The organism is Mesorhizobium sp. BR1-1-4 (genome assembly GCF_020165375.1).
GTDB classification, from domain to species: Bacteria; Pseudomonadota; Alphaproteobacteria; order Rhizobiales; family Rhizobiaceae; genus Mesorhizobium; species Mesorhizobium australicum.
This window is the reverse complement of sequence record NZ_JAIUIB010000004.1, coordinates 165,521-221,046: the sequence shown is the minus strand read 5'-3', so window position 1 is coordinate 221,046 and position 55,526 is coordinate 165,521. Positions and strand designations below refer to the sequence as shown.

The window sequence follows — 55,526 nt, the reverse complement described above, 5'->3', positions numbered from 1 at the left end:
CGTGATCTGCAACCGGCCTGATGATGAGCAGCCGGGACAGCCTTCGGCGGACACGCTCAAGGCCGCGGTCGAGGCCGCTGGCCTCGCCTTTCGCTACATTCCGGTGATCAGCGGCCAGATCACGCGAGAGAATGTCGACGCCCAGGCCGAGGCACTCGACGAGCTCGACGGCCCGGTGTTCGCCTATTGCCGCTCCGGCGCCCGCTGTACCAATCTGTACGGGCTGATCCAGCAGTCGAAGGGTTAAATCGGCAGCGCGCCGGTCTCCTTCAGCGTCTCCAGCACGATCGCCGTCTTCACATGCTGCACGGATTCGTGCGGCAGGAGCACGCCGTTGACGAATTCCGACAGTGATTTGAGGTCTGGCGTTACGACCTTCAGGATGTAATCCATCTCGCCGGTCAGTGCGTGAGCCTCCTGCACCTCGGGCAGCCGTGCCACCAATTCGCCGAAGCGGCGCGCATTGTCGCGATTGTGGGTGGCCAGTGTCACCGAGATGACGTTGACCAGCGAGAAACCGAGCTTGTCGCGGTCGAGCACCGCTCGATAGCCCTTGATGTAGCCGTCCTCCTCCAACCGTTGGCGGCGGCGCGAGCATTGCGAGGCAGAGAGGTTCACCCGCTCGGAGAGATCGTTGTTGGTGAGCCGCGCGTCGGCTTGCAAAAGCGCCATTATCTTGCGGTCGAACTGGTCAATGCGCGCGTCATCCATGACTTTTGCCTTCATCATGCACGGTTCGCGCATGACCTCACCATTTCAAGCGTTTAAATGCAAGCACCGTGCGTGGGCTCCGCGCTATTATGGTTCGAACGGCTTTTCAGGCCGAGCAGCTTCCGGAGGATATCATGGGTCCTTTCCCGCACGACGCCCCGCCCGCCACGATCAGCAAAGACAACCCCGCCGGCACCGACGGTTTCGAGTTCGTCGAATTCGCGCATCCGGAGCCGCAGAAGCTGGCCGAGCTGTTCACCCGCATGGGTTATGTCGCGGTAGCCAGGCATCGCACCAAGGACATCACCGTCTGGCGCCAGGGCGACATCAACTATGTCGTCAATGCCGAGCCCGGCTCGCATGCGATGAAATTCGCCGACAAGCACGGCCCCTGTGCTGCCTCGATGGCCTGGCGGATGGTCGATGCCAAGCATGCTTTCGAGCATGCCGTCTCGAAGGGCGCCACGCCTTACGAAGGCGACGACAAGGCGCTCGACGTGCCTGCTATCGTCGGCATCGGCGGCTCGCTGCTCTATTTCATCGACAGCTATGGCAAGAAGGGCTCGGCCTACGACGCCGAATTCGAGTGGCTCGGCGAACGCGACCCCAAGCCGCAAGGCGTCGGCTTCTATTTCCTCGACCACCTGACCCACAACGTCTATCGCGGCCAGATGGACAAATGGTGGGATTTCTACCGCAATCTGTTCGGTTTCAAGCAGATCCATTTCTTCGACATCGACGGCAAGATCACGGGCCTGGTCAGCCGGGCGATCACCTCGCCCTGCGGCAAGATCCGCATTCCGCTCAATGAGTCCAAGGATGAAACCAGCCAGATCGCCGAATATCTGAAGAAGTACAATGGCGAAGGCATCCAGCACATCGCGGTGGGAACCGACGAGATCTACGCCGCCACCGACAAGCTCGCGGAGAACGGGCTGAAATTCATGCCCGGCCCGCCCGAGACCTACTATGACATGTCGTATGACCGCGTGAACGGCCATGACGAGCCGATCGAGCGGATGAAGAAGCATGGCATCCTGATCGACGGCGAAGGTGTGGTCGACGGCGGCATGACCAAGATTCTTTTGCAGATCTTTTCGAAGACCGTGATCGGGCCGATCTTCTTCGAGTTCATCCAGCGCAAGGGCGACGAAGGCTTTGGCGAAGGCAATTTCCGCGCGCTGTTCGAATCGATCGAGCAGGACCAGATCAAGCGCGGTGTGATCAAGGTTCAGGCGGCAGAGTAATTTCTCCGGCTCCGCTTGCGGCTCGACTAATGATGACCTAAATTTTGGTCATAAGAGGTCGAGCCCATGAATGTTTCCATTGCAGAAGCCAAGGCAAAACTGTCGGAACTGATCAGCCGTGCGGAAGCTGGCGAAGAGATCGTGCTTACACGTCACGGCAAGATCGCGGCTCGGCTGGTGCCACCGCTCGGCGAAAATCTCCTGCCCCGTATTGGCGCCTTAAAGGGCAAGATTTGGATAGCGGACGATTTTGACGAACTCGGTCCCGAATGGGACAAATACGTCAAATGACTGCCGGCTCCTTTCTTGCCGATACGCAAATTATCCTTTGGTCTATTAAGGACGACCCTCGACTCAGCGAGGAGCACCGGGCTGTCCTTGCATCGGACGCGACCGTTTACGCCAGCGCGGCAAGCGTTTGGGAAATCGCGATCAAGCGATCGATCGGCAAACTCGACGTTCCGGACGACCTGCCGGCGTTACTCCCGAGAATGCAATTCCAGCCGCTGACCATCACGTTTCAGCATGCGCATGTTGTCGGCCGCCTTCCCCGCCACCATGGCGATCCGTTCGACCGACTGCTGATCGCCCAAGCGCAGGTCGAGAATCTCACCATCCTGACAGCGGACAAGCAATTTGCTCTCTATGACGTCGCGCTGGCATGACGTTTCATAATCCCAGCCGTTCGACCTCCGCTGTTCTCAACTTAACGTCATAATCGAGCAGGAACTCGTCGAGCTGCGGCGGCGCTACGGAGGTACCCGCGAGCATGGCATGCACCTGGCCCCGATGGTGGATGTCGTGCAGGAAGACGTGCGCCAGGATATCGCCGGTCTTTTCCGGGATCATGCCGTCCTCGCGCCGGTCGGTGACGACGCTGCGATCGAGATCGGCCTTTGACAGGCCATCGCAGAAGGCGATCAGCCGCCGGTCGGCCGCAAGCTGAGCCAGGTAAAGCTCCGGCGCGGCATCGAAAGGCACGAAGTCATCGTAGGCAGCCGCACCGAGGCCGCCGTCTTCGAGAAAATCGAGATAGAGATGATCGACCGCGAGGACATGGTTGAGCGTTGCCTTGATCGACGGGAAAAAGTTGGTGCGCTCGGCCTCGAATTCACCGGGCTTCAGCGCAAGCACGGCGCGATAGAGCCGGTCGTTCGACCAGAGATTGTTCTTCGCCATGCGACGCAGATGATCCAGCAGGTCCATCACTCAAACCTCTCATTGTGCCTACCGCTGGTATTTCTCGACCTTCTGCTCGATGGCGCCGAAGATCGAATGCCCTGATCTGTCCTTCATCTCGATGCGCACGGTGTCGCCGAAGCGCAGGAAAGGTGTCTTGGGCTCGCCTGACACAATGGTCTCGATCATGCGCAGTTCGGCGATGCAGGAATAACCGGCTCCGCCCGCAGAGACCGGCTTGCCCGGGCCGCCGTCGAGTTTGTTGGACACCGTACCCGAGCCGATGATGGTGCCTGACACCAGCGGCCTTGTGCGGGCAGCGTGAGCAATCAGGGCCGGAAAATCGAAGGTCATGTCGACACCGGCATCGGCGCGGCCGAACGGCTTGCCGTTGATGTCGGCAAGCAGCGGCAGATTGACCTTGCCGCCGTCCCAGGCATCGCCCAGCTCATCCGGCGTCACCGCGACCGGAGAGAAGGCGGAGGACGGTTTCGACTGGAAGAAGCCGAATCCCTTGGCCAGTTCCGGCCCGGTCAGCGCGCGCAGCGTGACATCGTTGACCAGCATGACCAGCCGGATCGCGGCGCGCGCTTCCTCGAGGCTGGCGCCCATCGGCACATCGTCGACGATGACGGCGATCTCGGCTTCCATGTCGATGCCGAAGGCCTCGTCCGCTAGACGGATCGGATCGCGCGGGGCAACGAAGGAATCCGAGCCACCCTGGTAGATCAGCGGGTCGGTCCAGAAGCTTGCCGGCATCTCGACGCCGCGCGCCTTCCGCACCAGTTCGACATGGTTCACATAGGCCGAGCCGTCGGCCCATTGATAGGCGCGCGGCAGCGGCGAATGCGCGTCATGCTCGTGAAAACGGGCCGCCGGCATCGCATTGTTCTCCAGCGATTCCGCTATGGTCGCGAGATGCGGCGAGATCCTGCGCCAGTCGTCGAGTGCGGCCTGCAGCGTCCGCGCCAGGAACGAGGCGTCCGTGTATTGCGTCAGGTCGCGCGAAACGACGACGAGTTTTCCGTCGCGTGTTCCGTCCTTCAGCGTGGCAAGCTTCATGCGGTTCCCTCTCCTGATGCGGCCTTGGCGCCGCTTAACTCCACAACAAGGCCGTCGCGAGCGATCGTCAAGTCGCCAGCCCATGTTTTCCTGACAGCGGCTATCCAGTCGACCTCGCCGATCTCGGTATCGTCGGCTGGAATGAGGTGATTGAGCACCAATCTTGTGACGCCGGCATCGCTGGCGATACGGCCTGCCTCCTCGGCAAAGCTGTGACTGGCGAGCAGATGTTCCCTGAGCCGCGCGCCATTGCCGGTTCTGGCAACCAGCCGCTCGATGCCTTCTTCCAGCATGGCTTCATGGACGAGGATAGCAGCGCCATCGGCAAAATCGGCCAGCGGCGGAAAGAAAGCAGTATCGGCCGAGAACACCACGCTGTTTCCCCCATGCTCGAAGCGCAAGGCGAAGCAATCGGTCACAGGCGGATGGTCGACGCGCAGCGCCGTCACCTTCAGTCCGCGCTGCTCGACCACATGCCCTTGGCCGAATTCGTCGATAGAGACCAACTCGCGAATATCGGGGCGGCCCTCGTCGGCGATGCGGATCTCGATGTCGAATTCCATCGCCTGACAAAAGCGCCGCCAGTAGTGGCCAAGTCCAGGCGGCCCGAACACGGTGACCGGCGTCGCCAATCCGGCCGTCCAGGCGGTGTGGATAAGCGGCCCGAGTTCCAGCACATGGTCGGAATGCAGATGCGTGATGAAGATCAGGTCGAGTGCCTTCAGGCTGACACCGGCATCGACCAGACCGCGCGTCACGCCGAGCCCGCAATCGACGACGATGGCTCGCCCGCCGATTTCGAGCAGCGTCGAGCTCGGCCACGGCCCGCCCGGCCGCAGTGCCGGACCGCCTTTCGACCCGAGCAGCACCAACCGGTCTGGCATTGGCTTGCCGCTCAAGACCAGTCGCCCTCGGGCGTGCCATTAAAGCGTTTCTTCAGGTCGGCCCAGCAATCGATGTAGTTGTCCTGCCGGGTTTCGAGTTCGGCGCCGTAGCGGGTCAGCATCTGCGGAAAGCGGGTCTCGAACATGAAGGCCATGGTGTTGTCGAGCTTGACTGGTTTCAGGTCCGCGCGCGAGGCCTTTTCGAAGCCAGGCGCATCCGGGCCATGGGCCAGCATCAGATTGTGCAGGCTGATGCCGCCGGGCACGAAACCTTCCTCCTTCGCGTCGTACTGGCCGTGGATCAGGCCCATGAACTCGCTCATGATGTTGCGATGGTACCAGGGCGGCCGGAACGTATCTTCCGCCACCAGCCAACGCGGCGGGAAGATGACGAAATCTATGTTGGCGGTGCCTTCCTCGCCGCTCGGCGCCGTCAGCACGGTGAAGATCGACGGGTCGGGGTGATCGAACAGCAGCGCGCCGACCGGCGAAAACGTCGCCAGATCATATTTATAGGGCGCGTAGTTGCCGTGCCAGGCAACGACGTCGAGCGGCGAATGGCCGATCTCGGTGACGTGAAAATTGCCGCACCATTTCACGATCAGCCGGCACGGCGTCTCTGTCTCCTCGAACCAGGCGCAAGGCGTCTTGAAGTCGCGCGGGTTGGCCAGGCAATTGGCGCCGATCGGGCCACGGTCAGGCAGCGTCAGCTTGGCGCCGTAATTCTCGCAGACATAGCCGCGTGCCTCGGCGTCGACCAGTTCGACCTTGAAGACGAGGCCGCGCGGCAGCACGGCGATTTCACCGGGCCGAAGCTCGATGACGCCCATCTCGGTGATGAAGCGCAAGCTGCCCACCTGCGGCACGATCAGCAGCTCGCCGTCGGCATTGAAGAAATGATCGTCGGTCATCGAGCGGTTGGCGACATAGACATGGGCAGCCATGCCGGCCTGGCCAAGCACGTCGCCGGCGGTGGTGATGGTGCGCATACCCTTGATGAAGTCGGTCGGCTCTTTCGGCATCGGCACCGGATTCCAGCGGTACTGGCCAAGCGCCAGCTCGTGGTCGCCGACATTGGGCGCGCTCTTCCACAGGGGATAACTCGCCACCTTGAACCTGCCCGTGTGCTTGACGCTCGGCCGGATGCGATAGAGCCAGGAACGCTCATTGGTGCCGCGCGGAGCGGTGAAGGGCGAGCCTGAAAGCTGCTCGGCGTAGAGGCCGTAGGCCGGCCGCTGCGGCGAGTTTCGTCCCTGCGGCAGCGAGCCGGGCAAGGTTTCGGTTTCGAAGTCGTTGCCGAAACCCGGCATGTAGGAAAAGGCCATTGCTTCCTCCCGGATTGACCAAATTGGTTTCATTTGTAACCATCGAAAATGTAACTATCAATCTTCCGTTTTTCCCGGATGCGGACAATGGACATTCTCGAACTCGAAAGCTTTCTGCCCTACCGGCTCTACCGCCTTGCCGATGCGGTCAGCCGCGAATTCTCGAAGGTCTACAAGGACCGCCATGGCCTGACCCGGCCCGAATGGCGCACGTTGTCGGGATTGGGACAGCGCGGCACGATGACCGCGACGGAACTTGGCGAGCAGTCGGCCATGCACAAGACCAAGGTCTCGCGCGCCGTGGCCGAGTTAGAACGGCGGCGCTGGCTGGTACGAACACCTGACGAGAACGACCGCCGCGTCGAGCACTTGACGCTTACCAAAGTCGGGCTTGCAGCCTATCGCGAGATGGTGCCGCTGGCGCAGAGTTTCGAGCGGGAACTGCTGGCGAAACTTGGCGTGGACGAACGTGCGGCGATTGTGCGTGGGGTGGCGGCACTTGAAAGGGCATTGGAACAAAAGTAGCGCTGAAAGAATGGGGATAGGCTGGCGGGACAGCGCGCCCCTCCGTCCTGGCGCAAAGCTATCCCGTTATTTGATCTCCCCCTTGAGGGGAGATGTCCGGCAGGACAGAGGGGGCGCCTCGCGCAGACCGGATGGCGCTATGCGCGCGGTTACCAGTCCATCACCACCTTGCCGGAACTGCCGCTGCGCATCGCATCGAAGCCGGCCTGGAAATCGTCGATGCCGATGCGGTGCGTGATGAGCGCCGAGACGTCGAGCGGGCCCTGCACCAGGGCGATCATCTTGTACCAGGTCTCGAACATCTCGCGGCCGTAGATGCCCTTCAAGTGCAGCATCTTGAAGATGACCTTGTTCCAGTCGATCTCGAAACCAGTCGGGGCGATGCCGAGGATGGCGATCTTGCCGCCATTGTTCATGGTGTCGATCATGTCGCGGAAGGCAGGCGCGGCGCCCGACATCTCCAATCCGACATCGAAACCTTCTGTCATGCCGAGTGCCGGCATGACGTCGCGCAGCTTCTCCTGCGAAGCGTCGACGACATGCTGGACGCCGAGTTTCTTCGCCAGCGCCAGGCGCACCGGGTTGATGTCGGTGATGACAACCTTGCGTGCGCCGACGCACTGCGCCACCAGCGCGCCCATGATGCCGATCGGTCCGGCGCCGGTGACCAGCACATCCTCGCCGACCAGATCGAAGGACAACGCCGTGTGGACCGCATTGCCCAGGGGATCGAAGATCGCGGCAATCTCGTCCGGCACGTCGTCGGGGATCGGCACCACATTGTGCTGGGGAATGGCCAGGTACTCGCCGAAGGCGCCGGGACGGTTGACGCCGACGCCGAGCGTGTTACGGCACAGATGTCCCCTGCCCGCGCGGCAGTTGCGGCAATGACCGCAGACGATGTGTCCCTCGCCCGACACCCGCTGGCCGACCTTGTATTCGGTGACCGCGGCACCAAAGTCGGCGACCGTGCCGACGAATTCGTGGCCGGTCACCATCGGCACAGGAACCGTCTTTTGCGCCCACTGGTCCCAGTTGTAGATGTGGACGTCGGTGCCGCAGATTGCGGTCTTCTTGATCTTGATCAGCACATCGTTGGGGCCGATCTCCGGCACCGGAACCTCTTCCATCCAGATGCCCGGTTCGGCCTTGGCCTTCACCAGTGCCTTCATCATGTTCGACATTCTCTTGTCCCTTGAATCTCTTGATCCGGAATCGCTTTTCGCTACCGGCCCTTCAGGAAATCACGCCCAATTCCCTGCCGACCGCTCCGAACGCTTCCACGGCCCGGTCGATGTCGGCGCTGGAGTGCGCCGCCGACATCTGGGTGCGGATGCGGGCTTGGCCCTTCGGCACCACAGGGAATGAGAATCCAATGACGTAGATACCACGCTTCAGCATGCGCGCCGCCATCTCCTGCGCCAATGTGGCATCGCCCAGCATCACCGGGATAATCGGATGGTCGGCCCCGGCCAGCGTGAAGCCAAGCTTGCCCATCTGGGACCTGAACCGCGCCGCATTGGCATATAGGCGCTCGCGCAATCCGTCGCCATTGCGGATCAGCTCGAACACCTTGATCGAGGCGCCGGCGATCGCCGGCATCAGCGTGTTGGAGAAGAGATAAGGCCGCGACCGCTGGCGCAGCCAGTCGACCACCTGCTTCTTGCCCGAGGTGTAGCCGCCGGAAGCGCCGCCGAGCGCCTTGCCGAGCGTGCCGGTGATGATGTCAACCCTGCCCTCGACACCGCAATGCTCGGGCGAACCGCGCCCATTGCCGCCGACGAAGCCGACCGCATGGCTGTCATCCACCATGACCATGGCGTCGTATTTTTCGGCCAGGTCGCAGACGCCTGAGAGATTGGCGATGATGCCGTCCATGGAAAACACGCCGTCGGTGGCGATCAGCCGGAAGCGGCAATCCTTGGCTTCCTTCAGGCGTGCCTCGAGATCGGCCATGTCGTTGTTGGCGTAGCGAAAGCGTTTGGCCTTTGACAGCCGGACGCCGTCGATGATCGAGGCGTGATTGAGCGCGTCGGAAATGATTGCGTCTTCCTCGCCAAGCAGCGTCTCGAACAGGCCGCCATTGGCGTCGAAGCAGGAGCCGTAGAGGATGGTGTCCTCCAAGCCGAGGAACGACGAAATCGTCGTCTCGAGCTGCTTGTGTTCTTCCTGCGTCCCGCAGATGAAGCGCACCGAGGCCATGCCGTAGCCGTAGCGGTCGAGCGCCTGCGTGGCCGCCGCGCGCAGTTCCGCGCTGTCGGCAAGGCCGAGATAGTTGTTGGCGCAGAAGTTCAGCACTTTCTCGCCGCCGACCTCGATCTCAGCCGACTGCATCGAGGAAATCACCCGCTCGGACTTGTAGAGCCCGGCGGATTTCAACCCGGCAAGCTCGCTGTCGATATGGGAGAGAAATGCTGCGGTCATGATCGGGCCCCGTTTGACTTCGGCAGACTGTCGTCCCGCCCGCACAAAAAATCCATCGCAAAAGCGACCGGATCAGGTGGCCGGGCAGCATCAGCTGGGACGTTCCGACATTGCCCAGGTGGCCACCCGGAAATGCATGGGCCGACGAATGCTCAAATGCGGGCCGGCCGCGAAAGAACCCGATAACCATTTCGTGATCTTTCCGCCTCTCGTCCGCGCCGACCGGTTGTCGATTTCCAGTCCTGTTAACGTTTGCAGTTCAATGGTGCTCGCATAAATCCGTTGGCGAGAGGACCGCCCCCGAACATGTCTCAGCAGCCGGTGCAAACCGTTTCAGGCAAGCTCATACTGCTGATCAAGGCTGGCTACTGGCTGGCGCTGCTGATCATTGCCGCCATGGTCGCGGCCTCCTTCGTCCTGCTGCAGCAGACGATGGCCACGCAGCAGCACAACAACACCTTGCTCGACATCGTCGGTACGCAGAAGACGCTGTCGCAGCGCATCGTCTTCCTGGCCAACGCAACGGGCGCCGCCTCGCGCGACAAGCAGCCGGCGCTGGTCAGCGCGCTGAAGCAGGCCACGGCGGAGTTCGAGACGAACTACGATCTGCTGCTCAAGCAGACGGGCGCGGATCCGCAATCGCCGGCCAAGCTCGATGCGAAGTCGATCCAGAGCGTGCTTTTCGCCAAGCCCTTTCATCTGGACTATTTCTCGGTTGGCCTGATCGCCAATGGCGACCGGCTGGTCTCCGCACTGGAATCGCAGCTCAATCTTGGCGACAATGGCGGCTACAAGGGCGGCGCCGAACGCGTCAATCTCGATGCCTCGGTCGCCAATGCCACGCTGTCGGGCTATGCCGCGCTCGGCCAGCGCATCAGCGCCGATGCCGACGAGCGCTCCGAAAAGCTGCTCTCCCTCCACCGCACGCTGTTCTACGCCACACTCGGCGTCATCCTGCTGGTGGCGCTGTTCATCTTCAGGCCGATGTCCAACGCGATCCTGCGCAAGACGCGTGAGTTGGTCGACGCGCGCAATTCGATGGCCTTCATCGCTGTGCATGACGGCCTGACCGGCCTGCACAACCGCACCTTCCTCACCGACCATTTCGAGACGCTGATCAAGGGCGCGCATCGCCGGCGCGAGCGCCTGGCCGTAGTCCAGCTCGACCTCGATCGCTTCAAGCAGATCAACGATACGCTGGGCCACGCCGCCGGCGACTATGTCCTGGTCGTGACGGCACAGCGCATGCGCGATTCCTGCCGCGCCTCGGATCTGTGCGCGCGGCTCGGCGGCGACGAATTCGTGATGATCCTCAACGGGGCCGGCAGCACCGAGGACATCAACATGCTGGCACGGCGCATCCTGGTGCACATCAACGAGCCGATCGTGTTCCAGGGCACCACCATTCTCCCGGGCGCCAGCGGCGGCATCGCGGTCTATCCGATCGATGCCGACAACGCGCAGGACCTGCTCGTCCATGCCGATCTGGCGCTCTACTCCGCCAAGAAAATGGGTGGCGGCAACTTCTCGTTCTTTTCCGAGGAACTGCGCCGCGAACTCGACTACCGCAAGCAGCTCGAACATGACATCAAGGTCGCCATTTCCGAAAAGGCGTTCCAGGTCTATTTCCAGCCGCAGGTCTCGCTGACCGACGGCACCATTAGTGGCATCGAAGCGCTCGTGCGCTGGAATCATCCCGAGCGCGGCATGATCTCGCCGGGCGAATTCATCCCGGTGGCCGAGAAATGCGGCTTCATGCCGGAGATCGGCCGCATCGTGATCAGCAAGGCGATCAACGAGGCCGCCGAGTGGAACCGTGCCGGGATTGCCTTCGGCCGGCTTGCGGTCAATGTCTCGGGTACCGAGTTGCGCGAGCATGATTTCGATGCGTTTTTGTTCGATACGCTGGAGAAAGCCGGACTGCCGCCGCAGAAACTGTCGCTGGAAATCGTCGAATCCGTCATTCTGGACGACGAGAAGACTGGCATCGCGGCGAAGCTGCGTCATATCAGGGCGGCCGGCGTGCATCTGGAACTCGATGATTTCGGCACCGGCTATGCTTCGCTCAGCCACGTCAATCCCAACGAGATCGACAGGCTCAAGATCGACCGTCGCTTCGTGCAAAACATCCACGAGAATGGCGACAACTCCAAGATCGTGCGCGCCATCACTGAACTTGCCCGGGGGCTGGGCATCTCCATCGTCGCCGAGGGTGCCGAAACCGAGGCCGAGCTCGACTCGCTGATGGCGATCGGCTGCGACCAGGTGCAGGGCTATTCCATCGCCTTCCCGATGCCGCATGACAAGGCGCTCGAATGGCTGACCGCCCGCATGCCGAAGAAAGCCAGGCTGACGGTATTGCAGGGAAGCCTGGCGTAACCCGGCCAGCCTTGACAAGCAGCCGCGGAAATGGCGGCCTGTCCTGATCGCGAGGGGATAGCGGCCCCATGACATTCTTTCGGCTTGCCCTGGCAGCCATGTTGATGTCGGCGTTGCCTGCCCATGGCGCGGATCGCACCATCTATCTCACCTTCGACGACGGTCCGCTGAACGGTACAAGCAACATCCTCGACGTCTTGGAGGCCGCGCAGGTTCCGGCAACGTTGTTCATGGTCGGTATGCATGCCGAGGCCAGTGCGTCCAACAGGCCGGTATTCCTAGCCCTCTACGTTTTTTCGCAACGCCGCAAGCACCTGCGCAAATTCCGCCAGACGCTCGTCTGGCAGCCCTTTGCGAAGCCGCTTGTCGAAGACGAGTGCCGCTTGCCGCAACGTCTCGAACAGCGCTTCTCCCCTCTCCGTCAATTCGACCAGGTGAACCCGGCGATTGACGGGATCGCGCCGCCGCGTCAGCAGGCCCTGCGCTTCCATCGCGTTGAGATGATGGGTCAGCGTCGCGCCCTGGATGCCGATCATGCCGGCGAGTTCGCGCTGATTGGCAAGCTCGCTCGACTTGACAGACAGCAGCGTGAGCCAGACCGGCAATGTGCCGCCTGCTTCAACCAAGGCAGCGTCGAAGGCTTGTGCGACAAGCTTGGCGGTTCGGCCGAGATTCATGCCGACCGGCGGGCGGTCAAATGGTGTCATGATCTGACAGTAGAGCAAGCAGTGGGAATGTGAAACTTGGCTTCGTGATTGACATCTAACCGTTAGATATCTAATTTTGCCTTATTGATGGCATCGCAGCATGGTTGCGGTGCGTAGGCGGTGGGCGAATGAGAGGAATGCGGTCATGCAATATGTTTATATCGCCGTCATCGGCCTGCACGTCATGGCCGGCGTCTTCTGGGCCGGCACGACCATCGCGGTTGGCCGCGATCCGGACATCCGGGCAGAGCGGTTCTTCCGGCCGCAAATGGGCGCGGCCGGTTTGGCTTTCCTGACCGGTTTGCTGCTCTGGTATTTCTTTCATGAGGGTGCTTTTGGCTCGATGGAAAAGATACTGGCGCTCGGCATTTTGACGGCGCTGATCGCCGCCGGCGTGCAAGGCGCGCTTGTGGGCTCCGCCAGCAGGCAGCTTGCCGGCGCCGATGCCGCGACCCAAACGGCGCTGCGCGCGAAAATGACCAGGGGCGAACGCATAGCCGGCGGGCTGCTGGTCATCACCGTGCTCTGCATGGCGACCGCCAAGATGTTTTAGAATCGCACGGCCGGTGAAAGCCGATCATGCGCGGCGCGCAACGGACCAGAGCGGCAGGTGGCTCTCCTTGCAAAGGTCGTTGCGCGCCACCCGATCGTGATCAAATCCTGATCCCGAACCTGATCCCGTCATAGATGGCGGCGTGGATGTTGCGCGAGGCAACCGCGTCGCCGATGCGCAAGAGCACGAAGCCGCCATCCGCGTTGCGCTTGGGAAAAATGTCGCCGCCGTTGGCCAGACGCTCATAGTCAACCGCACCACCGTTCTTCGACAGCGGTTTCAGCGAAAGATACAGATCGTCGAGCGGCGCCGTGCCGTGCTCGACCACCACCTGGTCGACCCTGCGCTCTCCGCGCCAGCCATCGGCGAAATCCGAAGCGAGTTCCGCGATCAGTTGATTGCCCTCGCGCCGCACCGAGCGCAGGCGGGTATTGATGGTGACGGTGACGCCCTTTTCCTGGAAGGCCCTGACATAGGGTACGTGATTCATGCCGCCCATTTCGGGGGCGAAGAAGCGTTCCGGCGAAACCAGTTCCAGCTTCGAGCCGCTGTTGGCAATCAGTTCGGCCGCGCCCATGCCCTGATGGCCGCCATTGTCGTCGTAGAGCAGCACATTTTCGGCCGGCTTGACGCTGCCGGCCACGATGTCCCAGCTCGAGGTGACGAGATTGTCGCCGGAGGCCAGCGGCGGGTTCTGCGGCAGGCCACCGGTGGCGATCACCACGACGTCGGGCGCCAGCGCCAGAACATCGTCCTGTTCCGCCCAGGTGTCATAGCGGATCTCGACGCCGAGCCGGTCGAGTTCGGCCAGCCGCCAGTCGATGATGCCGATCAATTCCTTGCGGCGCGGGTTCTGGGTCGCCAGACGCACCTGGCCGCCAGCTTGTGATGATGCCTCGAGGATCGTGACTTGATGACCGCGCTCGGCTGCGACGCGCGCCGCCTCCAGCCCACCAGCGCCGGCGCCGACGACCACCACTTTCCGCTTGGGCCCTTCCGTCTTGACAATGACGTGCGGGATATCCGCCTCGCGGCCGGTCGCCGCATTGTGAACGCATAGCGCCTCGCCGCCTTCATAGATGCGGTCGAGACAATAGGTAGCGCCGACACAGGGACGTATCTCGTGCTCGCGGCCCTCCATCACCTTCTTGATGATGTGCGGATCCGCGATATGGGCGCGTGTCATGCCGACCATGTCGAGCTTGCCGGTGGCGATCGCATGGCGCGCGGTGGCGACATCGGAAATGCGCGCCGCGTGGAAGGTCGGGAATTTCGTCGCCGCCCTCACCTCGCCGGCGAAATCGAGATGCGGCGAAGACCGCATGCCGGTCACCGGAATGACCTTGGTGAGCGCCGCGTCGGTCTCGATCGAGCCCCGGATGATGTTGAGGAAATCGAGCTTGCCGGAGCCGGCCAGCCGCCTGGCGATCTCGACGCCCTCCTCCTTCGACAGGCCTTTGTCGAAATCCTCGTCGGCGACCATGCGGATGCCGACGACGAATTTCTCGCCGACCGCCGCCCGCACCGCATCGAGCACCATGTTGGTGAAGCGCAGGCGGTTGTCGAGCGAACCGCCATACTCGTCATCGCGATGATTGGTGGCAGGCGACCAGAAGCCGTCCATCAGATGGCCGTAGGATTCGAACTCGATGCCGTCGAGCCCGGCCGCCTGGCAGCGCTGGGCGGCCGACGCATAGTCGGCGACGATGCGCTCGATGTCCCAGTCCTCGATGGTCTTGGGGAAAGCGCGATGCGCCGGCTCGCGCACCGGCGAAGCCGAGAGCACCGGCAGCCAGTCGGCCTTGTTCCAACCCGTGCGGCGGCCAAGATGGGTGATCTGGATCATCACCTTGCAGTCATGCTCATGGCAGGCATCGGTGAGTTCGGCCAGCCACGGCACGATGCGGTCGTCATAGACGTGCAGATTGCCGAAAGCAGCCGGGCTGTCGCGCGAAACGATCGCCGAGCCGGCGGTCATGGTCAGCGCCATGCCGCCCTTGGCCTTTTCGGCATGGTAGAGCCGGTAGCGCTCCTTCGGCATGCCGTCCTCCGAGTAAGCCGGCTCGTGGCTGGTCGACATCACCCGGTTCTTCAGCGTCAAATGCTTGAGCTGGTAGGGTTGGAGAAGCGGGTCGTTGCTGGTCATCGTCTTCCTGCCGTTTTAATTTGTGCTAATGAGCGGCAAATCCAAGGGAAACCGCATATGATCGATACCAAAAATCTCACCCAGCTCGGCACGCACGTCGAGACGCCACAGAGCCCCGAAGCCGCGGTCCTGGAAACCGTGCCGTTTTCGCGCGGCGACGGGCCGCCGGCGATCGTGCGCTTTACCTGCCCGGAATTCACCTCGCTCTGCCCGGTGACCGGACAGCCGGATTTCGCCCACATCGTCATCGACTACGCACCCGATGCCGCCCTGGTGGAATCGAAGTCGCTCAAGCTGTTCATGACCTCGTTTCGCAACCATGGCGCCTTCCATGAAGACTGCACGGTGATGATCGGACGCCGCATCGTGGCCGCGACCAAGCCGCTCTGGTTGCGCATAGGCGGCTATTGGTATCCGCGCGGCGGCATTCCGATCGATGTGTTCTGGCAGACCGGCGCTCCGCCCGAAGGCGCCTGGCTGCCGGATACCGGCGTCACCCCCTATCGCGGGCGCGGCTAGTTCGGCCATCATTCGCACTGGTACTGGCTGAGCGCCCATTCGCCGGTCACCGACAAAAGGTCCGCTATCTTCCATTCGCCATCGACCTTCTTGAACTTCCATTCGAGGCGGTGCGGGTTACCGGCGACGACGAAGGCGACGATCACCTTGGCCTGGTCGCCATTGATCGCTTCGAGCGTCTTCAGGCTCTTGTCGATCTCGGCCTTGTCGTAGTCCGCATTGTCGAGCGCCATGTTGGGGTCCAGGCACTCGCCCTGCCCGGATTTGCGCAAGGCATCGCTCTTGTCGAGCACGGCTTTCGCCGGATCGATGAAATGGCCGCGCTGAGCAGGATCGACCTCCAGGCCGACCTGATCGTAGAACGGCCGCACCACCGCGGTCGGCGACCCCGGCTGGATTGGAGCGGCAGGCTCGCTTGGCGGCGATGCGACGGGTGGGGTCGGCGGCTCCGCGGCGCCGCCAGGCGGGGTTGCCGGCGGCGTCACGCTGTCATCGGGCGCGGTCCCGGCCGGAGCTTTTGCCGGCGGCGCGCCCAACAGCCCCTGAGCGGCCGCGCCGTTCAAGTCCGCCGCCAGCAGGCACACGGCCGAGAACAAAAGAAGCGTGCGACCGGCCATCGCATCACTCCGGATCTTGGCCCGCCATGCATTCGAGCTGGCTCAGCGTCCAGTCGCTGGTCTTCGATGCAATGTCCGATATCTTCCACTTGCCGTCGACCTTCTTCAGCGACCAGTGCATTTCGCGCTGCGAATCGTCTCCTTCCGGAAAAAGACTGAAACTCGCCACCACCTGCGCCGTATCGCCCTCCACCGTCTCGGACAGCTTCAGTGTCTTGGAAAGGGCCTTCTGGTCGAAATCCTGCGCGTCGAGGCCGGGGTCGAAGTCGATACAGGCGACCTGGTCCGGATTCTTCTTGGTGGCCTGGTCGTTGAGGTCGAACAGTTTCGTCACCGGCTCGGTGAAGCGATCGCGGTATTGCGCGTCGGCCTCGAACTTGACCTGCGGGACATAGAAGAACTTCACGGCGTCGGACGCCGGGCCGGCCAATGCCGCGGCTGGTGCGGCAATCGACAGGATGGCAGCGAGCAGCAGTTTCATGGATTTCCCCGAATGTTTGACTGCGGAAGGCAATCAATACCACGCATCGTGCATATCGGCTTTTTTGCGGCTCATGAAGCCTCCTCCGGGCGGCGCGTCTGCTTGCATAGATCAAATCCAACGATCCTTAGTTTCCGAAAGTGGCGATCGGCGCGTTGAGTTGGGAGCGCTCAGGCTTGACACCGAGCCCTGGGATCTGCGGGACGCGTATATGCCCGTTCTCGATCACGATCGGGTTTGCGGGATCGGTATGCCCTTCGATGTACTCCTGCGCGATCCAGGCTCCCTCAAAACGTCTCGGCTCGACGGTAGCGGCGAGGTGGACGCATGCCGCGGCGATGACGTCTCCGCCCCAGGCATCGTCGCAGCTGTGCGGTAGAGATCGTATCGCACACAGGTCGCGGACCGTGGCCATCTTGGTGAGACCACCAAGACGGGTGACCTTCAATCCGAATCCGTCCGCCATACCTGACGAAACTGCCCGAAGCACGGCATTCAAATCCTCGGTACTCTCATCGAGATAGATCGGATGCGTAACGCGCCCTTTGAGACCAGCGACTTCCTCCATGGTGTTGCAAGGCTGTTCGAACACGAACGGGATTGCCTGGCAAAGCCGATCGATGTGCAGCGCCGCGGCAGCGGTCAGGCCGCGATTGGCGTCGACGGCTATCCGGGCCTTGAAGCCAACCGCCTCCCATACTTTGTGCACAGTGGCGACGTCTTGTTCGAGATCCCGCCCGCCGATCTTGATCTGAAGCCGTGGATATCCGGCGTTGACCTTGTCGGCGGCAATACGCGCGGTCTCGTCCGGAGCACCGACGGTCGTCGAGTAGTATGACGGCACGCGATCGGTGAGCGCACCACCGAGAAGTGTTGAAACAGGGACGCCCAGCCGCTGGCCGGCGAGGTCGAGGAGAGCTATGTCCAAGGCCGCTTTGGCATAGTTGTGACCGTTCAGCCGCTCGTCCATTCGTTTGGCGAGGCGGCGCATGGACGCTGTGTCCTCGCCGATGAGTCCCGGCGCTATTTCAGCAATTGCCGCTCTCGCGCCCAGAGCATGCTGGGGTTGATAAACAGGGCCGATCGGGCAAGTCTCACCCCAGCCTGACAGTCCATCCTCGGTGGTGACTTCAACCAGCGTGCTGTCCAAATTCTGCACGGTGTCGCTGGCCATCCGGTAGGCACCGCCTTTAACAGGCAGAAGCGTCTGATAGACTTTGATTGACCTGATACGCATTCAGACATCAGCCTCGTTCATGCCTTGCCTGGTCTGGCGCCTTTCGCCATGGTCAAAGACCAAGCGCCACCTTGCGCCCGTCATGAATGGCAAATGCCGCCTGTCTGGAGGCGGTACAATCGCCGATGGAGGTATGCGCAATTCCGCGCCTTTCGAGCTCGATGGACAGGCTGTCCTGCGCCATGCTGGTGGTGGCGAAGACCAAAGCGTCGGCCTCGACCTGCTGCTCGGTCCCGTCGAGCAGCGAAGCGATCCTGGCCACCCTGCCGTCCCAATGAACGACGGCGCTCTCGGTCACAAACCGCACCTTCAGCTTGGCGAGTGCCCGTCGCAGCGGCGCATCGACGGCCATTCGCTGAAGCTCTTTGCCGACCAGGGCGTCCGGTGTCACAAGCGTTACATTGTGACCATCCTCGGCGAGTTTCCAGGCGGTGCCGCAGCCCTTCCAATTGCCGCCATCGTCCAGCAAGAGAACATTTTTTCCCGGCCTCGCCTCGCGCGCCATCACCGCTTCGGCCGAGAGCACCGGACCGCCGCCCGGAATGCTCTCCCAGTGCGGCAAGGCCCGCTGGAAAGCGCCGTCCGGCGGCATCGAGCCGGTCGCGACGATGACGTGATCGGCGCCTTCGCGCTCGACATCGTCGGCTTCGACATACTGCCCGTAGCGGATGTCGACCTGGAGCTGGCCGAGCTGGCGCTCATACCAGTCGATCAGGTCCAGAATCTGGGCACGGCGCGGCTGCAGTCCGGCAAGACGGAACTGCCCCCCAAGGCGGTCGGATGCCTCGGCCAGCGTGACGCGATGGCCGCGCTCGGCCGCCGCGCGCGCCGCTTCGAGACCGGCCGGGCCGCCACCCACGACCAGTACGCGCTTCGGCTGGCCGGCCGGAGCAAAGCGGTCGCCGCCCCACTCCCATTCCCGCCCCGCGGAAGGATTGATGACGCAGCTGATCCAGTAGTCACGGCTGCGCCGGCCCCAGCACATCTGGTTGCAGGACAGGCAGCCGCGAATGTCCTGCGGCCGGCCGGCGGCAGCCTTTGCAGCCAGATGCGGATCGGCGATCTGCCCACGCACGATGGAAACGAGATCGGCGCGGCCTTCGCTCAGCACGCTCTCGGCGTTCTCGGGGGTGCGGATATGGCTCTCGGCGGTGATCAGCGCGTGGCGAACGGTGGATTTGAGCACGGACGCCAGGTCGGCACCGAGCTTCTCCGGGTAAACAAAGGTCGGCATGATCTTGTAGAAATCGAAGTAGGAACCCGTTCCGCAGGTGACGTAGTCCATCAAGGCATCGCGGTCGTGGAGGTCGATGATCTCGGCCAGCGCTTCGCGCTTCAGCGCCACTTCGACTTCGGGCTCATCATTGATCGCGAGACCGATGATAAAATCATCGCCGCATTCCCGGCGAATCCTGGTCATCACCTCACGGCTCATGCGGGTGCGGTTTTCGAGGCTGCCGCCCCATCGGTCGTCCCGGCGGTTCGACCAAGGTGTCCAGAACTGGTCCAGCATCGAATGGTACGCCGCCCAGACCTCGACGCCGTCGAAGCCGGCCTGGTGGCAACGGCGCGCAGCCTGGACGAAGCCGTCGATCGTTTCTTCGATCTCGGCTTCGGACATCCGATGCGAGCCGTCGGAATCGTGGTAGCTCGGCAGGCCGGAAGGCGACCAACCGGGGTGAAACGAGTTGTCCGCGTCCGCGTGCTGACCGACATGGTAGAGCTGCTGGATGGCGACGGCGCCGTTGCCGCGGATCGCCTCCGTCACCTTGCGGAAATGCGGGATGACGCGGTCATCGGACGGGCTGAAATTGCCACGGGTAAGCACGGCGGCCTGATGCACGGGCATCGGCTCGACCACGATCATGCCGGCCCCGCCGATGGCGCGTTCGGCGTAGTAGCCGACATGGCGTTCGGTCGGCAGCCCGTTCTCGGCCATGTTCGCCGTATGGGCTCCAAACACGATCCTGTTGCGCAATGTTTTGCCACGCAAGGTGGCCGGCTCGAACAAACGTTTGAAGACCCGGCCGGACATGCAAATTCTTCCCCATCGGCGGCATTGCGCCGGCGCAAGGGCGCCGGCGCTGTGTGGCAGAACTTCTGGCGTCAGGCGTCCAGCCAGACGTTCTGGAGGTCCATCTCGAAGGTCTGGTGGACGCCGTAGTTCTTCACCTTCTTGTTCGTGTGGCTGTAGAGCTTCTGCCAGAACGGCTGGATGATGACGCCGGAGTCCTGCAGGATCTGCTCGACATCCTTCATCACCTCCTTGCGCTTGGCGACGTCGATCAGCGAGAGCGCCTGCTTGAGCTTGGCGTCGAAATCGGGATTGGAATAGGCCGATTCGTTCCACGCCTCGCCGGTGCGATAACCCAGCGCCAGCACCTGGACACCGAGCGGGCGCATGTACCAGATGGTCATCGAATAGGGATATTTCGTCCAGTCGTTCCAGAAGGTCGAGCCCGGCAGCACCGTGCGCTTGACCTTGATGCCGGCGTCACGCAGCTGGCCGGCGATCGCGTCGCCGGTGTTCTTCTGCCAGTCGTCCTCGATGGTGATCAGCTCGTGCTCGAAGTCGGCCTGACCGGCGTCCGCCATCAGCTTCTTGGCGCCGGCGGCGTCGCGCTCCTTCTTGGGCAGGGCATAGTATTCGGGATGGATCGGGCTGACATGGTGGTTCTCGCCGACCGTGCCGCGGCCGTTATAGCCGAGCTGCAGCACCGCGTTGTTGTCGACCGCCATCTGCAGCGCATTGCGAACGCGCTGATCGTCGTATGGCTTGTGCGTGATGTTGGTGCGGGCAACCAGCGTGGTGGCGGTCGCGACCTCAGACTTCTGCAGCCCCATCTTGTCGAGAATGTCGATGAAGTCGGCGGGCGACTCGAAATTGAGGTCGATTTCACCGGAATCGAACGCGTTCACCGTGGCGTTGAAATCGGTGCCGTAGTCGATGAATTCGATACCGTCGAGTGGCGCCTCGCCGCCCCACCATTTGCCGTTCTCGCGGCGCTTGACCACCGCCTTCTGGCCGACGTCGTAAGAGACCAACTCAAACGCTCCCGTGCCGATCGGCTTCTTGATCGGGTCGGCGCCATCGGCGTCGAAATTGCGGTGCACGATGAGCGCCGGATAATCGGTGAAATTGGGAATGAGCGAAATATCGGGCTCGCTGAGCTTCAGCTTGACCGTGTTGTCGTCGACCTTGGTGATGGCGCCGTCCCTGGCCTTGCCGGTCTTGGCATCGATCAGCGCACCGACGCGGGCCGCCATCGAGTTGCCGGCGACGCCCTTCTCGCACCAGCGCGTCACATTGTGCACCACGTCATCGGCGCTGAAGGCATCACCATTGTTCCAGGTGACGCCCTTGCGCACATGCAGCGTGTATTCGGTGGCGTCGTCGTTGATGTCCCAGCTTTCGAGCAGCACCGGCTCGAAGGTGAATTGCCTGGTGTAGCGCACCAGCGGCTCCAGCCAGCAACGCGAGACATTGGCCAGTTCCACCCAATCGTAAGTGCGCGGATCCTTCTGCGCTTTCACCGCCATCGAGACGTGCAGCGTCCCGCCCTTCTTCGGTTCCTCGGCCACAGCTTGCGTCGGCGCGGCGAGGCCGATCATGCCATAGGCAAATGCCGTCGACGCACCAAGCGCGCTGGCCAGCGCCAGGAACTCGCGCCGGTCCATGCGACCCGCCTTCGCTTCCGCCGCCATCGCTTCGATAGCGGGCGGCACACGGTCGCCGTTGCTTCTGAAAATCGTCATGTCATTCTCCCCTTGTTGTTCCCGTGAGGTCTTTGCCTGCTTTTTCAACTAACGCTGTCAGGCAGTTTTTCCTCGCGCCGCGCGATCAAATCCTTGAGACCGTCGGCAATGCCCTCGTCGAGTTTCGGCTCCTCATAGTCGGCAAGCATGTTGCGCGCCTTCTCGCGGCCGCGCGTGTCGTGGTCCTTCGCCCCTTCCGCCTTCCATTGTTCGTAGGAGTTGAAGTCCATGATGCTCGGCATGAAGAAAGCCTTCTCGAAATGCTCGAGCGTGTGCTGGGTGCCGAGGAAATGGCCCTGCGGCCCGACTTCGCGGATCGCTGCCATCGCTTCCTTGAAATCTTCGAAAGGCAGGCCGCCGGCATATTTGTACCAGCCGACAAGCTGTTCGCAGTCGGTGGCGAATTTCGAGTAACCGCAGGTGAGCCCCGCTTCCAGCCATCCGGCCGAATGCCAGATGTAGTTGGCGCCGGCGAGGATGGCTGCATGCATCAGCATGTTCGCCTCATAGCCAGCCTGGGCATCGTTGAGCTTCGAGCCGACATGAAAGCCCGATGTGCGCCACGGCAGTCTGTATTTCCGCGCCAGCGCACCCATCAGATACATCATCTGCGCGGCCTCCGGCGTGCCGCCCATGGGAGCGCCGGTCTTCATGTCGACCGTGACCATGAACTGGCCGTAGATCTGGGGCGAACCGGGACGGATGAGCTGGGTCAGGGCCACGCCCGCGAGCGCCTCGGCATTGACCTGCGCCACCGCGCCGACGGCCGACGCCGCGGTCGAGGCGCCGCAGAGCGCGAACGGCGCCAGGATCAGCGGCTGATTGTGGCTTGCATAGACCCGCATCGCATCGATCATGGTGGCGTCCCAGACCAGCGGCGAATTGCAGTTGGTGATCGCCACCAGCACCGGGTTTTCGCGGACGAACTCCTCGCCGAAGACGATTGCAGCCATCGCCATCGTGTCCTCGGCGCGCTCCTTGGACGTCACGATGCCCATGAACGGCTTGTCGGAATGTTTCAGCGCCGAATGGATGATGTGCAGATGCCGCTTCGGCACGGCGATTTCCATCGGCTCGCAGATGACCGAACTCGAGGAATGCAGCGCCGGCGCCATGTAGGCGAGCTTGTGGAAATTGTTGAGGTCGGCAAGCGTGCCGTAGCGCCTGTTGTTGTCGAGGTCGCGTATGTAGGGCGCGCCATACATCGGCACGAAGATCGAGTTCTTGCCGCCAACGCGGACCGTGCGCTCGGGATTGCGCGCATGGAGCGTGAATTCGGATGGGATTTTCGAGACGAGCTCCATCAGCAGCGCGCGGTCGATACGCACGCGCGTTTCCCTGACATCGGCCCCAGCCGCCTTCCAGAGCTCGATGGCTCCGTCGTCGCGGAATTCGCAGCCCACTTCTTCGAGTATCTTGAGCGACTCCTCGTGGATCAGTTCCACCGCCTCATCGGGAACGATCTCATAGACCGGGATCTGGCGCACCAGGGTCGGGAACGAGGCAATCGGCGCGCTCCTCATCGCCTTGCGCCCGAGACGGCCACCACCACGGCGATGGGTTTGCTCGGTCAATTCAGTGGCCGGTGCGTTCATGGAGCCTCCATCCCTTCGATCCCGGTCAACTTAGCGAGGTGAAATTCGACTGTGACGCTGGAAAATCCTGATCTCTTGTATAAGCTGAGCTTATGCGAAGCCTTCGCCACCTCCTGCCCTCCGCCGGCAGCCTGATCGTCTTCGAGGCGGCCGGCCGGTTGTCGAGTTTCACCGCCGCCGGGCGCGAGCTCGGCATGACGCAGGCCGCAGTTTCCTATGCCGTGCGTGGGTTGGAGGAACAGCTTGGCGCCACGCTGTTCCAGCGCCGCCACCGCCAGGTCAGCCTGACCGAGGCCGGCGAGCGCTTCCATGCCGACGTCTCGCTCGGTCTTTCCCACATCCGCAAGTCGGCGGAGGACCTGCGTCTGCAGGCGACTGGTGGCCATGTGACGCTCGCCGCCTCGACGGCCTTCGGCTCGTTCTGGATGATGCCGCGCCTGCAGCGGTTCCGCGACGAACTGCCGGGCATCGATCTGCGCATCCAGACCGGCGACCGAGATCTCGACATCATCGCCGAAGGCATTCCGCTTGCCGTGCGCGGAGGCGTGCCACGCGACTGGCCGGACTACCACTCGCTAGCGCTCTCCGACGAAGAGATCTTTCCGGTCGCGGGTCCCAGTTATCTGACGAAATTCGGCCGGCCCGAGACCGTCGAGCAACTGGCGACACACCGCCTCATTCATCTGGAAGAGCCCTATCGCGAGGCCCCGAACTGGGACGAATGGTTCCAATCGGCCGGAGCCAGTCTCCGTAATGCGGAGCGTGGCTTGCGCATCAATGACTATGCGATTGTGATCCAGGCGGTCATGGAGGGGCAAGGCATCGCGCTCGGCTGGCGCCACCTTGTCGAGCGGCTGCTGTCGACCGGGCTGCTGGTGCCGGTGACGGACCACATCATGAAGACGGGCACCGCGTTCTACGTCATCTGGCCGAAGAACCGCGAGCTCAGCGACAATGCGCGCAAGGTCAGGGATTGGCTGCTGGCGCAGGCGTAAAGTGGCCTCGCGCGCGCCCACCGAATCCGTGTAAGATCAGAGCATGCCCATCCGCCAGCTTTCCGAAACGATGATCAACCAGATCGCCGCCGGCGAAGTCATCGAGCGTCCGGCGAGCGTGGTCAAGGAACTGGTCGAGAATGCGCTCGATGCCGGGGCCAGCAAGGTAGAAGTCGTCACATCGGGCGGCGGGCTGAACCTGATCCGCGTCACCGATGACGGCTTCGGCATTCCTGAACGGGAACTGGCGCTGGCCATCGCACGCCACTGCACCTCCAAGCTCACCGAGGATATCAACGACATTCGTTCGCTCGGCTTTCGCGGCGAAGCGCTGCCATCGATCGGCTCGGTGTCGCGGCTGTCGATCCGCTCGCGCACGGCCTCTAGCGACAGCGCCGCAGAGATCGGCATCGAGGGCGGCCGCGTCCTGCCAATCAAGCCAGCGGCGGCCAATCGCGGCACGACCGTCGAGGTGCGCGACCTGTTCTTCGCCACGCCGGCGCGGCTGAAATTCATGAAGGGCGAACGCGCCGAAAGCTCGGCGATCAGCGATGTGGTCAAGCGCATCGCCATCGCCTTCCCCAGGGTGCGTTTCACGCTGGCCGGTTCCGACCGCACGACGCTGGAACTGCCGGCCACCGACGACAGCGCGGACGGCAGCCTGCGCCGGGTCGCGCAGGTGATGGGCGCCGACTTTCCCGACAATTCCATTGCCATCGACGCGATGCGCGAAGGCGTGCACCTGACCGGCCATGTGTCGATCCCTTCCTTCACCCGCGCCAACGCATTGCAGCAATATGCCTATGTCAACGGCCGCCCGGTGCGCGACAAGCTGATCGCCGGAGCGATCCGTGGCGCCTTCGCCGACGTCCTGCCGCGCGACCGCCATGCGGTGACGGTACTGTTTCTTTCGCTCGATCCGGCCATCGTCGACGTCAACGTCCACCCGGCCAAAGCCGATGTCCGCTTCCGCGATCCGGGCCTCGTGCGCGGGTTGATCGTCGGCGCGATCCGGCAGGCGTTGGCCGATGCCGGCATCCGCTCGGCCACCACCGGCGCCGCCGGCATGATGGCAGCGTTCCGGCCGGGCAGCCCGTCCTATGCGCATCCCGGCCCGGCCAATGGCCATCGCAGCTACGATGCGGCCTATCGCGCTTCAGGCGCCGCCGGCTTCGATCCCGCGCGCTCGCCGCAGCGGCCGCTCGACATGCAATTCGACAGCCCGGGCTTTGAACGCACCGGCGCAAGACAGGGCGGATTTGGCGAAAATGAGCAAGCCGCGTTCGATGCCGGCCCGCTTGCCAGCGCCGATGCGCGCGCCGGGCAGAGCGAGGCGGCGGAGACGCTGCTCGGCGCGGTGCTGGGGGCCGCGCGCGCGCAGGTGCATGAGAACTATATCGTCGCCCAGACCAGGGATTCGCTCATCATCGTGGACCAGCACGCGGCCCATGAGCGGCTGGTTTACGAGGCGCTGAAGAACGCGCTGCACGCGCGGCCGGTGCCGTCACAGATGCTGCTTCTGCCCGAGATTATCGACCTGCCGGAGGAGGACGCCGAGCGGCTGGCCGTGCATTCCGAAACGCTCGCCCGCTTCGGCCTCGGCATCGAGCGTTTCGGACCGGGTGCGGTCGCCGTGCGCGAGACGCCGTCGATGCTCGGCGAGACCAACGTCCAGCAATTGGTCCGCGACCTTGCCGACGAGATTGCCGACAACGATACGGTCGAGACGCTCAAGGAACGGCTGGACAAGATCGCCGCCACCATGGCCTGCCATGGCTCGGTGCGCTCCGGGCGGCTGCTCAAGGCCGAGGAGATGAACGCCCTGCTGCGCCAGATGGAGGCGACGCCGGGTTCCGGCACCTGCAACCATGGCCGCCCGACCTATATCGAGCTGAAGCTGGCCGACATCGAGCGGCTGTTCGGACGGCGGTGAAACGGCTGCCCGGCGGCCAGCCCTCACTTCCTCCGCTGATATTTCCTTGTCCGTGAATTGAAGACGTAATCGACCGCGGTTCCGGCGCCACCGCCTCGAAAATTCACGGAAATGACGTCCTTGCCTCGCTCCACCCATTTCTCGACGTTCATATAGATGGTCGTCATCAGCATGCCGGCACTGCACGCATCATCATCGGCGAAGGTAATTTCCTGGACAACCTTGCGGCTGCTCTTTTTGATGATACGCATTTTTTCCATGCAGAGGCCGGCGCTGGTATTCGTGTAAATTCCCGAAAACCTGTCGGTGGCTGTCTGCGCCCAGAAGGAAATCTCGACGGTGCCGTCGATCTTCGCCTCGCCGGTGTCATCCAGGCTCGCTATTTTCTTGAGGGTGACGGGATATCTATCCGTGCCCTTGCTCCAGCTTCCGGTCACTGCGTTTCCATTGAGGTCGAGGGAGAATGGGCAGCTTGTGGTATCGACAGCGGGTCTCGGCCCCTGCACAATTATCCGATAGAATTCCTTGTCGTCTGAAATCTCGCAAAGCACGAACTTGGTGCCGGTGACCGTGCCATACAGCGCAATCGGGCTCTGCTTCGCGTCGTAGAAGTAGCTTCCATCGACCTTTGGCGCGCTGCCTAAGCTATCATATGTCTGTATGGAGAAATGGATGGGAGACGGCCCGAGGAAACCCTCGTAGTTTTCCACGTGGTACCAACCCGCGACGGCTTTCGCGTTAAGCAGCAACAAGCAAACGACCGTTGAGATAAAACGTCTTCCCATCCCGACCTCGCAGCGCCCGCGACGACCATCCGCCAAGACCGAGTGACAGTTGCCTTGCCTTGCGGCAGCCGTCAACTGGCGATGAAATCGGTGGTTCCCGACACGAGTCAGGGAAAGATCGCAAGCTTTTGAATCAGCGTTTCAAATTCACCACGATGACACCGCCGAGCGCCAGCGCGCCGCCGAGGATGCCGAGCAGCGTCGGCACCTCGCCCAGCCAGAAGAAGCCGATCAGGGCCGACATCGGCGAGACCAGATAGAGGAAGTTCGAGGCACGCGCCGCCGGCAGGCGCGACAGCGCGGTTGCCCACGCCGCATAGGCAATCAGGCTCGGCACGATGCCGAGATAAATGACGGCGCCGAGGCCGGCAGTGTTGGCGACAGCGGCCTGTTGCAGAGCGGTGGGCAGGAAGGGCGCCAGGCAGAGCGCGCCGAGCACCATGTTGGACGCCGCGATCGTCAGCGGATGATGACGGGCAAACAGCGGCTTCTGGACGATGGTGTTGACGGCCGAGCAGAGGGCCGAGCCAAGTACCAGCAGCGCGCCGGCATTGAAATGAAGGCCATGCCCGTCGGCGACGGCGATGATGCCGATGCCGGCGAAGGAGATGACCGTGCCGATCCAGGCCAGGCCGGAGAAGCGCTCGCCGAGCAGCGCCATTGCCATGATGGCGGTAAAGATGGGGCTGACATTGATGATGAAGCCCGCCGCTCCGGCCGAGACCGTCAGTTCGCCGAAATTGAGCATCGCCGTGTAGAGCGCGACGAAAATGGCGCCGCCAAAGGCGAAGCGCCAGAGATCGCCAATCCTGGGCAGAGCCGGACGCTTGACGGCAAGGAAGATCGCCGCCGGCACGGCGGCGATGGCAAAGCGCAGGGCGCCAAGCTCCAGCGGCTGAAAGGCGGCGAGCCCGGCCCGGATCGCCGGGAAGGCGGAGGCCCAGCCGATCACCGTCAGCGCCACGGCAATGGCGGCCGTGGTGTCCATCCGCTGTGTCGAATTCAACGTGCCTGTCGTCATGCTCATCCCAGTGCCTCGGATTCTTCAGGTCTCGGGAGCAGGAAACGCCTTTCCAGGTCAATTGACAAACGACCAAATCGAGGGTCACCTGTGAGCATGGATCACAGCTCGAACAGTATGCTGCCCTTGGAGACGTTGCGCGCTTTCGACGCGGCGGCGCGCACGGGGAGCTTCTCGGCCGCCGCCGAAAAACTCAACCTCACACATGGCGCGGTCAGCCGGCAGGTCGCCAAACTCGAGGACTGGCTTGGCCTGAAGGTTTTCGAGCGCGGCGCGCGCGGCGTGACGCTGACCAACGAAGGCAATCGCCTGCATCTCAGGACCACCGAAGCCTTCGCGCTGATCTCGGTCAATTCCGACCGGTGGGTGGAGCCGCGCGGCACCGCGGTGGTGCGCCTGGCCTCCATTCCTTCGGTGAGCGGCCTGTGGCTGATGCCGCGCATGGCGGCGCTGGAGAACGATCCCACCCGCCTGCGCATCGTGCTCGATGTTGACAACCGCCAGGCCGATCTCGCCGACGAAGGCATCGATCTGTCGGTGCGCTGCGGTCGCGGCCGCATCCCGGGCCGTGTCTCGGTGCAACTGTTCGAAGAATATCTCTTCCCGATCGCCTCGCCGGGCCTCGCACGCGAGATCGGCAGCGGCGATCCAGCCCGGCTGCTCAAATTCCCGCTGATCAACGATTCCGACGCTTCGGGCTGGCGCGCCTGGTTGGCCGCGCAGGACATGGACTACCGGCCGCGCCCGCAAGACCGTCGTTTCGAGGATTACAATCTGGTGCTCGATGCAGCGGCTCATGGCCTCGGCATCGCGCTGGCGCGGCCGCCGCTCACCGAGCACCAGATACAGTCCGGCCGCCTCGTCGCCGTTGACGATCGCACCGTGCTCAATCCCGTTTCCTACTGGCTGGATCGTCCGGTGGGCCGGCCGCGCGCGGCCGCCGCGGATCTCGCCAGGCGCATTGCCGAACAGGCCGGGCTTGCTTCGGCAAGGCTGGAAGCTTTCCTGCAGGATGAGGATTAGGCTCTGACGCATCTCGGAGAATACGTGACGGCCGCTGCTGGAAATCGCGTGATACTCGCTTAACGGAACAGCAAAAGCACGATCGTGGTGGTTGCGGCCGAGACGATGGCCGTCACGATCGATATCGTCCACAGCGACGACGGAACTGGCTCGGATCGGGGAGCATGGCCCGCTGGACGGATGGAGGCGCCGCGCGGTTGCGGCGCGTTGGCATTGGCCGCGACCAGCACCGCGGCCGAAGCGACGGCCGGCGAGAATGTGGATAGGGCCGGCGGCGCCGCGAGTTTGGGGGGCTGTCGTTGGCCGTTATCCGCGGCGGAGCGAAGCCGCGCGAAGCCTGATCGGTGTCCGTCCCTGCCCCACCCGTCGAGGCCCGTGCCAATGCATGGTGGGTGGCGGCGTCAGGTTCCATGACGGCCCGGTAGGCATCCTCGATCTCGGGGGAGGACAGGCGTTGCGAGGTTTGACCGGCCGGCCGCGGTAGCGAGCCTTGCAGCGCCTGGGCGGCGAACTGCGCCGATTGCACCATCCCGGGCGCCGCCGGCTGGACGAGCGCTTTGACCAGAGCCGCGGTCGCGGGATCGGCCCTGGGCGAAGGCACCGGCCCGGGAATGAGCGCTTCTTTCAGCAAAGACGTCATACTGGCATTGGCGATGTCCATGGCGCTTCCTGACAACCATTGTGCCGTACCGCAATATTATATGAGCATTGCGCCAAGCTTGACCTTGCCCACGATTTATGGCGATTGAATCCCGATGAACTCAAGTGCCGTTGCATGATGAACCGTTTCGAAGGCCCGGGCGGCAAGGAAGCCCGCATCCGCTATCTCGATGGCGATTTCCAGGTCACCAGCCCGGGCTCGTTCGTGCGCTGCGCGGTGACAGGCGAAAATATCCCATTGGACGAGCTGAAATACTGGAGCGTCGCCAGGCAGGAGCCCTACGTGAACGCCATCGCATCGCTGCGCCGCGAAATCGAGGTGCACCCGGAGTTGCGCAAACGGAGTTAGAGCGGCTCAGCGTTTGATAGAATCTGACCCGCTCTCCTTCATTGTTTTACGCAATTCCGGACTGAAGACCGCCACGCACTTTTTCTTGGAATAGCTTCACTTCCTCAGCTTGCGCTGCCGCCAGGCATCGAGCGTTTCCTCGATGATGCGTTCGGGCACGTGATCAAGCTCGAACACCGTGTCGATTTCCAGCACGTCGAGACGGTCGAGAAAGTCCTGCGGGGCGCCGTGACGGAGCCGGGCGGCGTCCTTGGCGGTGGTGATCAGGCCAAGGCCTTCGGCGCGTGCCGTCGCGGCCAGTTCGGCAAGCTCGTCCTCGGCGTAGAAGTGATGGTCCGGAAAGGGCCTGAACAGGACCACTTCGCCGCCGGCGTCACGCACCGTGTCGAAGAACTTTTCGGGATGACCGATGCCGGCAAAGGCCAGGAACCGCTTTCCGGCAAGCCCGGCCGTGCTGCTCGGCTCCGTGTGGGCCTCGAAGATCGGCCGGCCGGCACGCGCGGCTCGGCGGACCACGGCATCGGCGGCCGTGCCCTCGCCCATCTTCAGCAGCCCGCTGGTGAAGACCAGCTGGTCGACGATCTTGGCCCTGAGTGGACCGCCCGGGATGACGCGGCCATTGCCGATCCCGTAGCGGGCATCGACCACGACCAGCGCATAATCGATGTGGATGCGCGCGCTCTGGAAGCCGTCGTCCATGATCAGGAAATCGCAACCGTGTTTTTCCAGCAGCAGCCGGGCACCGGCGGCACGGTTCGGCGTCACCGCCACCGGGGCATGTTCGGCCAGCAGCAGCGGTTCGTCGCCGACATGCCTGGCGCTGTCGTGGCTGACATCGACGACATGCGGCTCGGCGAAGGAACCGCCGTGGCCGCGCGACAGGAACCCGGGCTTCAGATGCATGCGCTTGGCCTGTTGGGCGAGCGCGATCGCCACCGGCGTCTTGCCGGTGCCGCCGACGGTGAAATTGCCGATACACAGAACCGGCGCCTGGATCTTCTCGCGCCGGGCCCGCCGCATGCCGCGACCGGCAACCAGCGCGTAGACAGCCGACAGCGGCGACAGCGCCAGGACCTTCCAGTCCGGCTCTTCCCACCAGAATGGCGGTGCTTCGGAGGCCATTCTAACGCCCGTTGGCGCCCTTCAGGCGCGCCTTGACCACCAGCGGCTGGATATAGGGTTCGAGCGATTTGAGCGTGCGTGCCAGTGCGCCGCGCATCTCTTCGACAGTCGCGATCCCCGCAGCCATCATCTCGTGGCGCGCCACTTCGTTGGTCAGGAGGAAATTGACGGCGCCGGCCAGCATGTCGCGGTCGCGCACCAGCTTGGCGCCACCGCTGTCGAGCAGGCGCTGATAGGCCTCGCGAAAATTCTGAACGTTGCGCCCGGCGAGAACGGCGGTGTCGAGCATGGCCGGCTCAAGCGGATTCTGGCCGCCTTCGGAGGTCAGCGAGCGACCGACGAAAGCGATTTCGGTCAACCGGAGATACAAGCCCATTTCGCCGATCGTATCGCCAAGCAGGATATCGATATCGGTTCCGATACGGTCGCCCTTGCTGCGCCGCGCGACTTTCAGGCCCATGCCGGAAATCTGCGCGGCAAGGGCTTCGGCCCGATCGGGATGGCGCGGAACGACGATCGTCAAAAGGCCGTGGTGACGCCGGTGCAGCGTCGCGTGAACTTCCGCGGCGACGACTTCCTCGCCATCATGGGTCGAGATCGCCGCCCAGGTCGGGCGATCGCCGATCTGCCGCTGCAATGTGCCAAGCGCTCGCAAGTCGACCGGCGGCGGGTTGGTGTCGACCTTGAGATTGCCCGATACCGTCACCGGCCGGGCGCCGAGCGCGCGAAAACGCTCGCCGTCGACGTCGGACTGGGCAACGACATGGGCCAGATTCTCGAACAGCGCCTCGGCGATGTTGGCCCGCTTCTTCCAAGACGTGAAGGAGCGATCGGAGAGCCGGCCATTGACCAGCACCTGCGGCACGTGGCGGGCACCGAGTTCGAGGATGGTCATCGGCCATATCTCGGATTCGGCGATGATCGCCAGATCGGGTTTCCAGTGATCGAGGAAGCGGCTGACCGCCGGCTTCAGATCGAGTGGCACATATTGGTGGATGATGCGGTCGCCGAGCCGCTCGTCGACGACCTGGGCCGAGGTGACCGTACCGGTCGTCAGCACGATGTTGACGCCATAATCGAGGATGCTTTCGACAAGCGGCACGACGGCCAAGGTCTCGCCGACGCTCGCGGCGTGGATCCAGATCACCGGGCCCTCGGGACGCGGTCGGCCGGCGACGCCGTAGCGCTCGCGCCGGCGATTGCGGTCTTCCTTGCCGCGCGAGGTGCGCCAGGCGACATAAGGCCCGACCAGCGGATAGGCGGCCGCGCCGGCAAAACGGTATGCCGACAACATGGTGCGGGCCCAGCGGCCGCTCACCGCGGGCCATCCACGAGGCGGTAGGCCTCGGCGGTCGCGGCATTGAGGGCGGTGGTGATTTCCTGGCGCTTGCGTTCCATTTCGGCGTCATCGGCATCCGCCGCCACGAAGATCGGCGTGCCGATGGTCACGGCGGAGCGGCCGAAGGGCAGGTTGATGGTGGTCTTGTCCCAGCTCTTTTCCAGCACCTTGCGGCGGCTGGTGGCGATGGCGACGGGCAGCAGCGGCCGGCCGGAGAGGCGAGCCAGGAGAACGATACCGAGCCCTGCATCGCGCGGGGTACCGTGGGGAATGTCTGCGATCATGGCGACGTTCTTGCCTGATGTGAGCGACTTTTTGAGGGCGATGAGCGCCTTGGCCCCGCCCTTGTCGAGATGCCTGGCATTGTCGCGCCCGCCCGAACCGCGCACCGCCTCGATGCCGAATTTCTCCAGCATCAGGGCGTTGAGCTCGGCATCGGCGCTACGCGACACCATGGCAACCAGCGGCTTGCGCTTGGGGTAATAGGCCGGCGTCAAAAGATGCTGGCCATGCCACAGAGCAATGATCCCCGGCTCGAACTCGGCATAGGCGCCGCCCGAAAAGCGCGCCGATCCGGCGACCAGGGGGCTGGTCGCGCGAACCAGCCGCACGAACTGCGCGAGCAGGCTGGCAATGGCGTTCTTGACGAATCGCGACTGCGCGAGCGGTTCGCGAATCCTGCGCCAGAAGGCCTTGGTCGTGCGGCTGCGGCCCCTGCCCGTGGGCGCGGCCTCGCCGGCTGGCTCTTTCGCCAGATCATGCTCCATCGAAGTCAACCGGTGGCCTTGCTATCGGGATCCAGCAGACGGTGCAGATGAACGACGAAATAACGCATATGGGCATTGTCCACGCTGGCCTGCGCCTTGGCCTTCCACGCCGTGTGCGCGGATTGATAGTCCGGATAGACGCCGACGATGTCGAGCGCATCGAGATCGCGGAACTCGGTGCCGCCAAGTTTCTTCAGTTCGCCGCCGAACACCAGATGCAAAAGCTGTTTCTTTCCGTCTTCCGCGGCCATGTCGGTCCTTCACATATCGTGAGTTTGTGACAGGTCTAGACCAAAGCCGCCGACTTTGGAACCTTCGAAAACGCTTTCAGCCATCCAGCCCGGCTATGACGTCGACCAGCACGGCCAGCAGTTCGCCGCTGCCGGCCGCGAGCGCACCGTGGCGGGTCACCTCGCCGGCATAGAGCGGTGCGTGGCCGTGCGGGTCGAGCAGCTGGCCACCTGCCTCGCGCAGGATGAGGTCGGCGGCTGCAATGTCCCAGTCATGCGCGTTCGGCTTGACGAAGGTGCCGTCGAGCGTGCCATTGGCGATCATCGCCAGGCGGTAGGCAAGCGAAGGGCTGTAGGGCGCCCGTTGCAGCCGCTTCTGCCAGCCGGCCGGCATCAGGTCGATCAACTGCTTCAGGCCGGAAATCTCGGGCTTGTCGCCTGGCTTGCGCACCGCAATGCGCTTGCCGTTGCGGAATGCGCCCTGGCCTGGCAGCGCGGAATAGGTCTCGTCCATCGCCGGGCATTCGAGCACGCCGGCGAGCGTGCGGCCATTCTCGACGACGGCGACGCTGACGCACCAGGCGCGCTGGCCTTCAAGGAAGCCGCGCGTACCGTCGATCGGGTCGACAACGAAGGTGCGGCGCGCCGAAAGCCGCGCCAGGTCGTCGGCCGTCTCTTCCGACAGCCAGCCATAATCCGGCCGTGCCGCAAGCAACGTCTGGCGCAGATACGCATCGGCGGCATGATCGGCTTCGCTGACCGGCGAGGTGCCGCCCTTCATCCAGACCTGCGGATTGTTGCCGAAGTAGCGCATGGCTATGAGACCCGCCTCGCGGGCGGCGTCGCGCAGCAGCGGCAGGTCCAGATCGGCACCGGCGGTGGTCAGCTCATGCTCCGGCAAGGGTCATGCCTTCGATCAGGAGCGTCGGGGCGGCGGTGCCGAAATTGCGATCAAGGTCATTCGCGGGCACCATGTTGAGGAACATCGTCTTCAGGTTCGAGGCGATGGTGACTTCGGCGACCGGATAGGCAAGCGCCCCATTTTCGATCCAGAAGCCGGAGGCGCCGCGGCTGTATTCGCCGGTGAGCATGTCTACGCCCTGGCCAAACACTTCGGTGACGTAGAAGCCGCTCTTGAGCGAGCCGATCAGGTCTTCCGGCGACCTTTCGCCTGGCTCGATGGCAAGATTGGTGGAAGACGGCGAGACGGAGGAGCCGCCGCGCGCGCCGCGCCCGTTGGTGACGAGGCCGAGCTCCCGGGCCGCCGATGTCGACAGGAACCAGTGATTGAGGACGCCCTTTTCGATCATCAGGAGCTTCTCGCCCTCGACGCCTTCGCCATCGAATGGGCGCGAGGCCTGGCCACGGCGCCGCAGCGGCTCGTCGGTGACGGTGATGGCGGAAGCGGCCACCTGCTTGCCCATCATGTCGCGCAGGAACGAGGTTTTTCGCGCGACGGAAGCGCCGTTGATGGCCCCGGCGATATGGCCGGCAATGCCGCGCGCAACGCGCGGGTCGAACACCACGTCGACCGATCCGGTCGCCGCCTTGCGCGCGCCAAGGCGACGCACGGCCCGTTCGCCGGCCCGGCGGCCGATATCCTCGGCCGCGTCGAGATCGGCAAAATGCTGGCGCGAGGAGAATTCGTAGTCGCGTTCCATGCCGGTGCCCTCGCCGGCGATCACGCTGGCCGAGCGCGAAAAGCGCGAGGCGACATACTGGCCGAGAAAACCGTGCGAGGTGGCCAGAACCAGCCCGCCCAGCCCGGCGCTGGCATTGCTGCCGGCCGAATTGGTTACGCCGTTGACGGCGAGAGCCGCCGCCTCGGCCGCAAGGGCCGCCTCCTTCAACTGGTCCGCCGACACTTCGGTTGCATCGAACAGGTCCAGATCGCGCGTCTGTCTGGCGAGCAGCGCGGGGTCGGCAAGACCCTGGTAGGGATCCTCGGGGGACACTTTGGCCATGGCGACGGCGCGCTCGGCAAGGGCCTTCGGGTCGGACGCTGCGGTGGCCGATACACTGGCCACACGCTGGCCGACGAACACCCGCAGCGAAACGTCGTCGCCCTCGGACGCCTCTGTGTTTTCGACCTTGCCAAGCCGCACCGAAACAGCGGTCGAGCGGCCACGCACCGCGACGGCGTCCGCGGCATCGGCGCCAGCGCGTTTGGCGGCCTCGACCAGGGCCGCGACACGGTCCGTCAATTTCGCGGCGTCGAGCTTGTCGGTCATGCACTTGATCCTGTTTTCTTCAGCCTGTCCGGAAGGCAGGTGCTGCCGCACCATCTATTGTTCCACTGCCGCTTGTGCAATGGCCGAAGGGCAATCAGGATGTTGCGACCAAATCGCCATCGAAGCGCCCGCAAAGAGCGGACGTCGCGGTTTTTGCCTATCTGGAGCCTTCGCCATGACGCCTTTCCATCTTGCCTTTCCAGTCCGTGATCTCGATGAAACCCGAACTTTCTATGGCGAGGTACTGGGCTGTGCGATCGGCCGCTCGTCGGCGACCTGGGTCGATTTCGACCTCTACGGCCACCAGATGTCGGCGCATTTGCGGCCGCAGGCCGCGCAAGCTGCAAGCGACGGCAAGGTCGACGGCATTTTGGTGCCGATCCCGCATTTCGGCGCTGTGCTCTTGATGGACGACTGGCAGCGTCTGGCGACACGGCTGGAAGCGCGCGACGACATAGACTGGCTGGAGCGGCCGATGGTCCGCTTCAAGGGCGAGCCCGGCGAACAAGCGACATTGTTTATCCGGGATCCCTCGGGCAATGCCTTGGAATTCAAGGGCTTTCGCTCGCTGGAGCAGGTATTCGCGCATTGAGATCAAAGGGGCGGCAGCCCGTCTTCAAGATGCCGCGACCGGAGTCCAGATCACGTCCTCGATCTTCTGCGCGCCGGTCGCCAGCATCACCAGCCGATCGAAGCCGAGCGCGATGCCGCTGGCCTGCGGCATGATGGCCAACGCGGCGAGGAAGTCCTCGTCCAGCGGGTAGCGCTCACCATAAACGCGCTCTTTCTCGTCCATCTCGATGACGAAGCGCCGGCGTTGCTCGGCCGCGTCGGTCAGTTCGCCAAAGCCGTTGGCGAGCTCGACGCCGCAGCAATAGAGCTCGAAGCGTTCGGCGACGCGCGGATCCCTCGGGCTCGGCCGCGCCAGTGCCGCCTCGGCGACCGGGTACTCGCAAAGAATGGTCGCGCGGCCGAGGCCGAGATTGGGTTCGATCTTTTCCACCATCACGCGGCTGAACAAATCGGCCCAGCTGTCGTCAGGCGCGGTGCGCAGACCGGCCTGGATCAGAGCGGCATGCAGCGCGTCCCGGTCCGTGCCGCCGTCGGGCGCGACCGTGGCCAGCAGATCGATCCCGGCGTGGCGGCTGAAGGCGTCCGCCACGGTCAGTCGCTGCGGCTCGGAAAACGGATCGCAGTCGCGGCGCCTGAAAGAGAAGTGCGTGGCCCCTGCCCGTGTCGCGGCCAGCGCCAGCAGATCGCCGCAATCGCGCATCAGGCTTTCATAGGTCTCGCCCACCCGATACCATTCGAGCATGGTAAATTCGGGATGGTGCAAGGGGCCGCGCTCACGGTTGCGGTAGACGGCCCCCAGGCTGAAAATGCGCTGCTCCCCCGCCGCAAGCAGTTTCTTGCAGGCGAATTCCGGCGAGGTGTGGAGATAAAGCGGCGAGCGGACGCCATCCGGCCCGACCGCTTCGGTGGCGAAGGCCGCCAGATGCGCCTCGTTGCCGGGCGAGACCTGCAGCGCCGCCGTCTCCACCTCGATGAAGTCGTTGCGGGCGAACCAGTCGCGCAAGGCAGCCGTCATCCCGTTGCGCAGCATCAGGCGCGGACGGCGGTCGGCATGGACATGCGGCGTCCACCAGGGCGACGCGGCGGTCATCAGCGCGCTTCGGTTCGTCGAGGGGGCTGGCGGTTCGCGCCAAGATGCGCTAGGCCCCCATCCAGCGCCGCGCAAGCCGGCAAACGCCAGTCAACTCTCGCAGGATTTAAAACCGTGGTGAAAGTCATCGCCAGTTCGCTCCGCAAAGGCAATGTCGTCGACAAGGACGGCAAGCTTTATGTGATCCTCTTTGCCGAAAACATCCACCCAGGCAAGGGCACGCCCGTGACGCAGCTCGATATGCGCCGCATCGGCGACGGGGTGAAGGTGTCGGAGCGCTACCGCACCACCGAACAGGTGGAGCGCGCCTATGTCGAGGAGCGCGAGCACACCTTCCTTTACGCCGATGGCGAAGGCTATCACTTCATGAACCCGGAAACCTACGACCAGGTGGCGGTGTCGGAAGCCGTGGTCGGCGACGCGGCGCCCTATCTGAAGGAAGGCATGCCGGTGCAGGTGTCACAGTTCAACGGCATCGCTATCGCCTTGGTGCTGCCGCAGCGCGCCACCTTCGAAGTGGTCGAGACCGAGCCGACGACCAAGGGCCAGACGGCATCGTCTTCCTACAAGCCGGCCGTGCTTTCCAACGGTGTGCGCACCACCGTGCCGCCGCACATCGCGCCTGGCACCCGCGTCGTGGTGATGACGGCGGACGGGTCCTATGTGGAGCGGGCGAAGGACTGAGTGAGGCGGAGGCATTGTTGCCGCCTCGGCATGATGCCCCGCCGACACGGCACAAAGTAGCCTCGCAGTCTCGCTGACCGCGATCACGACCTGGCTGGTGTTCTTGTCCTTTTTGCCTCGACGTTGGCGGAACGCCGTTCAATTGCGACCTCCACCTCCCGCTTCAGCCGATCCTTGATTTCAACCGTCTCGCTCATCAGGGCCTCGATCTTCAGGAAATCGAGGACGCGGTATTTCGACACCGCCGGGCGGACCAGTATGTCGGGCTGGCACTGTTTCAGCTTGTTGGCGATGATCGACTGCATCATCAATTGCGTGGCGCCGAACATCAGGTCGACGGAGGTCGGCTGCTTGCGGTCGGCCTCTTCCGGCGCGCCAACCACGTCGACGCCGATGATGATATCGGCATCCTTCTCGATCAGGTCGAAGGGCACGGGGTTGTAGATGCCGCCGTCGATCAGCAGCCTGCCGTCGCGCGTCACCGGACGGAAGACGGCAGGAATGGCGGCAGAGGCCGCAAGGGCGGAATGCAGGTCGCCATCGTCGAACACGGCGAGCTTGTGGCCGAAATAGTCGGTTGCTGTCACCTTCAGCGGGATTTTCAATCCGGCGAAGGATTCGGGAATAGCCTCGGGCAGAAACGCCTTCAGGATGCGCTCGACATTGAACTGGCTGACGCGGATGCCATTTTGCATGGCCTCCGCGATCGTGCCCGGCCGCGCCCGCCACATGCGGCTCGCCACCTCGGCACGGCGGCCGAGGATCGAGCGGGCATAGTCGTGGATATCCTTGCCGGTCATGCCCGAGGCCATGCCGGCGCCCATGATGGCGCCGATCGACGAGCCGGCTATCGCCACCGGCTTGATGCCGAGCTCGTCCAGCGCCTCGATGACATGGATATGCGCCAGACCGCGCGCGCCGCCACCGCCGAACGCTATGCCGAAAGTGGGGCTCATCCCTTGCCGGCTCCCGCCAGCGGCGGCCCGACCACCATGATGGTCGGCTCGGTCGTCAGCAGCTTCTTCGCCGCCGCCTTGACCTGATCGATCGTCACCGCGTTGATATAGCCGGCCCGGCGCTGCATGTAGTCGATGCCGAGATCGTCAATCTGCAGCTCGACAAGCGTGGCGGCGATAGAACTCGACGAATCCAGATTGCTGATCGCATAGGCGCCGATCAGATATTTCTTGGTCGCCGCCAGTTCGGCTTCGGTCGGGCCATCCTCGGCCAGGCGCTTGGCGACGTCGCGCACGATAGCGAGCGTCTCGGCCGCGCGATCGGAGCGCGTCCCAGTGGTGACGATCAGCGCATTGGCATGGTCCTGGTTGACCAGAGAGGAATTGACGCTGTAGGCGAGCCCGCGCTTTTCGCGCACCTCCTGGAACAGGCGCGAGGTGAAAGTTCCACCGCCGAGGATCTCATTCATCAGCACCGCCGGGAAGAAATCCGTCGCCTTGCGCTTCACGCCCGGCCAGGCGAGCTGCAGCGATGTCTGCGGCAGGTCGTAATTGACCTCGATATGCTGCGCCAGCTTGGGCTCGATATCGGCTACAGGAGCGAGCGCCTGGTCCCGCGGCAAGTCGCCGAACACCATGTCGAGCTTCTTCTTCAGGGTCTCGGGGTCGATGGCCCCGACCACGGCGACATGCAAGCCGCCGCGCGCGAACACCGCCTTGTGCAGGGCCTCGAGATCGGCCTGCGTGACGGCGGCGATGCTCTGCCTGGTGCCCTGGTCGGAACGCGAATAAGGGTGGTCGCCATAGACGGCGCGCGCCCACCGGTTCTGCGCCACCGTGTCGGGATCGTTCTCGTTGGCGATGATGCCGGACAGGACCTGCGCGCGGATGCGGTCGATCGGCGCCTGGTCGAAGCGCGGCTCATTGACCGCCAGACGCAACAGGTCGAAGGCTTCGTCGCGCTGTTCGGCCAGCATGCGCATGGAACCGTAGATGCCATCGCGGGTCTCGTCGAAGCTCATTTCCGCCCCGGCATCGTCGAGCTTGATCTGGAAGGCTTCCGAGTCGAGCGGGCCGGCACCCTCGTCGAACAGGCCGGTCATCAGGTTGGCGAGACCTTCCTTCCCCACCGGATCTTGCGTCGAGCCGCCGCCGAAGACGAAGCGGACGGCGACCACCGGCACGGAATAGTCCTCGACCAGCCAGGCCGTGACGCCTTTCGAGGAGGTAACGGACTGGATCTCCATGGCGCGGGCGGCAAGTGCCGGCAGAACCAGGAAGAGGACGGAGAGGAAGAAGGTTGCGAGGGCGTGGAGGGCCTTCCCTTCTCGCGCGAGGGGAGAAGGGGGAGCCTGGCGGGGCGACGTCAACGCGCCGCTAAACTGGTTCGTCATCATCAATTCCCCGCCTGTTGCTGCGGCAAGAGATAGCCGGTCGTCGAGCGGCCCAATACCAGATAGCGCGCGGCAACGGCCTTGACCTCGTCGGTGGTGACCTTGCGGATGCGGTCCGGCCATTGCTGCACGTCCTGGACGTTGCCGCCGGTGGCAAGCGTCGAGCCATAGATGTTGGCCATGGAATCCTGCTTGTCGCGAGCAAAGATCATCGACCTGACATAGCGGTCCTTGGCTTTTTCGAGCTCGTCCGGGGTGACGCCGTCGCTGGCGATGCGCGCCACTTCCGCATCGACCGCGGCTTCGACGTCGGCCAGTTTGGCGTCACCGCGCGGCGCGCCGTAGACGGTGAAATTGGTGTCGTCGAGCATGGTGCCCTGGAAGTACGCACCGGCGCCGGAAGCAATGCCCTGCTTGACGACAAGGGCCTGGTAAAGCCGGCTGCGGTTGCCGCCGCCGAGGATCTCGGCCAGCAGATCGAGCGCTTCGGCCTCGCCGGGCTTCGCAGTGTGATAGGAGGGCACGACCCATTGTGTCGAGAAACTCGGCACGCTGACGCGAGCGTCGGAGAGCGTGACCGTGCGCCTGGTGTTCTGCTCCGGCTCGACCGGACGGACGCGCGGCGGCAGGTCCGGCCCGCGGGCCACCTTGCCATAGGTCTTTTCGGCCAGCGCCTTCACCGTGTCCGGTTCGACATCGCCGGTCACGATCAGCACGACGTTGTTGGGCCGGTAGTATTTGTTGTAGAACGCCACCGCGTCGGTGCGGTTCAGCTGCTCCATCTCCTGCATCCAGCCGATGACCGGGATGCGATAGGGCTGGTTCTGCCATAGCGTGGCATCGACCTCTTCGTCGAGCACGGCCTGCGGATTGTTGTCGATGCGCGAGCGGCGCTCCTCCAGGATGACATCGCGCTCGGTCTTGATGACGTCATCGGTGAGGATGAGGTTGCGCATGCGGTCGGCTTCGAAGCTCATCATCAGCTCGAGCGCCGACGGTGCCACCGTCTCGTGGAAAGCGGTGTAGTCGTAGGAGGTGAAGGCGTTGTTGGAGCCGCCAATGTCGGAGACGGCGCGGTCGAACTCGCCGGCCGCGTGGTGGGCCGTGGCTTTGAACATCAGATGCTCGAAGAAATGGGCGATGCCGGATTTGCCCGGCGGCTCGTCGGCGCTGCCGATCTTGTACCAGACCATGTGGGTGACGATCGGCGCGCGGTGATCGGGAATGACGACCACTTCCATGCCGTTGTCGAGCAGGAAGTCCGTGACCTTGAACTCGGCCGGCACTGTGCTTGGCAATACGGGGCCGTCCGCCAGGACGGGGGCGGTCATGAACAATGCCAGCGACGTCGCCAGCAGCGTGGCCCGAAGCCATTCAGTCCTTGATGTCATCGATGGCTCCGGTTTCATGCAGCGACGATAGGCAAGGCGCTGGCGACAAGCAAAGTGAATTGTTGGTCATGTTGCCGGCAAAGGCGGCGGCAAAGAGGCCACGGCTGAAAGCAGGCCTCTCAGGCAGCTTCGATGAAGCGGATCACGGTCTCGCCATAGTTGCGCTCATCAAGCACGGAAAAGCCCGGGCCTGGCTCGAAGGGAACCACCGCCGTCTCCTCGACCACACAGAGTGCGCCTGGCCGCAGCCAGCCGCCGGCCTGGGCCGACCGCAGGGCTAGCTCGCCAAGGCCCTTGCCATAGGGCGGATCGGCAAAGACCAGGCCGAACGGCGCCAGCGTGCCCGCCTCGCCAAGGCCGGTTGCGTCGCGGCGGAAGATCTTGGTGCGTCCGGTCAGGCCGAAGGCTTCGACATTGTCGCGGATCAGACCACGGCCCTCGGCCGATTCCTCGATGAAGACGCCATGAGATGCCCCGCGCGACAGGGCTTCCAGGCCAAGCGCGCCGGTGCCAGCGAACAGGTCGAGCACGCGCGCGCCGTCCAGTTGCCCGGCAAAGCGATGCGCCAGAACGTTGAAGACGGCCTCGCGGGTGCGATCGGTCGTCGGGCGGATGGCGCTGCTGCGGGGCGTCGCCAGCGGACGCCCGCGAAACTCACCGCCGACGATTCTCATCTTGTCCGGGGGCCCTTGGGGCCGCCGCGCGGCCGCTCGCCGCCACCGGCGCCTCCTGGACGCTCGCCACGCGGCTTGCCGAACGGTTTCGCGCCACCTGGCTTGCCGGCGGGCTTGCCATAAGACGGCTTGAACGAGGCCTTGCGTGCCTTGTTCTCGGCCGTCTTGGCCGCATCGGCCTCCGCCCTGCCCTTGCCGATCGGCCGGGCTCCCGGCGCCATCCAGACATTGGCCTTGCGCTGGCCGGGCGGCTCGATCGGCCGTTGCTCGCGCTCGGGTTTCTTGCCGCCGCCGCGAGGCTTGTCACCGAATCCACCGCGCGGCTTGTCGCCAAAACTTCCACGCGGCTTATCGCCAAAGCCACCGCGCTCCGGTCGCGGACCGCGATCGCCGAAGCTCTTTTCTGGTCTCTCACCCCTGTCGGGGCTCGTCGACAGTTTGCCGAGCGCCTCGTCGCGGCTGCCTTCCCGGCGTTTGCGGTTCTTGATCAGCCCGCCCTCGCCGATCGGCCGGCGCTCGCCATCTCGCGTAAACTTCGGCCGTTCGGGCTCGACCTCACGCACTTCGGTGCGCCGCACCGGCTGGTTGGAAAACGGTTTTGTTATCTCGGCCTCGAAATTGGCGCCGGATTCCTCGACCAGGCGCTCGCCGAGCTGGTCGCGCAGCACCCGGCCCTTGATCTCCAGAACATGGCCCTCGGCGAGATCCTCGAGCTGGAACGGACCGTAGGAGATGCGGATCAGCCGCGTGACGTCGAGGCCGAGCGCGCCGAGGATGTTCTTGACCTCACGGTTCTTGCCCTCGCGCAGACCGATCGTCAGCCAGGCGTTGGAGCCCTGCTCGCGATCCAAGCTGGCTTCGATGGCGCCGTAGAAGACGCCGTCGACGGCAATGCCCTCGCGCAGGCCGGCGAGCGCGCTTTCCTCGACCTTGCCATGAACGCGCACGCGGTAGCGGCGCAACCAGCCAGTGGCCGGCAGTTCGAGTACGCGCGACAGGCCGCCATCATTGGTCAGCAGCAGCAGGCCTTCGGTGTTAATATCGAGGCGGCCGATGGTCATCAGCCGCGGCAGTTCGGCCGGCAGCACGTCGAAGACGGTCTTGCGGCCTTCCGGATCGCGGTTGGTGGTGACGACGCCGGCCGGCTTGTGGAACAGGAACAGGCGCGTGCGTTCGATCGGCGGGATTTCCATGCCATCGAGATGGATGATGTCATTGGGCATGACGTTGAACGCCGGCGAAGCCAGCACCTTGCCATTGACCTTGACGCGGCCGGCGGCGATCAACTCCTCGGCGTCGCGGCGCGAGGCGAGCCCGGCGCGTGCCAGCCGCTTGGCGATGCGCTCGCCGGCTTCTTCCGTTGCTTCGGCAGGCCGCGAGCGCGGCTTGAAGCCCCCGCCAGACGCGCCTTGCGGCCGATCACCGGAATCACGCTTGGGTCTGTCGCCGCCAAAGTCACGCTTTGGACGGTCAGCGAAATCCCGCTTCGGACGATCTCCGAAATCACGCTTGGGACGGTCGAAGCGCTTTTCACCGCCCTCCGCCGAAGTAGAGACCGGACGGTCGCCACGCGGCGCGTAGGGCTTGCGTGGTCCCTCGCGCTTCTCATAGGGCTTGCGTTCGCCTTCGGCTGCCATCGGGCGGTCGCCGCGCGGCGCGTAGGGCTTGCGTGGTCCCTCACGCTTTTCATATGGCTTGCGCTCGCCTTCGGCCGCCATCGGGCGGTCGCCACGCGGCGCATAGGGCTTGCGCGGGCCTTCGCGCTTTTCATAAGGCTTGCCTTCGGGGCGCGGTCCCTTGCTGAATGGCCTGTCGCCGCCCTTGAAGTCCCGCTTCGGCCGGTCGCCGTCGGCGTCCATCGGCCGATCGCCACGTGGCGCATAAGGTTTTTTCGCAGCAAAGGACGGCTTCCCGCCCTTGCCGGCATCGCGGCCACGTGCACCTGCCGATTTCGGGCCACTCCTGCCCGGGCCGGCTTTGCGCGGTGATTTCTTGTCGTTGTCGTCCATGTGGCCTTTGTCCGTTTGCGCTGCTACAGCGTGGCGCATCCGTTCGGCGCGCAACGAACGCTGTAGCACTTTTGATTTGGCGCATGATCATTTCCGAAAATCGAGTCCGATTTTTCGGGTTGATGCGCTCCATAACAGGATCACCGCCGGGTGGCGAGGATATAATGGGAAGACAAACCCCTTGAAGAGGCCGGATTTCATGGCCCTGGCGCTAAAAGAGGCCGAAGCGGCAGCCTTGCGTGGCGAAGTGCCGGTCGGCGCGGTCATCGCCAATGGCGGCGCGGTTATTGCCAGTGCCGGCAACCGCACGCGCGAGCTTGCGGACCCGACGGCCCATGCCGAGATGCTGGTGATCCGTGAAGCCTGCGGCAAACTCTCGAGCGAGCGGCTCACCGGCCACGATCTCTATGTCACGCTGGAGCCCTGCGCCATGTGCGCCGGGGCAATCTCCTTCGCCAGGCTGCGCCGTCTCTATTTTGGCGCGGCCGACGAAAAGGGCGGCGCCGTCGTCAACGGCGTGCGCTTCTTCGCCTCTCCGACCTGCCACCACACGCCCGACATCTATCCGGGCATGGCCGAGACCGAAGCAGGCCTGCTGCTGAAGGATTTTTTCAGGGGACGTCGAGACTGAGCCAAGGCCGCCGCAAGACCTGGGCGACTTGTTCTTACTGCAACCAGTCGAACCAGCCGCCCTTCTTACCCTCGGCCTTTGCCTTGAGAGCGCGTTCTTTCTTGTACTCGTCTTCGCCGAGTTCGTTCTGCGGCGCGGCATCGGAGGCGACACGGTAGGCCAATGGCGGCTCGCTGAGGTATTTACGCGTGTTCGGATCGCCCTGCTTGCTCTCGGCAAGGCGGCGCTGGATCTCGGCGGCGCGGCCCTTGTCGGAATCGGCGGGTTTCCACGCCGGCGGGTGGCTGGATCCTGATTCCTCCATCGCCCTTTTCACCGAAGCCGGATCCGTCTGCACGTCATCGACGATCTCCGACTGGTAGGCCGGATCATTCTGGTGTGCGGTGGCGTCGGCGCGCAGGCGCGCGCGGCGCTGCTCGGGCGATTCGGGCCAACCGGCGTTTGCCGTCTGGATGCTTTCCTGCGGGGCAGGCAGCGCTTCCTTCTGGCCAGGTGCCGGCTTCACCAGGGTGGGACGTGGCTTGTAGTCGATCGGGTCCTTGCGCTTCGGCGCGAAGGAAACGGCGCCTGTAAGATCGCCGGCCAGCTGCTCGGCGGCGGTCTTGTCGGTGCCGTAGGTCGGAGAGCCCATGCAGCCGGACAAAGCGAGGCCCGATGCGACAAGCGGCGCCAGCAGCGCAAGGCGCGCGTTATATCTTTCGGTCATGCCAAAAAGTCCCACTCTAGACAACCTCTCGATCGCACCGGCCTTGTGTCCGGTCCCCATCGTGCAAGCACTTGCGACGGAAATCCGGCGACAATTTGTCTTCCGGAGTTTCGCGTGTTTACCTCAACCACTCGTTAAGGGCAACGCACGGGCGGGTTTGCACCCGCGCGGCGTGGCATTTGTGCACTTCTTTGGGCGACAGGCACTAGAGCCTTCCCAACGCTCTCAGTTCGTGCAGCACCGCGGCATCCCGTGCCGAAACATCCGGGAACTCGGGATCCTGCCCGACATCGGCGGTGTAGCGCCAGGAACGCGCGCATTTGACCAGGCCGCGATCCTCCGCTTTCTCGACGACCACGGCAACGCCCTTGACATCATCGAGGGCGAAGGCGGTTCGCGGGGCCTCGCCATGGGCAATGACGAGATCGCTGGTGATGGCCATTTCAGCCATGTCGACGTCCGATATCGCCGCCTCGAGCGCCGCATCGTTGATCGTGACCACGGGGACAGCCTCCAGCGAGGAGCCGATCACCTTCTGGGCACGCGCAATCTCGAGCGCGCCGGTGACGACGCGGCGCACCTGCCTGACCTTGCGCCATTTCTCCGCCAGCGCCTCGTTCCTCCAACCCGCAGGGATTTGCGGGAACTCGTCGAGATGCACCGACACCGCATCGGGATAACGCTCGAGCCACGCCTCCTCCATGGTGAAGGGCAGCATCGGCGCCAGCCATTTCACCAGGCAGTCGAAGAGATGGCGCACCACCTGGACCGAGGCCTTGCGCTTCACGCTCGACGGGCCGTCGCAGTAGAGCGCGTCCTTGCGGATATCGAAATAGAAGGCCGACAGCTCGACCACCATGAAATCGAGCAGTGCGCGTGTGATGCGCTTGAACTCGAAGGCGTCGTAGCCCTGGCGTACCACCTCGTCGAGTTCGGCCAGCCGGTGCAGCATCAGCCGCTCAAGCTCCGGCATCGTCTCCAGGGGAACGACCTCACCATCGTCATGGGCGAGCGTGCCCAGCATCCAGCGTATGGTGTTGCGCAGCTTGCGATAGGCGTCGATGTTGGTCTGCAGCACGTTCTTGCCGAGGCGCTGGTCTTCCCAATAGTCGGTCGTCACCACCCAGAGCCGCAGGATATCGGCGCCGGACTGCTTGATCACATCCTGCGGCACGACCGTGTTGCCGAGCGATTTCGACATCTTGCGCCCATCCTCGTCCATGGTGAAGCCATGGGTGACGACGGTGTCGTAAGGCGCCCTGCCCCTGGTGCCGCAACTTTCGAGCAGCGAGGAGTGGAACCAGCCGCGATGCTGGTCGGAGCCTTCGAGATAGACGTCGGCCGGCCACTTCAGGTCGGGCCGGTCTTCCAAGGTGAAGACATGTGTCGAGCCCGAATCGAACCAGACGTCGAGAATGTCCATCACCTGCTTCCATTTGGAGGCATCGTGATTGCCGAGGAAGCGCTCCTTGGCGCCGGGCGCGAACCAGGCGTCGGCGCCTTCCGCCTGGAAGGCGTCCATGATGCGGCGGTTGACGGCCTCATCCTTCAGCACATTGCCATCCTCGTCGGCGAAGACGGCGATCGGCACGCCCCAGGCGCGCTGGCGCGACAGCACCCAGTCCGGGCGCTCCTCGATCATGGCGCGAATGCGGTTCTGGCCGGCGGCCGGGACAAAGCGCGTTTCGTCGATGGCCTTCAGCGCGCGGCCCCGCAGCGTGGTGCCGTCGCCGAGGTCCTTGTCCATGTAGACGAACCATTGCGGCGTGTTGCGGAAGATGACCGGCTTCTTCGAACGCCATGAATGCGGGTAGCTGTGCTTCAGCCGGCCGCGCGCGAACAGCGCATTGCGCTTGATCAGCTCATCGATGACCGCCTGGTTGGCGTTGCCCTTCTTGCCATTGTCGTCGATCACGCGCGCGGCTCCGCCTTCGCGGTCAGGGCCGAGGCCCGGCGCGTCCTTGGTGAAGAAGCCGGCATCGTCGACGGTGAACGGGATTTCGGTGTCGATGCCACGTTGGCGCAGCGCGGGCGCGGCGTCCATCCAGGCATCAAAGTCCTCCCGGCCATGGCCGGGAGCGGTGTGCACGAAGCCGGTGCCGGCATCGTCGGTGACATGGTCGCCGGCAATCATCGCAACCGGGAATTCATAGCCGCCACCGAGGCCCTTGAAGGGATGCGAAAGCACAAGATTTCCAAGCTGTTCGGCGCTGATGCCGTGAAGACGCTTCAAGGTGACCTTGGCCTTGGCCTGGCTTTCCTCTGCCAGCGCATCGGCAAAGATCAGCTTCTCGCCTGGCTGCGGGCCAAACGCATTCTCGGCCGCCGTCACCTCGTAGAGGCCGTAGGCGACACGCGGCGAATAGCTGACGGCGCGATTGCCCGGGATGGTCCACGGCGTCGTCGTCCAGATAACGACATGAGCATCCAGCAGGTCAAGCGACCGACCGCTCAGGTCCGGATCGAGCTCCGCCGGCTGCCCGTCCACCACACTGGCGACGACGAGATTGGCCACCGGAAACTTCGCCCAGATCGTGTCTGACTCGTAGTCCTGGTACTCGATCTCGGCCTCGGCGAGCGCAGTCCGCTCGACGACGCTCCACATCACCGGCTTCGAACCACGGTAGAGCTGGCCGGACATGGCGAACTTCAACAATTCACCGGCGATGCGCGACTCGGCGTGGAAGGCCATGGTCGTATAAGGGTTCTTGAAGTCGCCGATGACACCGAGACGCTGGAACTCTCCACCCTGCACCGAGATCCAGTGCGCGGCGAATTCACGGCATTCCTGGCGGAATTCGTTGACCGGCACCTCGTCCTTGTTCTTGCCCTTGGCGCGGTATTGTTCCTCGATCTTCCATTCGATCGGCAGGCCGTGACAGTCCCAGCCGGGCACATAGTTCGAGTCATAACCGCGCATCTGGAATGAGCGGGTGATGACGTCCTTGAGGATCTTGTTCAGCGCGTGGCCGATATGGATGTTGCCGTTGGCGTAGGGCGGACCGTCATGCAGCACGTATTTTGTGCGCCCCGCCGAGCTCTCGCGCAGCTTGCGGTAGAGGTCCATGTCCTGCCAGCGCTTGACCAGCACCGGCTCCTTCTCGGGCAGGCCGGCGCGCATCGGAAACTCCGTCTGCGGCAGATAAAGGGTCTTCGAATAGTCGATCGTCGATTGGGTTTCGTCGGTCATTGGTCTGCCATGTGCATGCCGGGCCACGTGGCTTGCGGCGTGAAACTCTATTTTACACGCATGCCGTTCCCAAAAACGGGGCCCACTCGGGGCGACATGCTTTGATGATCTGGAAAAGCGCGAGAGGCCGCGCGCAATATTCCCGGCGGCTCCTACAGCCTTCAGGCTGCTGGGAACACCGGGCTGGTAATTCGTATCGTCGGCGCGTGAAGGCGCAAAAAGCTCGTCATTGCTGGGCTTTTAGCGGAGAAGAGCGCAGGAATAAAGCGTCTCGTTCGATTCGCTTACATCTTGAAGTCGAAGCGGTAGGTGGTCGACACGCCGACCATGAACTGGTTGCGGTCGCCACGCTCCCTGACCAGGCTGGAATCGGCGGCCGGACCCTCCAGGCGCGAATATTCGCCAAACAGGCTGGCAGTCATCGGATCGGTCACCTTCCAGGTCACCGCGCCACCGAGGCCGACGGATTTCAGGCCGCGGCCGGGATTGTACTGGCTCAAGCCCGAGGCCACGGCTTCCTGCGCGTTGACACCGTAATAGGCATCGAAATAGTTCGCCGAGGCGAACGACACGCGCGCACCACCTGAAATCCTGACGGTTGGCGTCACATCGTAGAATGCATCGGCGGCGATGTCGGCGACAAAGCCGTTATGGGCTCGGATGCCATGCCGCAATTCGGCACGCGCGCGCATCCAGTCCGTCGGATAGAATTCGAAGAAGCCGCCGACCTCGCCGCCCCAGCGGACCGGGTCGAGCCCCCTGAGTTCGTCGGCATCGCCGTCGTCGCGCGAGAACAGGAACTTGCCGGTCAGGCCGGCACGGACGCCGCCATCGTCGACAAGCGCCAGCGAAATATTGTCGTTGCGCGAGGTGAAGCGAGCAGCGGGGCCGGCCTTGCCCAGCGAAATGATGGGCTGGGCGCTCAGCATGTATTTCTTGCCGCCTTCGAAATTGGGCGCCACCAGGCCGGTCGCGCCGACCGTCAGATACCAGTCGCCGGACAGCCAGCCGAAAGCGCCATCACCGGCTTCGGCCGCGCCTGACATGGCGAGCACGACAGTAGCCACGGCTACAGAAATCTTCCCGACCTGACTCATGGTCACTCCACTAACACGATACAACTGCCCTGCGGCGACAGCTTTGACGAGGCTTTGGTAAAATTTGATTTAAGGGCGAGACATCCAGCGCGCATTGCCTGCACCATCGCGCCAACGATCGGCTGGACGCGGGTCGGCGCCGAGGGTAACCTCCCTGCATGCTGGCGGTCCTCTATGGAGGTGGCGACATGACCTTGCACGGCGATACTCTGAAGAACGCGATCGGCCAGACGCGTGACAAATGGGGATGGTTCGTCGGTCTGGGCGTGGTGCTGCTGATCCTCGGCGGTGTAGCCTTCGGCAATCTGTTCATCGCCACGGTGGCTTCCGTCTACGTTGTCGGATGGCTGATGCTGGTGGCCGGCATCATCGAGATCATGCATGCTTTCGGGGTCAAGACCTGGGGCCGCTTCTTCTACTGGCTGCTCAGCGGACTGCTTTATGCGGTCGCAGGGTTCTTCGCTTTCGACAATCCGCTGCTCGCCTCGGCGGTGCTGACCTTCCTGCTGGCCATCGCGCTCGTCGCTTCCGGCGCGCTGCGGGCCTGGGTCGGCTACAGCCACCGTCCGGAGCGCGGCTGGGGCTGGATTGTCGCGGCGGGCGTCATCAGCGTGCTCGCGGGCCTGATCATCGCCATGGGCTGGCCGGTCAACAGCCTGTGGGTGCTCGGACTGTTCCTGGCGATCGACCTGATCTTCCAGGGCTGGACCTTCATCGCCGTCGGTCTTGCGTTGAAGAAATAGGAACTCGTTTCCCCTTTCGGGATCATGCTTCAGAACGCCACCGCGGCGTCCAGGCCGGAGAGCGGTTTGACGCCGCCAAGCAGCGCGCGGGCCTCGACTTCATCGCGCTTCATCTGCACGACCAGTGCGTCGAGCCCGTCGAACTTGATCTCGCTGCGCAGGAAGCCGAAGAACGACACCTCGCAAGTCTCGCCATAGAGATCGCCGGAAAAATCGAAGACGAAGGTTTCCAGGAGCGGCGCGCCATTGTCGTCGACGGTCGGGCGGCGGCCAAAGCTGGCGACGCCGTCGTGCAGCGTACCGTCCGCGCGACGGAAGCGGACGGCGTAGATCCCTTCCTTGAGCGTGGCTTCCGCCGGAAGCCTCATATTGGCTGTGGGAAAGCCGAGCGTTCGCCCGAGCTGCTGGCCGCCGACAACCTCGCTTTCCACCGTAAAGCGATAGCCAAGCAGACCGGCGGCCTCGGCCACCTCGCCCTTGCAAAGCAAGGCACGGATGCGGCTCGACGAAACCACCTCGGCGCCTTCGTCGCGAAAGGCGTCGACGAGGGTAACACCGAAGCCGTGGCGCTCGCCGGCAGCCATCAGATAAGCCGGCCCGCCCTGGCGGTCCTTGCCGAAATGGAAATCGAAACCGGTCACGGCATGGGTAATGCCCAGCGCCCTCTCCAGCACATCGGTGACGAAGGCTTCCGCCGACAGCGAGGCGAAGTCGCGCGTGAAGGGCTGCTCGACGAGCGCGGCAAAGCCCAGCAGCGACAGGAGGCGCGCCTTCATCTGCGGCGGCGTCAGCACGAAAAGCGGCAGATCAGGCCTGAAAACCGTTCGCGGGTGCGGTTCAAAGGTCAGCACCAGGGCCGGTACGCCACGCCGCACGGCCTCCGCCAATGCCCGTTCGAGCACGGATTGATGGCCGCGGTGGACGCCATCGAAATTGCCGATCGCGACCACGCCCCCCCGCAGATCGGCGGGCAGCGGCGCGGTTGTCGTAAGATGCTGGAACGCGACCATTGCCACCTACTGCAGTCTTGCGATCACGGCCACCGGACGATAGCCGTGCCGCTCCAGGAAGAGCCCGAGCTTTGCCGGATCCGGCCGGGATGGATCGCCATAGTCGCGGGCATGAATGCCGCCAGAGACATAGAGGACGTCGAAACCATTGTCGGCAGCGCCCTTGACGTCGGTCATCATGCCGTCGCCGATTGCCAGTATTCGCGAACGCTCAACCGACCGGCCGAGGATCTCGGCCACCTCCTTCATCGCGACCTCGTAAATCGGCGCATAGGGTTTTCCGGCGATCAGCGTGCGACCGCCGAGCTGCGCGTAGTCGCGCGCGAGCGCGCCGGCGCACCAGATGATCCGTTCGCCGCGTTCCACCATGATATCGGGATTGGCGCAGATGAACGGCAGGTTCCTGGCGCGCAACCGGCGCAGCAGTTCCGTATAGTCGTCAGGTTTTTCGACCTCGTCGTCGAACAGTCCGGTGCACACCACACCGGTGGCCTCGAACTCCTCGACGAGTTCGACATCGAGGCCGTCATAAAGGGTCAGATCGCGGTCGGCGCCGATGTGGAAGACCTTGCGCGGGCCCTCCGCGATCAGATCACGGGTCACGTCGCCCGAGGTCACCACACGGTCATAGGCTGATGGCGGAACGCCGATCACGCTCATCTGCGCCACGACATCGGCGCTGCGGCGCGGCGAATTGGTGATCAGAACGACAGGAGTGCCGTCCGCCCTTGCCGCTGCCAGCGCAGCCGCGGCAGCCGGAAAATGCCATTCGCCATTGTGCACCACCCCCCAGACATCGCAAAGAATTGCCGAATAGGCTTTCGAGACGTCTTCGAGCGAGCCGACGATTTCAGGCGAATCCGCCATGCCGTTTCCTTCAGTATGATCGTTGCGGTTACAGCGGCCGACGGTTCCCCGCGGCCGGTTCGAATTATCCGAACCGGCCCATGCTGTCACCAGCTTTCGCCTTGATCGGCGCGAATTGCGGCGCAAGCCGCGGCCTTGATTGGTTAGCGGTTGGTGAAGCGCCGACCAAGCAATAGAGCGGTTTCCCAAACCCGTCCTTCAGCGTTTTGTGGAAAGTTGGCGCCGGCCGAGAATCCGTCGGCGGGGGCCGCTGCAAGCATGTTTGAAATCTGGCGTCAGTTCCGCCGCGACAGGCGCGGCAACTATGCTCTCATGACGGCTGTGGCGATGGTGCCGCTGATGGGCGGCCTGGCGATCGCGGTCGATTTCACGGAAATGAACCGTGAAAAGCAGATGGTGATGAACGCGCTCGACGCCGCCAACTTCGCCACGGCCCGCCGGCTGACGGAAGGCGCCACCGACGATCAGCTGAGAGCCTACGCGCTCGACTTTTTCAACGCCAATTTGAACGACATCGATCCCGCCAGCGCGACGCTCAACGTCACCTTGCCGAGCAACACCAGTGGCGGCGGCCTGCTGACCATGACCGCCCAACTTAATTACAAACCCTATTTCTACCCCGCCTTCGCCCAGTTCGTCGGCAAATCGGCGACCGATGCCAACCAGAGGCTCAGCTTCAACGTCACCTCGCAAGTCCGGCTGAAGAACACGCTGGAGGTTGCCTTGGTGCTCGACAATTCCGGATCGATGGTCACGCCCGGCACCGGCTCAGGACAAATGCGCATCGATCTGCTCAAAACAGCGGCCAAGCAACTGGTCGACACGCTTGCCCAGCAGGCCGCGATGATCAAGCAGGTCGACAGGCCGGTGCAATTCGGCCTCGTGCCCTTTGCCGCCTCCGTCAATGTCGGCCCCGGCAACGGCAACGCCTCGTGGATGGACACCGAGGGTCTGTCGCCGGTATCGAACGAGAATTTCGACTGGTCGACGCTGAACGGGGCCAACAAATACGCCCAGCAGACCAACGGCATCTGGTACAAGCGCGGCACCGGCTGGGGAACAGAGGAAGGCCAGATGCTGACCCGGTTTTCGCTTTATCGCGACATGAAGGTCGTCACCAACCACGAGCGTATCGTCAATAGCAAGCGCGTGGTCTGCGACGCATACAATTCGAACAACACCTGCAAAAGCAGCCACAACGAATATGACTATGTCGATTCCTACGGTCCGTTCGCCAGTTGGCAAGGCTGCGTCGAGGCACGGCCCTACCCTTACAATATCAACGACGCCACGCCGTCCGGTGGCTCGGCCAACACCGGCATCGGCGTCGGCGATCCGGCAACGATGTTCGTGCCGATGTTCGCGCCCGACGAACCCGGCAATCACTGGAAACTCACCCAGGACCCCGACGAGGCCGCACCGGTAACTTATGGAGCCATCAACAGCTGGTGGAACGACGATCCATCGAGCAGCAGCGGCCAATCGCGGCTGCGCAACATGGCCAAATATTTCCAGCCGCGGCCGATCGATGCGCCGGCGCTGCCTGCCGGCAACGGGCCGAATTACAGCTGCACCACCAACCCGATCACGCCGCTGACCGATGTCAGCGTCGCCGACGGGCTCACCTCGATCAAGTCGGCGATCGACCTGATGCAGCCGAATGGCGGCACCAATGTTCCCGAGGGCATGGCCTGGGGCTGGCGGGTGGTCTCGAGCGCAGAGCCGTTCACGCAAGGGCGCCCGGAAACCGAAAGAGGCAACGACAAGGTGGTGATCGTGCTGACCGACGGCGCCAACACCTATTATACGCCATCCTCGCTGGGCTATTCCGACCCCGCCAATTCGAAATCGACCTACGCCTCCTTCGGCTACCTCAACCCCGGCTACAACGGCACCTCGGTCGGCCGCCTGTTCATGGGCACATCGAGCGCCATCGGTCAGTTCGACTATTCGAACGGCAACTACACCAATGCCCTCAACGAGCAGATGGCCACGCTCTGCAACAACGCCAAGGCAGCCAACATCATGGTGATGACGGTGGCGCTCGACCTATCGACGACCAAGGCCAGCGACAAGCTGGCGATCGATGCGCTGAAATCCTGCTCGTCGAATTCACGCTTCCGCAAGGATGCGACGGATCCGAGCAAACCGGCGAAGCTGTTCTGGAATGCGACCGGCGCCAGCCTGGCAAACGATTTCAAGGAAATCGGCAACGAGCTGTCGAACCTGCGCGTCGTCGGCTAACCCGAGTTCCTTCCCCTGGCGCAACGCCCGGCGCCGTCAAGCCCTTGCGGGCGCCTGCCGTGGCAGGCACAGATTGGCCGTTCGCATGGTCTCTCATCCATCGCGGCAGGCTGGGGAACGAACAATGCCCGATACCGCCAACCATCTCGCCTTCGCGCTGGTCTGCCTCGGCATGGTGCTGACGCCGGGTCCGAACATGATCTATCTGATCTCGCGCTCACTGTCGCAAGGGCCCAAGGCCGGACTGATCTCGCTTGGCGGCGTTGCTGTCGGATTCCTGTTCTACGTGCTGTCGGCCGCGTTCGGCATCACGGCGCTGCTGATCGCGGTGCCCTATGCCTATGATGTGCTGCGCTTTGCCGGCGTACTCTACCTCTTGTGGCTGGCCTGGCAGGCCGTAAAACCGGGCGGACGCTCGCCATTCCAGGTGCGCGACCTGCCGAAGGACCGGCCGCGCAAGCTGTT

52 protein-coding genes and 1 pseudogene (2 of these 53 running past the window's edge) are annotated in these 55,526 nt (G+C 63.7%); 19 read left to right on the top strand and 34 right to left on the bottom strand.

What is annotated here, in order from left to right; genetic code table 11:
• Window positions 1-247: the 3' portion of a TIGR01244 family sulfur transferase gene (locus LB571_RS10240; RefSeq protein WP_224594237.1), read on the top strand. 92 nt of this gene lie to the left of the window's left edge; the window shows 247 of its 339 coding nt (coding positions 93-339); the start codon falls outside the window, past its left edge; the stop codon is at window positions 245-247.
• Here LB571_RS10240 and LB571_RS10235 read toward each other — a convergent pair.
• The gene (locus tag LB571_RS10235) at window positions 244-711 is read right to left on the bottom strand and encodes an Lrp/AsnC family transcriptional regulator (RefSeq protein ID WP_224594628.1); all 468 of its coding nucleotides are present in this window, start codon (window positions 709-711) and stop codon (window positions 244-246) included. The genes LB571_RS10240 and LB571_RS10235 overlap by 4 nt on opposite strands.
• A gap of 134 nt (window positions 712-845) precedes the next feature.
• Between LB571_RS10235 and hppD the strand changes: the two genes are divergently transcribed.
• The 3 genes from hppD (at window position 846) to LB571_RS10220 (ending at window position 2,623) form a co-directional block, all read left to right on the top strand.
• On the top strand, window positions 846-1,958 hold the full coding sequence (hppD, locus tag LB571_RS10230; RefSeq protein ID WP_224529954.1) for a 4-hydroxyphenylpyruvate dioxygenase: 1,113 nt from the start codon (window positions 846-848) through the stop codon (window positions 1,956-1,958).
• A 66-nt stretch (window positions 1,959-2,024) separates the two neighbouring features.
• Entirely contained in the window at window positions 2,025-2,249 is a 225-nt protein-coding gene (locus tag LB571_RS10225) for a type II toxin-antitoxin system Phd/YefM family antitoxin (RefSeq protein WP_224594229.1), read from the top strand.
• The gene (locus LB571_RS10220; RefSeq protein WP_015318320.1) at window positions 2,246-2,623 is read left to right on the top strand and encodes a type II toxin-antitoxin system VapC family toxin; all 378 of its coding nucleotides are present in this window, start codon (window positions 2,246-2,248) and stop codon (window positions 2,621-2,623) included. The genes LB571_RS10225 and LB571_RS10220 overlap by 4 nt, the downstream gene beginning before the upstream one ends.
• A 4-nt stretch (window positions 2,624-2,627) precedes the next feature.
• On the opposite strand, the gene LB571_RS10215 is transcribed toward LB571_RS10220, so the two are convergent.
• From LB571_RS10215 to hmgA, 4 genes are read right to left on the bottom strand one after another with little or no spacing between them, the layout of a single operon-like run.
• A complete protein-coding gene (locus LB571_RS10215; protein ID WP_140662076.1) occupies window positions 2,628-3,164 on the bottom strand; it encodes a DinB family protein in 537 nt (178 codons plus the stop codon).
• A gap of 21 nt (window positions 3,165-3,185) precedes the next feature.
• On the bottom strand, window positions 3,186-4,199 hold the full coding sequence (locus LB571_RS10210) for a fumarylacetoacetate hydrolase family protein (RefSeq protein WP_140661901.1): 1,014 nt from the start codon (window positions 4,197-4,199) through the stop codon (window positions 3,186-3,188).
• Window positions 4,196-5,083 carry an MBL fold metallo-hydrolase gene (locus tag LB571_RS10205; RefSeq protein ID WP_224594623.1) on the bottom strand — a complete coding sequence of 296 codons (888 nt, stop codon included), beginning with the start codon at window positions 5,081-5,083 and terminating at the stop codon, window positions 4,196-4,198. Before LB571_RS10205 ends, LB571_RS10210 begins: the two co-directional genes overlap by 4 nt.
• Before the next feature lie 11 nt (window positions 5,084-5,094).
• A complete protein-coding gene (gene hmgA, locus LB571_RS10200; RefSeq protein ID WP_224594223.1) occupies window positions 5,095-6,408 on the bottom strand; it encodes a homogentisate 1,2-dioxygenase in 1,314 nt (437 codons plus the stop codon).
• An 87-nt stretch (window positions 6,409-6,495) separates the two neighbouring features.
• Here hmgA and LB571_RS10195 point away from each other — a divergent pair, with 87 nt between their 5' ends.
• Window positions 6,496-6,933, top strand: a complete 438-nt coding sequence (locus LB571_RS10195) for a MarR family winged helix-turn-helix transcriptional regulator (protein ID WP_181174522.1) — start codon at window positions 6,496-6,498, stop codon at window positions 6,931-6,933.
• Between the two features lie 149 nt (window positions 6,934-7,082).
• On the opposite strand, the gene tdh is transcribed toward LB571_RS10195, so the two are convergent.
• Together tdh and LB571_RS10185 are read right to left on the bottom strand one after the other, a co-directional pair.
• Window positions 7,083-8,117, bottom strand: a complete 1,035-nt coding sequence (gene tdh / locus LB571_RS10190) for an L-threonine 3-dehydrogenase (protein ID WP_015318326.1) — start codon at window positions 8,115-8,117, stop codon at window positions 7,083-7,085.
• Between the two features lie 52 nt (window positions 8,118-8,169).
• Window positions 8,170-9,357, bottom strand: coding sequence for a glycine C-acetyltransferase (locus LB571_RS10185; protein WP_140617110.1), 1,188 nt, complete (start codon window positions 9,355-9,357; stop codon window positions 8,170-8,172).
• A 306-nt stretch (window positions 9,358-9,663) separates the two neighbouring features.
• Here LB571_RS10185 and LB571_RS10180 point away from each other — a divergent pair, with 306 nt between their 5' ends.
• Window positions 9,664-11,736 carry a putative bifunctional diguanylate cyclase/phosphodiesterase gene (locus tag LB571_RS10180; protein WP_015318328.1) on the top strand — a complete coding sequence of 691 codons (2,073 nt, stop codon included), beginning with the start codon at window positions 9,664-9,666 and terminating at the stop codon, window positions 11,734-11,736.
• A 68-nt stretch (window positions 11,737-11,804) separates the two neighbouring features.
• Window positions 11,805-11,981 (top strand): annotated as a pseudogene (locus LB571_RS10175) (polysaccharide deacetylase family protein); the annotation flags it as partial.
• A gap of 33 nt (window positions 11,982-12,014) precedes the next feature.
• Here the strand turns inward: LB571_RS10175 and LB571_RS10170 are convergent.
• Window positions 12,015-12,413, bottom strand: coding sequence for a MarR family winged helix-turn-helix transcriptional regulator (locus LB571_RS10170; RefSeq protein WP_224594621.1), 399 nt, complete (start codon window positions 12,411-12,413; stop codon window positions 12,015-12,017).
• Window positions 12,414-12,588: 175 nt separating this feature from the next.
• Between LB571_RS10170 and LB571_RS10165 the strand changes: the two genes are divergently transcribed.
• A complete protein-coding gene (locus LB571_RS10165) occupies window positions 12,589-12,996 on the top strand; it encodes a hypothetical protein (RefSeq protein ID WP_015318330.1) in 408 nt (135 codons plus the stop codon).
• A gap of 100 nt (window positions 12,997-13,096) precedes the next feature.
• Here the strand turns inward: LB571_RS10165 and LB571_RS10160 are convergent, their stop codons facing one another.
• Entirely contained in the window at window positions 13,097-15,142 is a 2,046-nt protein-coding gene (locus tag LB571_RS10160) for an FAD-dependent oxidoreductase (RefSeq protein WP_140720884.1), read from the bottom strand.
• A gap of 57 nt (window positions 15,143-15,199) precedes the next feature.
• Between LB571_RS10160 and queF the strand changes: the two genes are divergently transcribed.
• Complete coding sequence (queF, locus tag LB571_RS10155; protein ID WP_015318332.1) at window positions 15,200-15,661, top strand: preQ(1) synthase; 462 nt, start codon at window positions 15,200-15,202, stop codon at window positions 15,659-15,661.
• Between the two features lie 8 nt (window positions 15,662-15,669).
• Here the strand turns inward: queF and LB571_RS10150 are convergent, their stop codons facing one another.
• The 6 genes from LB571_RS10150 to LB571_RS10125 all read right to left on the bottom strand — a co-directional run bounded on the left by LB571_RS10150 (window position 15,670) and on the right by LB571_RS10125 (window position 23,347).
• Window positions 15,670-16,278, bottom strand: a complete 609-nt coding sequence (locus LB571_RS10150) for a hypothetical protein (protein WP_140617116.1) — start codon at window positions 16,276-16,278, stop codon at window positions 15,670-15,672.
• 4 nt (window positions 16,279-16,282) lie between these two features.
• On the bottom strand, window positions 16,283-16,759 hold the full coding sequence (locus tag LB571_RS10145; protein ID WP_015318334.1) for a DUF3828 domain-containing protein: 477 nt from the start codon (window positions 16,757-16,759) through the stop codon (window positions 16,283-16,285).
• A gap of 127 nt (window positions 16,760-16,886) precedes the next feature.
• On the bottom strand, window positions 16,887-17,996 hold the full coding sequence (locus LB571_RS10140; protein ID WP_224594220.1) for a mandelate racemase/muconate lactonizing enzyme family protein: 1,110 nt from the start codon (window positions 17,994-17,996) through the stop codon (window positions 16,887-16,889).
• Window positions 17,997-18,048: 52 nt separating this feature from the next.
• Entirely contained in the window at window positions 18,049-20,031 is a 1,983-nt protein-coding gene (locus tag LB571_RS10135) for an FAD-dependent oxidoreductase (RefSeq protein ID WP_224529989.1), read from the bottom strand.
• A 71-nt stretch (window positions 20,032-20,102) separates the two neighbouring features.
• Window positions 20,103-21,752 (bottom strand): ABC transporter substrate-binding protein, encoded by a 1,650-nt coding sequence (locus LB571_RS10130; RefSeq protein WP_224594217.1) that lies wholly within the window; start codon window positions 21,750-21,752, stop codon window positions 20,103-20,105.
• A gap of 44 nt (window positions 21,753-21,796) precedes the next feature.
• Window positions 21,797-23,347, bottom strand: a complete 1,551-nt coding sequence (locus LB571_RS10125; protein ID WP_224594214.1) for a trimethylamine methyltransferase family protein — start codon at window positions 23,345-23,347, stop codon at window positions 21,797-21,799.
• Between the two features lie 92 nt (window positions 23,348-23,439).
• On the opposite strand from LB571_RS10125, the gene LB571_RS10120 reads away from it, so the two are divergent.
• Window positions 23,440-24,342 (top strand): LysR substrate-binding domain-containing protein, encoded by a 903-nt coding sequence (locus LB571_RS10120; protein ID WP_015318339.1) that lies wholly within the window; start codon window positions 23,440-23,442, stop codon window positions 24,340-24,342.
• 43 nt (window positions 24,343-24,385) lie between these two features.
• Window positions 24,386-26,275, top strand: a complete 1,890-nt coding sequence (gene mutL, locus LB571_RS10115; RefSeq protein ID WP_224594211.1) for a DNA mismatch repair endonuclease MutL — start codon at window positions 24,386-24,388, stop codon at window positions 26,273-26,275.
• Between the two features lie 23 nt (window positions 26,276-26,298).
• On the opposite strand, the gene LB571_RS10110 is transcribed toward mutL, so the two are convergent.
• The gene (locus LB571_RS10110) at window positions 26,299-27,060 is read right to left on the bottom strand and encodes a hypothetical protein (RefSeq protein WP_224594209.1); all 762 of its coding nucleotides are present in this window, start codon (window positions 27,058-27,060) and stop codon (window positions 26,299-26,301) included.
• A gap of 133 nt (window positions 27,061-27,193) precedes the next feature.
• On the bottom strand, window positions 27,194-28,087 hold the full coding sequence (locus LB571_RS10105; protein ID WP_015318342.1) for a DMT family transporter: 894 nt from the start codon (window positions 28,085-28,087) through the stop codon (window positions 27,194-27,196).
• Between the two features lie 90 nt (window positions 28,088-28,177).
• On the opposite strand from LB571_RS10105, the gene LB571_RS10100 reads away from it, so the two are divergent.
• Both LB571_RS10100 and LB571_RS10095 read left to right on the top strand, forming a co-directional pair.
• On the top strand, window positions 28,178-29,104 hold the full coding sequence (locus tag LB571_RS10100) for a LysR substrate-binding domain-containing protein (RefSeq protein WP_083883064.1): 927 nt from the start codon (window positions 28,178-28,180) through the stop codon (window positions 29,102-29,104).
• Between the two features lie 775 nt (window positions 29,105-29,879).
• Window positions 29,880-30,113: a DUF2093 domain-containing protein gene (locus tag LB571_RS10095; RefSeq protein ID WP_140617125.1), complete on the top strand. Its 234-nt coding sequence runs from the start codon at window positions 29,880-29,882 to the stop codon at window positions 30,111-30,113.
• A 96-nt stretch (window positions 30,114-30,209) separates the two neighbouring features.
• On the opposite strand, the gene lpxK is transcribed toward LB571_RS10095, so the two are convergent.
• The 6 genes from lpxK to LB571_RS10065 form a co-directional block, all read right to left on the bottom strand.
• Window positions 30,210-31,235, bottom strand: a complete 1,026-nt coding sequence (gene lpxK, locus LB571_RS10090) for a tetraacyldisaccharide 4'-kinase (protein ID WP_224594192.1) — start codon at window positions 31,233-31,235, stop codon at window positions 30,210-30,212.
• 1 nt (window position 31,236) lies between these two features.
• Window positions 31,237-32,553: a lipid IV(A) 3-deoxy-D-manno-octulosonic acid transferase gene (waaA, locus tag LB571_RS10085; protein WP_224594190.1), complete on the bottom strand. Its 1,317-nt coding sequence runs from the start codon at window positions 32,551-32,553 to the stop codon at window positions 31,237-31,239.
• Entirely contained in the window at window positions 32,550-33,341 is a 792-nt protein-coding gene (locus tag LB571_RS10080) for a lysophospholipid acyltransferase family protein (RefSeq protein ID WP_015318347.1), read from the bottom strand. Before LB571_RS10080 ends, waaA begins: the two co-directional genes overlap by 4 nt.
• A 5-nt stretch (window positions 33,342-33,346) precedes the next feature.
• Window positions 33,347-33,592, bottom strand: a complete 246-nt coding sequence (locus LB571_RS10075; protein ID WP_140661886.1) for a DUF4170 domain-containing protein — start codon at window positions 33,590-33,592, stop codon at window positions 33,347-33,349.
• A gap of 76 nt (window positions 33,593-33,668) precedes the next feature.
• Complete coding sequence (locus LB571_RS10070) at window positions 33,669-34,472, bottom strand: 3'(2'),5'-bisphosphate nucleotidase CysQ (protein ID WP_224594183.1); 804 nt, start codon at window positions 34,470-34,472, stop codon at window positions 33,669-33,671.
• Window positions 34,459-35,802 (bottom strand): TldD/PmbA family protein, encoded by a 1,344-nt coding sequence (locus tag LB571_RS10065; RefSeq protein WP_224594179.1) that lies wholly within the window; start codon window positions 35,800-35,802, stop codon window positions 34,459-34,461. Before LB571_RS10065 ends, LB571_RS10070 begins: the two co-directional genes overlap by 14 nt.
• 175 nt (window positions 35,803-35,977) lie before the next feature.
• Between LB571_RS10065 and LB571_RS10060 the strand changes: the two genes are divergently transcribed.
• Window positions 35,978-36,394 carry a VOC family protein gene (locus tag LB571_RS10060; RefSeq protein WP_027042200.1) on the top strand — a complete coding sequence of 139 codons (417 nt, stop codon included), beginning with the start codon at window positions 35,978-35,980 and terminating at the stop codon, window positions 36,392-36,394.
• A 24-nt stretch (window positions 36,395-36,418) separates the two neighbouring features.
• On the opposite strand, the gene epmA is transcribed toward LB571_RS10060, so the two are convergent.
• Window positions 36,419-37,465, bottom strand: coding sequence for an EF-P lysine aminoacylase EpmA (gene epmA / locus LB571_RS10055; RefSeq protein WP_140717649.1), 1,047 nt, complete (start codon window positions 37,463-37,465; stop codon window positions 36,419-36,421).
• A gap of 114 nt (window positions 37,466-37,579) precedes the next feature.
• On the opposite strand from epmA, the gene efp reads away from it, so the two are divergent.
• Entirely contained in the window at window positions 37,580-38,149 is a 570-nt protein-coding gene (efp, locus tag LB571_RS10050) for an elongation factor P (protein ID WP_015318353.1), read from the top strand.
• Between the two features lie 83 nt (window positions 38,150-38,232).
• Here efp and LB571_RS10045 read toward each other — a convergent pair whose 3' ends face one another.
• The 5 genes from LB571_RS10045 to LB571_RS10025 all read right to left on the bottom strand — a co-directional run bounded on the left by LB571_RS10045 (window position 38,233) and on the right by LB571_RS10025 (window position 44,573).
• Window positions 38,233-39,105, bottom strand: coding sequence for a patatin-like phospholipase family protein (locus LB571_RS10045; protein ID WP_140717647.1), 873 nt, complete (start codon window positions 39,103-39,105; stop codon window positions 38,233-38,235).
• Entirely contained in the window at window positions 39,102-40,499 is a 1,398-nt protein-coding gene (locus LB571_RS10040) for a M16 family metallopeptidase (RefSeq protein ID WP_181166518.1), read from the bottom strand. Before LB571_RS10040 ends, LB571_RS10045 begins: the two co-directional genes overlap by 4 nt.
• Window positions 40,500-40,501: 2 nt before the next feature.
• On the bottom strand, window positions 40,502-41,890 hold the full coding sequence (locus tag LB571_RS10035; RefSeq protein WP_140720927.1) for a M16 family metallopeptidase: 1,389 nt from the start codon (window positions 41,888-41,890) through the stop codon (window positions 40,502-40,504).
• 119 nt (window positions 41,891-42,009) lie between these two features.
• Window positions 42,010-42,564 (bottom strand): 16S rRNA (guanine(966)-N(2))-methyltransferase RsmD, encoded by a 555-nt coding sequence (rsmD, locus tag LB571_RS10030; RefSeq protein ID WP_224594176.1) that lies wholly within the window; start codon window positions 42,562-42,564, stop codon window positions 42,010-42,012.
• Window positions 42,561-44,573, bottom strand: a complete 2,013-nt coding sequence (locus LB571_RS10025) for a pseudouridine synthase (protein WP_224594162.1) — start codon at window positions 44,571-44,573, stop codon at window positions 42,561-42,563. The genes rsmD and LB571_RS10025 overlap by 4 nt, the downstream gene beginning before the upstream one ends.
• Before the next feature lie 181 nt (window positions 44,574-44,754).
• Here LB571_RS10025 and LB571_RS10020 point away from each other — a divergent pair, with 181 nt between their 5' ends.
• Window positions 44,755-45,204, top strand: coding sequence for a nucleoside deaminase (locus LB571_RS10020; RefSeq protein ID WP_041163474.1), 450 nt, complete (start codon window positions 44,755-44,757; stop codon window positions 45,202-45,204).
• A gap of 34 nt (window positions 45,205-45,238) precedes the next feature.
• Here LB571_RS10020 and LB571_RS10015 read toward each other — a convergent pair whose 3' ends face one another.
• The 3 genes from LB571_RS10015 to LB571_RS10005 all read right to left on the bottom strand — a co-directional run bounded on the left by LB571_RS10015 (window position 45,239) and on the right by LB571_RS10005 (window position 50,197).
• Window positions 45,239-45,910, bottom strand: coding sequence for a hypothetical protein (locus tag LB571_RS10015; protein WP_015318360.1), 672 nt, complete (start codon window positions 45,908-45,910; stop codon window positions 45,239-45,241).
• 205 nt (window positions 45,911-46,115) lie between these two features.
• On the bottom strand, window positions 46,116-49,100 hold the full coding sequence (gene ileS, locus LB571_RS10010) for an isoleucine--tRNA ligase (RefSeq protein WP_224594159.1): 2,985 nt from the start codon (window positions 49,098-49,100) through the stop codon (window positions 46,116-46,118).
• A 284-nt stretch (window positions 49,101-49,384) separates the two neighbouring features.
• Window positions 49,385-50,197 carry a MipA/OmpV family protein gene (locus LB571_RS10005; protein WP_224594142.1) on the bottom strand — a complete coding sequence of 271 codons (813 nt, stop codon included), beginning with the start codon at window positions 50,195-50,197 and terminating at the stop codon, window positions 49,385-49,387.
• A 188-nt stretch (window positions 50,198-50,385) separates the two neighbouring features.
• Between LB571_RS10005 and LB571_RS10000 the strand changes: the two genes are divergently transcribed.
• Window positions 50,386-50,940: an HdeD family acid-resistance protein gene (locus tag LB571_RS10000; RefSeq protein WP_140717635.1), complete on the top strand. Its 555-nt coding sequence runs from the start codon at window positions 50,386-50,388 to the stop codon at window positions 50,938-50,940.
• A gap of 29 nt (window positions 50,941-50,969) precedes the next feature.
• Here LB571_RS10000 and LB571_RS09995 read toward each other — a convergent pair whose 3' ends face one another.
• Both LB571_RS09995 and LB571_RS09990 read right to left on the bottom strand, forming a co-directional pair.
• Complete coding sequence (locus LB571_RS09995) at window positions 50,970-51,950, bottom strand: bifunctional riboflavin kinase/FAD synthetase (RefSeq protein ID WP_140824567.1); 981 nt, start codon at window positions 51,948-51,950, stop codon at window positions 50,970-50,972.
• A gap of 6 nt (window positions 51,951-51,956) precedes the next feature.
• On the bottom strand, window positions 51,957-52,817 hold the full coding sequence (locus LB571_RS09990) for a TIGR01459 family HAD-type hydrolase (protein WP_140720939.1): 861 nt from the start codon (window positions 52,815-52,817) through the stop codon (window positions 51,957-51,959).
• Between the two features lie 258 nt (window positions 52,818-53,075).
• On the opposite strand from LB571_RS09990, the gene LB571_RS09985 reads away from it, so the two are divergent.
• Window positions 53,076-55,061, top strand: coding sequence for a TadE/TadG family type IV pilus assembly protein (locus LB571_RS09985; RefSeq protein ID WP_224594139.1), 1,986 nt, complete (start codon window positions 53,076-53,078; stop codon window positions 55,059-55,061).
• Window positions 55,062-55,185: 124 nt separating this feature from the next.
• Window positions 55,186-55,526: the 5' portion of a LysE family translocator gene (locus LB571_RS09980; RefSeq protein WP_015318367.1), read on the top strand. It continues 292 nt past the right edge of the window; only the first 341 of its 633 coding nucleotides appear in the window; the start codon lies at window positions 55,186-55,188; its stop codon lies off the right edge, out of view.

What these genes read in the sequence shown, in the direction of transcription:
- epmA (WP_140717649.1), bottom strand. Translation starts at nt 37,465, where the DNA reads ATGACCGCCGCGTCGCCCTGGTGGACGCCGCATGTCCATGCCGACCGC.
- LB571_RS10205 (WP_224594623.1), bottom strand. Translation starts at nt 5,083, where the DNA reads ATGCCAGACCGGTTGGTGCTGCTCGGGTCGAAAGGCGGTCCGGCACTG.
- LB571_RS10170 (WP_224594621.1), bottom strand. Translation starts at nt 12,413, where the DNA reads ATGAATCTCGGCCGAACCGCCAAGCTTGTCGCACAAGCCTTCGACGCT.
- LB571_RS10040 (WP_181166518.1), bottom strand. Translation starts at nt 40,499, where the DNA reads ATGACGAACCAGTTTAGCGGCGCGTTGACGTCGCCCCGCCAGGCTCCC.
- LB571_RS10210 (WP_140661901.1), bottom strand. Translation starts at nt 4,199, where the DNA reads ATGAAGCTTGCCACGCTGAAGGACGGAACACGCGACGGAAAACTCGTC.
- LB571_RS10135 (WP_224529989.1), bottom strand. Translation starts at nt 20,031, where the DNA reads ATGTCCGGCCGGGTCTTCAAACGTTTGTTCGAGCCGGCCACCTTGCGT.
- LB571_RS10045 (WP_140717647.1), bottom strand. Translation starts at nt 39,105, where the DNA reads ATGAGCCCCACTTTCGGCATAGCGTTCGGCGGTGGCGGCGCGCGCGGT.
- LB571_RS10165 (WP_015318330.1), top strand. Translation starts at nt 12,589, where the DNA reads ATGCAATATGTTTATATCGCCGTCATCGGCCTGCACGTCATGGCCGGC.
- LB571_RS10160 (WP_140720884.1), bottom strand. Translation starts at nt 15,142, where the DNA reads ATGACCAGCAACGACCCGCTTCTCCAACCCTACCAGCTCAAGCATTTG.
- LB571_RS10185 (WP_140617110.1), bottom strand. Translation starts at nt 9,357, where the DNA reads ATGACCGCAGCATTTCTCTCCCATATCGACAGCGAGCTTGCCGGGTTG.
- LB571_RS10065 (WP_224594179.1), bottom strand. Translation starts at nt 35,802, where the DNA reads ATGACCGACAAGCTCGACGCCGCGAAATTGACGGACCGTGTCGCGGCC.
- LB571_RS10015 (WP_015318360.1), bottom strand. Translation starts at nt 45,910, where the DNA reads ATGACCGAAAGATATAACGCGCGCCTTGCGCTGCTGGCGCCGCTTGTC.
- LB571_RS10035 (WP_140720927.1), bottom strand. Translation starts at nt 41,890, where the DNA reads ATGACATCAAGGACTGAATGGCTTCGGGCCACGCTGCTGGCGACGTCG.
- LB571_RS09990 (WP_140720939.1), bottom strand. Translation starts at nt 52,817, where the DNA reads ATGGCGGATTCGCCTGAAATCGTCGGCTCGCTCGAAGACGTCTCGAAA.
- LB571_RS10215 (WP_140662076.1), bottom strand. Translation starts at nt 3,164, where the DNA reads ATGGACCTGCTGGATCATCTGCGTCGCATGGCGAAGAACAATCTCTGG.
- queF (WP_015318332.1), top strand. Translation starts at nt 15,200, where the DNA reads ATGATCGATACCAAAAATCTCACCCAGCTCGGCACGCACGTCGAGACG.
- lpxK (WP_224594192.1), bottom strand. Translation starts at nt 31,235, where the DNA reads ATGGCCTCCGAAGCACCGCCATTCTGGTGGGAAGAGCCGGACTGGAAG.
- ileS (WP_224594159.1), bottom strand. Translation starts at nt 49,100, where the DNA reads ATGACCGACGAAACCCAATCGACGATCGACTATTCGAAGACCCTTTAT.
- LB571_RS10095 (WP_140617125.1), top strand. Translation starts at nt 29,880, where the DNA reads ATGATGAACCGTTTCGAAGGCCCGGGCGGCAAGGAAGCCCGCATCCGC.
- LB571_RS10000 (WP_140717635.1), top strand. Translation starts at nt 50,386, where the DNA reads ATGACCTTGCACGGCGATACTCTGAAGAACGCGATCGGCCAGACGCGT.
- LB571_RS10220 (WP_015318320.1), top strand. Translation starts at nt 2,246, where the DNA reads ATGACTGCCGGCTCCTTTCTTGCCGATACGCAAATTATCCTTTGGTCT.
- LB571_RS10145 (WP_015318334.1), bottom strand. Translation starts at nt 16,759, where the DNA reads ATGAAACTGCTGCTCGCTGCCATCCTGTCGATTGCCGCACCAGCCGCG.
- LB571_RS10130 (WP_224594217.1), bottom strand. Translation starts at nt 21,752, where the DNA reads ATGACGATTTTCAGAAGCAACGGCGACCGTGTGCCGCCCGCTATCGAA.
- LB571_RS10125 (WP_224594214.1), bottom strand. Translation starts at nt 23,347, where the DNA reads ATGAACGCACCGGCCACTGAATTGACCGAGCAAACCCATCGCCGTGGT.
- mutL (WP_224594211.1), top strand. Translation starts at nt 24,386, where the DNA reads ATGCCCATCCGCCAGCTTTCCGAAACGATGATCAACCAGATCGCCGCC.
- hppD (WP_224529954.1), top strand. Translation starts at nt 846, where the DNA reads ATGGGTCCTTTCCCGCACGACGCCCCGCCCGCCACGATCAGCAAAGAC.
- LB571_RS10100 (WP_083883064.1), top strand. Translation starts at nt 28,178, where the DNA reads ATGGATCACAGCTCGAACAGTATGCTGCCCTTGGAGACGTTGCGCGCT.
- LB571_RS10195 (WP_181174522.1), top strand. Translation starts at nt 6,496, where the DNA reads ATGGACATTCTCGAACTCGAAAGCTTTCTGCCCTACCGGCTCTACCGC.
- LB571_RS10140 (WP_224594220.1), bottom strand. Translation starts at nt 17,996, where the DNA reads ATGCGTATCAGGTCAATCAAAGTCTATCAGACGCTTCTGCCTGTTAAA.
- LB571_RS10080 (WP_015318347.1), bottom strand. Translation starts at nt 33,341, where the DNA reads ATGGAGCATGATCTGGCGAAAGAGCCAGCCGGCGAGGCCGCGCCCACG.
- LB571_RS09985 (WP_224594139.1), top strand. Translation starts at nt 53,076, where the DNA reads ATGTTTGAAATCTGGCGTCAGTTCCGCCGCGACAGGCGCGGCAACTAT.
- LB571_RS10235 (WP_224594628.1), bottom strand. Translation starts at nt 711, where the DNA reads ATGGATGACGCGCGCATTGACCAGTTCGACCGCAAGATAATGGCGCTT.
- LB571_RS10005 (WP_224594142.1), bottom strand. Translation starts at nt 50,197, where the DNA reads ATGAGTCAGGTCGGGAAGATTTCTGTAGCCGTGGCTACTGTCGTGCTC.
- LB571_RS09995 (WP_140824567.1), bottom strand. Translation starts at nt 51,950, where the DNA reads ATGGTCGCGTTCCAGCATCTTACGACAACCGCGCCGCTGCCCGCCGAT.
- LB571_RS10150 (WP_140617116.1), bottom strand. Translation starts at nt 16,278, where the DNA reads ATGGCCGGTCGCACGCTTCTTTTGTTCTCGGCCGTGTGCCTGCTGGCG.
- LB571_RS10120 (WP_015318339.1), top strand. Translation starts at nt 23,440, where the DNA reads ATGCGAAGCCTTCGCCACCTCCTGCCCTCCGCCGGCAGCCTGATCGTC.
- LB571_RS10105 (WP_015318342.1), bottom strand. Translation starts at nt 28,087, where the DNA reads ATGAGCATGACGACAGGCACGTTGAATTCGACACAGCGGATGGACACC.
- LB571_RS10025 (WP_224594162.1), bottom strand. Translation starts at nt 44,573, where the DNA reads ATGGACGACAACGACAAGAAATCACCGCGCAAAGCCGGCCCGGGCAGG.
- LB571_RS10075 (WP_140661886.1), bottom strand. Translation starts at nt 33,592, where the DNA reads ATGGCCGCGGAAGACGGAAAGAAACAGCTTTTGCATCTGGTGTTCGGC.
- LB571_RS10225 (WP_224594229.1), top strand. Translation starts at nt 2,025, where the DNA reads ATGAATGTTTCCATTGCAGAAGCCAAGGCAAAACTGTCGGAACTGATC.
- rsmD (WP_224594176.1), bottom strand. Translation starts at nt 42,564, where the DNA reads ATGAGAATCGTCGGCGGTGAGTTTCGCGGGCGTCCGCTGGCGACGCCC.
- LB571_RS10060 (WP_027042200.1), top strand. Translation starts at nt 35,978, where the DNA reads ATGACGCCTTTCCATCTTGCCTTTCCAGTCCGTGATCTCGATGAAACC.
- LB571_RS10180 (WP_015318328.1), top strand. Translation starts at nt 9,664, where the DNA reads ATGTCTCAGCAGCCGGTGCAAACCGTTTCAGGCAAGCTCATACTGCTG.
- tdh (WP_015318326.1), bottom strand. Translation starts at nt 8,117, where the DNA reads ATGTCGAACATGATGAAGGCACTGGTGAAGGCCAAGGCCGAACCGGGC.
- hmgA (WP_224594223.1), bottom strand. Translation starts at nt 6,408, where the DNA reads ATGGCCTTTTCCTACATGCCGGGTTTCGGCAACGACTTCGAAACCGAA.
- LB571_RS10110 (WP_224594209.1), bottom strand. Translation starts at nt 27,060, where the DNA reads ATGGGAAGACGTTTTATCTCAACGGTCGTTTGCTTGTTGCTGCTTAAC.